This window comes from Streptomyces sp. NBC_00448 (assembly GCF_036014115.1).
Taxonomy (GTDB): domain Bacteria; phylum Actinomycetota; class Actinomycetes; order Streptomycetales; family Streptomycetaceae; genus Actinacidiphila.
In genome coordinates this window covers 1,031,238-1,088,908 of sequence record NZ_CP107913.1, presented here as the reverse complement: position 1 = coordinate 1,088,908, position 57,671 = coordinate 1,031,238, and the positions used below count along the sequence as shown (strand labels likewise).

At 73.0% G+C, this 57,671-nt stretch carries 44 protein-coding genes and 2 pseudogenes (2 of these 46 cut by a window edge); 22 read left to right on the top strand and 24 right to left on the bottom strand.

Features of this window, described 5'->3' with window-relative positions; translation table 11 throughout:
* The 5 genes from OG370_RS04635 to OG370_RS04615 form a co-directional block, all read right to left on the bottom strand.
* Positions 1–178, bottom strand: the 5' end (the start) of a protein-coding gene (locus tag OG370_RS04635) for a (Fe-S)-binding protein (protein ID WP_328460862.1). It extends 602 nt beyond the left edge of the window; the window shows 178 of its 780 coding nt (coding positions 1–178); its start codon is at positions 176–178; its stop codon lies beyond the left edge, outside the window.
* A gap of 58 nt (positions 179–236) precedes the next feature.
* A complete protein-coding gene (locus tag OG370_RS04630) occupies positions 237–1,646 on the bottom strand; it encodes a rhamnulokinase (RefSeq protein WP_328473790.1) in 1,410 nt (469 codons plus the stop codon).
* Positions 1,647–1,917: 271 nt separating this feature from the next.
* The gene (locus tag OG370_RS04625; protein WP_328460860.1) at positions 1,918–3,957 is read right to left on the bottom strand and encodes a bifunctional aldolase/short-chain dehydrogenase; all 2,040 of its coding nucleotides are present in this window, start codon (positions 3,955–3,957) and stop codon (positions 1,918–1,920) included.
* Positions 3,958–4,125: 168 nt separating this feature from the next.
* On the bottom strand, positions 4,126–5,292 hold the full coding sequence (rhaI, locus tag OG370_RS04620; protein WP_328460859.1) for an L-rhamnose isomerase: 1,167 nt from the start codon (positions 5,290–5,292) through the stop codon (positions 4,126–4,128).
* Between the two features lie 381 nt (positions 5,293–5,673).
* Positions 5,674–6,762, bottom strand: coding sequence for a LysR family transcriptional regulator (locus OG370_RS04615; protein ID WP_328460857.1), 1,089 nt, complete (start codon positions 6,760–6,762; stop codon positions 5,674–5,676).
* Positions 6,763–6,851: 89 nt separating this feature from the next.
* Here OG370_RS04615 and OG370_RS04610 point away from each other — a divergent pair, with 89 nt between their 5' ends.
* Positions 6,852–8,324 carry an MFS transporter gene (locus OG370_RS04610; protein WP_328460855.1) on the top strand — a complete coding sequence of 491 codons (1,473 nt, stop codon included), beginning with the start codon at positions 6,852–6,854 and terminating at the stop codon, positions 8,322–8,324.
* Between the two features lie 139 nt (positions 8,325–8,463).
* On the opposite strand, the gene OG370_RS04605 is transcribed toward OG370_RS04610, so the two are convergent.
* Together OG370_RS04605 and OG370_RS04600 are read right to left on the bottom strand one after the other, a co-directional pair.
* Positions 8,464–9,012: a DUF4232 domain-containing protein gene (locus OG370_RS04605; RefSeq protein ID WP_328460853.1), complete on the bottom strand. Its 549-nt coding sequence runs from the start codon at positions 9,010–9,012 to the stop codon at positions 8,464–8,466.
* A gap of 220 nt (positions 9,013–9,232) precedes the next feature.
* The gene (locus OG370_RS04600) at positions 9,233–9,706 is read right to left on the bottom strand and encodes a MarR family winged helix-turn-helix transcriptional regulator (RefSeq protein WP_328460851.1); all 474 of its coding nucleotides are present in this window, start codon (positions 9,704–9,706) and stop codon (positions 9,233–9,235) included.
* Positions 9,707–9,769: 63 nt separating this feature from the next.
* On the opposite strand from OG370_RS04600, the gene OG370_RS04595 reads away from it, so the two are divergent.
* The 4 genes and pseudogenes from OG370_RS04595 to ltrA all read left to right on the top strand — a co-directional run bounded on the left by OG370_RS04595 (position 9,770) and on the right by ltrA (position 13,746).
* Complete coding sequence (locus OG370_RS04595; RefSeq protein ID WP_328460849.1) at positions 9,770–10,138, top strand: VOC family protein; 369 nt, start codon at positions 9,770–9,772, stop codon at positions 10,136–10,138.
* A gap of 57 nt (positions 10,139–10,195) precedes the next feature.
* The gene (locus tag OG370_RS04590) at positions 10,196–10,924 is read left to right on the top strand and encodes an HAD family hydrolase (protein WP_328460847.1); all 729 of its coding nucleotides are present in this window, start codon (positions 10,196–10,198) and stop codon (positions 10,922–10,924) included.
* 417 nt (positions 10,925–11,341) lie between these two features.
* A pseudogene (locus tag OG370_RS04585) lies at positions 11,342–11,686 on the top strand (IS1380 family transposase); the annotation flags it as partial.
* Between the two features lie 587 nt (positions 11,687–12,273).
* The gene (gene ltrA, locus OG370_RS04580; RefSeq protein ID WP_328460845.1) at positions 12,274–13,746 is read left to right on the top strand and encodes a group II intron reverse transcriptase/maturase; all 1,473 of its coding nucleotides are present in this window, start codon (positions 12,274–12,276) and stop codon (positions 13,744–13,746) included.
* A gap of 108 nt (positions 13,747–13,854) precedes the next feature.
* Here the strand turns inward: ltrA and OG370_RS04575 are convergent, their stop codons facing one another.
* Positions 13,855–14,187, bottom strand: a complete 333-nt coding sequence (locus OG370_RS04575) for a hypothetical protein (RefSeq protein WP_328460840.1) — start codon at positions 14,185–14,187, stop codon at positions 13,855–13,857.
* On the bottom strand, positions 14,160–15,611 hold the full coding sequence (locus OG370_RS04570) for an amidase (protein ID WP_328460838.1): 1,452 nt from the start codon (positions 15,609–15,611) through the stop codon (positions 14,160–14,162). The genes OG370_RS04575 and OG370_RS04570 overlap by 28 nt, the downstream gene beginning before the upstream one ends.
* A 118-nt stretch (positions 15,612–15,729) precedes the next feature.
* On the opposite strand from OG370_RS04570, the gene OG370_RS04565 reads away from it, so the two are divergent.
* Positions 15,730–16,347 (top strand): TetR/AcrR family transcriptional regulator, encoded by a 618-nt coding sequence (locus OG370_RS04565; protein WP_328460836.1) that lies wholly within the window; start codon positions 15,730–15,732, stop codon positions 16,345–16,347.
* Positions 16,348–16,450: 103 nt separating this feature from the next.
* On the opposite strand, the pseudogene OG370_RS04560 reads toward OG370_RS04565, so the two are convergent.
* Positions 16,451–16,564: pseudogene (locus tag OG370_RS04560) on the bottom strand (DUF397 domain-containing protein); the annotation flags it as partial.
* Positions 16,565–16,827: 263 nt separating this feature from the next.
* On the opposite strand from OG370_RS04560, the gene OG370_RS04555 reads away from it, so the two are divergent.
* The 3 genes from OG370_RS04555 to OG370_RS04545 all read left to right on the top strand — a co-directional run bounded on the left by OG370_RS04555 (position 16,828) and on the right by OG370_RS04545 (position 21,831).
* Positions 16,828–17,955 (top strand): MerR family transcriptional regulator, encoded by a 1,128-nt coding sequence (locus OG370_RS04555; protein ID WP_328460834.1) that lies wholly within the window; start codon positions 16,828–16,830, stop codon positions 17,953–17,955.
* Between the two features lie 188 nt (positions 17,956–18,143).
* Entirely contained in the window at positions 18,144–18,458 is a 315-nt protein-coding gene (locus OG370_RS04550) for a trypco2 family protein (RefSeq protein WP_328460832.1), read from the top strand.
* 40 nt (positions 18,459–18,498) lie between these two features.
* Positions 18,499–21,831 (top strand): tetratricopeptide repeat protein, encoded by a 3,333-nt coding sequence (locus OG370_RS04545; protein WP_328460830.1) that lies wholly within the window; start codon positions 18,499–18,501, stop codon positions 21,829–21,831.
* A gap of 77 nt (positions 21,832–21,908) precedes the next feature.
* Here the strand turns inward: OG370_RS04545 and OG370_RS04540 are convergent, their stop codons facing one another.
* From OG370_RS04540 to OG370_RS04490, 11 genes are all read right to left on the bottom strand, one after another.
* Positions 21,909–22,751, bottom strand: coding sequence for an HpcH/HpaI aldolase/citrate lyase family protein (locus tag OG370_RS04540; protein WP_328473788.1), 843 nt, complete (start codon positions 22,749–22,751; stop codon positions 21,909–21,911).
* A 110-nt stretch (positions 22,752–22,861) separates the two neighbouring features.
* Positions 22,862–24,028, bottom strand: a complete 1,167-nt coding sequence (locus tag OG370_RS04535; protein ID WP_328473786.1) for a CaiB/BaiF CoA transferase family protein — start codon at positions 24,026–24,028, stop codon at positions 22,862–22,864.
* Between the two features lie 321 nt (positions 24,029–24,349).
* A complete protein-coding gene (locus OG370_RS04530) occupies positions 24,350–25,357 on the bottom strand; it encodes a ribokinase (protein ID WP_328460828.1) in 1,008 nt (335 codons plus the stop codon).
* Positions 25,354–26,916: an ADP-ribosylglycohydrolase family protein gene (locus tag OG370_RS04525; protein ID WP_328460826.1), complete on the bottom strand. Its 1,563-nt coding sequence runs from the start codon at positions 26,914–26,916 to the stop codon at positions 25,354–25,356. Before OG370_RS04525 ends, OG370_RS04530 begins: the two co-directional genes overlap by 4 nt.
* Positions 26,913–28,058 (bottom strand): ADP-ribosylglycohydrolase family protein, encoded by a 1,146-nt coding sequence (locus OG370_RS04520; RefSeq protein WP_328460824.1) that lies wholly within the window; start codon positions 28,056–28,058, stop codon positions 26,913–26,915. Before OG370_RS04520 ends, OG370_RS04525 begins: the two co-directional genes overlap by 4 nt.
* On the bottom strand, positions 28,042–29,724 hold the full coding sequence (locus tag OG370_RS04515; protein ID WP_443060613.1) for an ADP-ribosylglycohydrolase family protein: 1,683 nt from the start codon (positions 29,722–29,724) through the stop codon (positions 28,042–28,044). The genes OG370_RS04520 and OG370_RS04515 overlap by 17 nt, the downstream gene beginning before the upstream one ends.
* A complete protein-coding gene (locus OG370_RS04510) occupies positions 29,721–30,857 on the bottom strand; it encodes an ADP-ribosylglycohydrolase family protein (RefSeq protein WP_328460822.1) in 1,137 nt (378 codons plus the stop codon). The genes OG370_RS04515 and OG370_RS04510 overlap by 4 nt, the downstream gene beginning before the upstream one ends.
* Positions 30,858–31,149: 292 nt before the next feature.
* Positions 31,150–32,472 carry an ABC transporter substrate-binding protein gene (locus tag OG370_RS04505; RefSeq protein WP_328460820.1) on the bottom strand — a complete coding sequence of 441 codons (1,323 nt, stop codon included), beginning with the start codon at positions 32,470–32,472 and terminating at the stop codon, positions 31,150–31,152.
* Positions 32,472–33,290 carry a carbohydrate ABC transporter permease gene (locus OG370_RS04500; RefSeq protein ID WP_328473782.1) on the bottom strand — a complete coding sequence of 273 codons (819 nt, stop codon included), beginning with the start codon at positions 33,288–33,290 and terminating at the stop codon, positions 32,472–32,474. The genes OG370_RS04505 and OG370_RS04500 overlap by 1 nt, the downstream gene beginning before the upstream one ends.
* A gap of 101 nt (positions 33,291–33,391) precedes the next feature.
* Entirely contained in the window at positions 33,392–34,357 is a 966-nt protein-coding gene (locus OG370_RS04495) for a carbohydrate ABC transporter permease (RefSeq protein WP_328460818.1), read from the bottom strand.
* Positions 34,354–35,535 (bottom strand): LacI family DNA-binding transcriptional regulator, encoded by a 1,182-nt coding sequence (locus OG370_RS04490; RefSeq protein WP_328460816.1) that lies wholly within the window; start codon positions 35,533–35,535, stop codon positions 34,354–34,356. Before OG370_RS04490 ends, OG370_RS04495 begins: the two co-directional genes overlap by 4 nt.
* 374 nt (positions 35,536–35,909) lie before the next feature.
* On the opposite strand from OG370_RS04490, the gene OG370_RS04485 reads away from it, so the two are divergent.
* From OG370_RS04485 to OG370_RS04475, 3 genes are all read left to right on the top strand, one after another.
* The gene (locus OG370_RS04485) at positions 35,910–37,100 is read left to right on the top strand and encodes a helix-turn-helix domain-containing protein (RefSeq protein WP_328460814.1); all 1,191 of its coding nucleotides are present in this window, start codon (positions 35,910–35,912) and stop codon (positions 37,098–37,100) included.
* A 101-nt stretch (positions 37,101–37,201) separates the two neighbouring features.
* Complete coding sequence (locus OG370_RS04480; RefSeq protein WP_328460812.1) at positions 37,202–37,435, top strand: hypothetical protein; 234 nt, start codon at positions 37,202–37,204, stop codon at positions 37,433–37,435.
* A gap of 198 nt (positions 37,436–37,633) precedes the next feature.
* Complete coding sequence (locus OG370_RS04475; RefSeq protein ID WP_328460810.1) at positions 37,634–37,975, top strand: hypothetical protein; 342 nt, start codon at positions 37,634–37,636, stop codon at positions 37,973–37,975.
* Positions 37,976–38,032: 57 nt separating this feature from the next.
* Here the strand turns inward: OG370_RS04475 and OG370_RS04470 are convergent, their stop codons facing one another.
* The gene (locus OG370_RS04470) at positions 38,033–39,241 is read right to left on the bottom strand and encodes a PP2C family protein-serine/threonine phosphatase (RefSeq protein WP_328460808.1); all 1,209 of its coding nucleotides are present in this window, start codon (positions 39,239–39,241) and stop codon (positions 38,033–38,035) included.
* 105 nt (positions 39,242–39,346) lie between these two features.
* Here OG370_RS04470 and OG370_RS04465 point away from each other — a divergent pair, with 105 nt between their 5' ends.
* Positions 39,347–39,850, top strand: a complete 504-nt coding sequence (locus OG370_RS04465) for a MarR family winged helix-turn-helix transcriptional regulator (protein ID WP_328460806.1) — start codon at positions 39,347–39,349, stop codon at positions 39,848–39,850.
* Positions 39,851–40,217: 367 nt separating this feature from the next.
* Here the strand turns inward: OG370_RS04465 and OG370_RS04460 are convergent, their stop codons facing one another.
* A complete protein-coding gene (locus OG370_RS04460; protein ID WP_328460804.1) occupies positions 40,218–42,518 on the bottom strand; it encodes an NEW3 domain-containing protein in 2,301 nt (766 codons plus the stop codon).
* A 576-nt stretch (positions 42,519–43,094) separates the two neighbouring features.
* On the opposite strand from OG370_RS04460, the gene OG370_RS04455 reads away from it, so the two are divergent.
* The 6 genes from OG370_RS04455 (at position 43,095) to OG370_RS04430 (ending at position 53,487) form a co-directional block, all read left to right on the top strand.
* Entirely contained in the window at positions 43,095–44,102 is a 1,008-nt protein-coding gene (locus tag OG370_RS04455) for a LacI family DNA-binding transcriptional regulator (RefSeq protein WP_328460802.1), read from the top strand.
* Positions 44,103–44,345: 243 nt separating this feature from the next.
* Positions 44,346–45,689, top strand: a complete 1,344-nt coding sequence (locus OG370_RS04450; RefSeq protein WP_328460800.1) for an ABC transporter substrate-binding protein — start codon at positions 44,346–44,348, stop codon at positions 45,687–45,689.
* Positions 45,690–45,696: 7 nt separating this feature from the next.
* Positions 45,697–46,647, top strand: a complete 951-nt coding sequence (locus OG370_RS04445) for a carbohydrate ABC transporter permease (RefSeq protein ID WP_328460798.1) — start codon at positions 45,697–45,699, stop codon at positions 46,645–46,647.
* Between the two features lie 65 nt (positions 46,648–46,712).
* Positions 46,713–47,519: a carbohydrate ABC transporter permease gene (locus tag OG370_RS04440; protein WP_328473780.1), complete on the top strand. Its 807-nt coding sequence runs from the start codon at positions 46,713–46,715 to the stop codon at positions 47,517–47,519.
* A 192-nt stretch (positions 47,520–47,711) separates the two neighbouring features.
* Complete coding sequence (locus OG370_RS04435; protein WP_328460796.1) at positions 47,712–50,447, top strand: alpha-mannosidase; 2,736 nt, start codon at positions 47,712–47,714, stop codon at positions 50,445–50,447.
* A 91-nt stretch (positions 50,448–50,538) separates the two neighbouring features.
* On the top strand, positions 50,539–53,487 hold the full coding sequence (locus tag OG370_RS04430) for a glycoside hydrolase family 2 TIM barrel-domain containing protein (RefSeq protein WP_443060845.1): 2,949 nt from the start codon (positions 50,539–50,541) through the stop codon (positions 53,485–53,487).
* A 183-nt stretch (positions 53,488–53,670) separates the two neighbouring features.
* Here the strand turns inward: OG370_RS04430 and OG370_RS04425 are convergent, their stop codons facing one another.
* On the bottom strand, positions 53,671–54,666 hold the full coding sequence (locus tag OG370_RS04425; RefSeq protein WP_328460792.1) for a Gfo/Idh/MocA family protein: 996 nt from the start codon (positions 54,664–54,666) through the stop codon (positions 53,671–53,673).
* Between the two features lie 162 nt (positions 54,667–54,828).
* On the opposite strand from OG370_RS04425, the gene OG370_RS04420 reads away from it, so the two are divergent.
* The 3 genes from OG370_RS04420 to iolC form a co-directional block, all read left to right on the top strand.
* The gene (locus tag OG370_RS04420) at positions 54,829–55,572 is read left to right on the top strand and encodes a GntR family transcriptional regulator (RefSeq protein WP_328460790.1); all 744 of its coding nucleotides are present in this window, start codon (positions 54,829–54,831) and stop codon (positions 55,570–55,572) included.
* A gap of 264 nt (positions 55,573–55,836) precedes the next feature.
* Positions 55,837–56,757, top strand: coding sequence for a TIM barrel protein (locus tag OG370_RS04415; protein WP_328460788.1), 921 nt, complete (start codon positions 55,837–55,839; stop codon positions 56,755–56,757).
* Between the two features lie 5 nt (positions 56,758–56,762).
* Positions 56,763–57,671, top strand: the 5' portion of a protein-coding gene (gene iolC, locus OG370_RS04410) for a 5-dehydro-2-deoxygluconokinase (protein WP_328460786.1). It continues 81 nt past the right edge of the window; the window shows 909 of its 990 coding nt (coding positions 1–909); the start codon lies at positions 56,763–56,765; its stop codon lies off the right edge, out of view.

The following is a 57,671-nucleotide window of genomic DNA, read 5'->3' as shown; positions in this document are numbered from 1 at the left end:
GGACCAGGGGCTCGGTCTCGTGGCGGTAGCCGGTGTTGAACTGGGGCTGCCCGCAACAGGTCTGGGCCGCGGGGAAGTCCACCTCCACGCCCAACCGCTCCAGCAGCCTGACGGTGGCCCAACCGGTGCCCGGATACAGCGCGTCATTGACGCAGGTGAGGAAGAGTGCGACCCGCATGCGGCTCCTTAGGGGTGGGCGGTGCGGTCCGGGGGCCCGGCGCGCCCCGGCGGGAGGCTCAGCCGAGGCCGATCCGGGCGCCCGCTGCGGCCCAGACGTTCGGGTCGCCGCTGGGCCGGAACTGCCGCAGGTGCTGGGTGTCGGCCACCAGCCGGCGCATGGCGGCGTGGTCGGCGACGAGGCCGTGCGCGCGGGCCTGCACCAGGATGTTGCCGAGCGCGGTCGCCTCGGTCGGACCGGCGACGACCGGCAGCCCGGTGGCGTCCGCGGTGAGTTGGCACAGCAGGTCGTTGCGGCTGCCGCCGCCGACCAGGTGCACCACGTCGAGGTCGCGCCCGGACAGTTCGGCCGCGGTGCGCAGGGCCGCCCGGTGCGCCAGTGCCAGGCTCTCCAGGATGCAGCGCACCATGGCGGGCTGGTCGGCGGGGGCGCGCTGCCCGGTGCGTTCGCAGTACGCGGCGATCCGGGCCGGCATGTCGCCGGGCGCCAGGAACTCCGGCGCGTCCGGGTCGACCAGCGCGGCGAACGGTGGCGCGTCTGCGGCCCGGGCCAGCAGCGGTGCGAGATCGGTGGGCAGCCCCTCGGCCGCCCAGGTGCGCAGCGTCTCCGACAGCAGCCACAGCCCCATGATGTTGCGCAGGAACCGGAACGTGCCGTCGATGCCGCGCTCGTTGGTGAAGTTGGCGGCCCGGGACGCCTCTGTGATGACCGGCTGGTCCAGTTCGAGACCGGCCAGCGACCAGGTGCCGCAGGAGACGTAGCCGAAACCGGGCCGGTCGGCCGGGATCGCGGCCACCGCGGACGCGGTGTCGTGGGAGGCGACGGTCACCACCGGGGTGCCCTCGGCCAGGCCGGTCGCCCGCGTCACCTCCGGCAGCAACTCGCCCGCGACGTCGCCAGGTTGGCGAAGCGGTGGGAAGAGCTCCGGGTCGAGGCCGAGCCGCCCGAGCAGGTCGCCCGACCAGTCGCCGGTCGCCGCGTCCAGCAGGGCGGTGGTGGACGCGTTGGTCAACTCCGCGCCGACGGTGCCGGTCAGCCAGTGCACCAACAGGTCCGGGATGAGCAACAGCGTCCGGGCGGCGGCGAGTTGGGCGCTGCCGCGGGCGGCGCCGAGCTGGAAGACGGTGTTGAACGGCAGGTGCTGCAGTCCGGTCACCCGGTACAGCTCCTTCGCCGGCACCGCGTCCCACACCCGCGGCGCCGCGTCCTGCGTCCTGCTGTCGCGGTAGTGGTGGGGGTTGCCGAGCAGCCGGCCGTCGGCGTCCAGCAGCCCGTAGTCCACCGCCCACGAGTCGACCCCCACCGACGTCACGCCGCCGGACCGCGCCGCCTCCCGCAGCCCGTCCAACACCCCCTGGTACAGGCTCAGTACGTCCCAGTGCAGGCTGCCGCCGGCCAGGACCGGGCGGTTCGGGAAGCGGTGCGCCTCGCTCAGGTCGAGGTGCGCCGGGCCGACCCGGCCGACCATGACGCGGCCGCTGGTGGCGCCGAGATCGGCGGCGGCGAACGCGGACGGGGAGGTGGAGGAGGGACTGCGGGGCACGGTGGTTACCTCGGGTGCGGGGCGCGGTGCGGCTTGTCGCGCTTCGTCGGTGGGGGGCGGTGCGGGTCGGCGGGGGTCGGCTGTGGTCGGCGGGAGCCGACGGGGATCGGTGCGGCTCTCATGGAGCCAGTAGATCTCGTGGGGCTCGGTGGGGCGGGGGCGGCGCCCGCTCGGCGCAGGAACGCCGCCGCGGCGTTCAGCGCAGGAACGCCGCCGCGACGCCGGCGTCCACGGGGATGTGCAGGCCCGTGGTGTGGGTGAGGTCGCCGCCGGTCAGCGCGAACACCGCGTTCGCCACGTGCTCGGGCAGGACCTCCCGCTTGAGCAGGGTGCGTTGGGCGTAGAACTCGCCGAGCTTGGACTCCTCGACACCGTAGACCGCCGCGCGCTGGGCGCCCCAGCCGCCGGCGAAGATGCCGGAGCCGCGGACCACACCGTCGGGGTTGATGCCGTTGACACGGATGCCGTGTTCGCCCAACTCGGCGGCGAGTAGGCGTACTTGGTGGGCCTGGTCGGCCTTCGTCGCGGAGTAGGCGATGTTGTTGGGGCCGGCGAAGACCGCGTTCTTCGAGGCGATGTAGACGATGTCGCCGCCCATGCCCTGCTCGGTCATCACGCGTGCGGCCTCGCGGGAGACCAGGAACGAGCCGCGGGCCATGATGCCGTGCTGCAGGTCCCAGTCCCGGGCGGTGGTCTCCAGCAGCGGCTTGGAGATCGAGATGCCCGCGTTGTTGACCACCAGGTCCACCCCGCCGAAGGCGAGCAGTGCCTGCTCGAAGGAGGACGTGATCTGCTCCTCGGAGGTCACGTCCACGGTCACCGCGACCGCCTTGTCCGGACCGCCCAACTCCTGCGCGACGGCGGCCGCGTTGGCCGCGTCGAGATCGGCGACGACCACGCAGGCCCCTTCGGCCACCAGCCGGTGCGCGATGGCCTTGCCGATGCCGGAACCGGCCCCGGTGACCAGCGCGATCCGGGTGGCCAGCGGCTTGGGCGCCGGCATCCGCCGCAGCTTGGCCTCCTCCAACTCCCAGTACTCGATGCGGAACTTCTCCGACTCCTCGATCGGCCGGTACGTCGAGACCGCCTCGGCGCCGCGCATGACGTTGATCGCGTTGACGTAGAACTCGCCCGCCACGCGCGCGGTCTGCTTGTCCTTGCCGTAGCTGAACATGCCGACGCCCGGCACCAGCACGATCGCCGGGTCCGCGCCGCGCATCGCGGGGGAGTCGGGCGCGGCGTGCCGCTGGTAGTAGGCGGCGTACTGCGTGCGGTAGTCCGCGTGCAGCTCCCGCAACCGCGCCTTGGCCTCCTCCAGGGGCGCGGTCGGCGGCAGGTCCAGCACCAGCGGGCGGACCTTGGTGCGCAGGAAGTGGTCGGGGCAGGACGTGCCGAGCGCGGCCAGCCGGGGGTGCTCGGCGCGGGAGAGGAAGTCCAGCACTTCGGGGCTGTCGGTGAAGTGGCCGACCTGCGGGCGGTCGGCGGAGGCCAGGCCGCGCAGCAGCGGCGCCAGTTCGGCCGCCCGGGCCCGCCGCTCCTCGGCCGGCAGCGGTGCGAAGCCGTCCAGTGCCGGGCCGAACGGCTCGGCCTTGCCGCGCTGTTCGAGGAAGGTCTCGGCGGTGCGGATGATGTGCAGCGAGTTGCGCTCGCACTCCTCGCTGGTCGCGCCCCACGCGGTGATGCCGTGGCCGCCGAGCACGCAGCCGATCGCCTTGGGGTTGGCCTGCTTCACCGCGGCGATGTCCAGGCCGAGTTGGAAGCCGGGGCGGCGCCACGGCACCCACACCACGGTGTCGCCGAAGCACTCCTTGGTGAGTGTCTCGCCGTCGGCCGCGCAGGCCAGCGCGATACCGGAGTCGGGGTGCAGGTGGTCGACGTGGGCGGCGTCCACCAGGCCGTGCATCGCGGTGTCGATCGAGGGGGCCGCGCCGCCCTTGCCGTGCAGGCAGTAGTCGAACGCGGCGACCATCTCGTCCTCGCGTTCCACGCCCGGGTAGACCTCGGTGAGCGCGCGCAGCCGGTCAAGGCGCAGCACCGCCAGGCCCGGCTCGCGCAGCGTGCCGAGGTCACCGCCGGAGCCCTTGACCCACATCAGCTCGGTGTCGGCGCCGGTCACCGGGTCGGGGGCGGTGCCCTTGGCGGAGGTGTTGCCGCCCGCGTAGTTGGTGTTGCGAGGATCGGCGCCCAGCCGGTTGGAGCGGGCGAGCAGCGCCGCTGCCTCGGGGGAGAGGGTCATGACGGTCGTCTTCCTTCGGGTCCGGGTCGGGTCCGGGTCGGTTCCGGTGCTCGGGTGAGGTCGAGTGGGTCGAGTGGAGTCGATGACGGGACGGGCGGGCGTACGGTTCCGAGTCGCGCGGGCGCCACCGGCGTGCGGCGGGGCCGACATCGGTGCCCGGCGCGCGGGTTACGCGCCCCAGCCGGCCTGCGTGCCGCCGACGCGCTCGGTGACGATCCGCTCCTGGTAGCCGGAAGCACGGTAGGCCGCCAGCGGGTCGGGGTCGAGCCCCTGCTCCTGGCGCACCTCGGCGAGCAGCGGCCGTACGTCGGTGTTGTACGCGTCCATCAGCACCGCGTTGGCGCCCAGCACGTCACCGGCGGCCTGCGCGGCCCGCAGCGCGTCCAGGTCGACCAGCAGCGCCTTGGCGGTGGCCTCCTGGACGTTCATCACCGAGCGGATCACCGCGGGGATCTTGCCCTCGATGTTGTGGCACTGGTCGAGCAGGAACGCCACCCCGGTCTCCGGTGCGAAGCCGCCGTTCTTGGCGACCTCGTGCAGGATGCGGAAGAGCTGGAAGGGGTCGGCCGCGCCCGCCATCAGGTCGTCGTCCGCGTAGAAGCGGGAGTTGAAGTCGAAGCCGCCGAGCTTCCCCTGGCGCAGCAGGAACGCCACGATGAACTCGATGTTGGTGCCCGGCGCGTGGTGACCGGTGTCCACCACGACCTGCGCCCGCTCGCCCAGCGCCAGGCAGTGCGCGTACGACGTGCCCCAGTCCGGCACGTCGGTGGAGTAGAACGCCGGCTCGAACAGCTTGTACTCCAGCAGCATCCGCTGCTGCTCGCCGAGCCGCGCGTACACCTCGGCGAGGGCCTCGGCCAGCCGGTCCTGGCGGGCGGTGATGTCGTCCTGGCCGGGGTAGTTGGTGCCGTCGGCGAACCACAGCTTCAGGTCGCGCGAGCCGGTCGCGTCCATGATGTCGACGCAGTGCAGCAGGTGGTCGACGGCCTTGCGGCGCACCCGCGGGTCGGGGTTGGCCACCGAGCCGAGCCGGTACGCGTCGTCCTGGAAGACGTTCGCGTTCACCGCGCCGAGCCGCAGCCCGCGCTCCTTGGCGTGCCGGGCCAGCGCGTCGTAGTCGCCGACCGCGTCCCACGGGATGTGCAGGGAGACCACCGGGGCGGCCCCGGTCGTGGCGTGCACCTGGGCGGCGTCGTCCAGCTTCTCGAACGGGTCCCGGGGCACGCCCGGTTCGGCGAAGACCTTGAACCGGGTGCCGGAGTTGCCGTACCCCCAGGACGGGGTCTCGATCACCTGGGAGCTCAGTGCCGCCTTCACCGCCGACCGATCAGGCATGGGCGACCCTCCGCTGACCGTTTGAAATGAATCGATTCACGCCACGAAGATAGGGGCGTGCCGGAACGCTGTCAAGGTGTACGCCGACCGATCTACGGCAGGTGGAATCGCGCCTTGGAGCTGCTGTCAGGCAGGGCCGCGGGAGGCGCGCCGGGGCGCGCTGAGGGGAGCGCGATGAATCATTTCACGCCGCGAAACGCAAGCGCGGCGCGCCGGGGACCCGTGCTTGGCGACGTTGCTCCCGCACGAGGGACAGGTGGCGCTGGACGCTCCGGCCGGGCCGACGGCGAAGGAGGGCGGATCGGCAGCGGGCCGGGCGCCGTTGTCGTACCGCTGCGCGCTGAGCGGGCAGCGGGCCGGGCTCGCGGGGAGCGTGCCGGGTCAGGCGCTCGCGGCGTACAGGAGCGCGCGCGTCGGGGGGTGGGTGGTGCGGGAGGGGGGCCAGGTCAGGCGGAGGTGGAGGGTGGGGGCGGGCAGCGGGAGCGCGGTCAGGGTGCCCGCGGCCAGGTCGTCGGCGACCGCGAAGGACGGCAGCAGCGCCAGGCCGACACCGCGCCGGGCCCACGCCCGCATCACGGCGACGCTGCCCGCGTGCACCCGCTCCACGCCGGGGCCGCACAGCCGGCCGGTCGCGAGCGCGAAGGAACAGGCGGAGTGGACGTTGACCAGCAGCCGCTCGCCGCGCAGGTCCGACGGGGCGAGCCGGTCGGCGGTCGCGTACCGGTGCCCGGGCGCCGCGACCAGCACCAGTGGCACCGGCTCCAGGTCCAGGAACTCCAACTCCGCGCCGGCCGGAGGCGCGAACCCGAGGCCGCCGAGCGAGTCGCCGGCGTCCAGCACCAGGGCCGCGTCCAACTCCCCCGCGGCGACCGACGCCAGCAGCGCGGACCGGTCGGCCTGCGAGGTGACCTCCACGTCCAGGTCCGGCCTGCGCGCGCCGAGCCGCTGCAGAATCCCCGGCACGATCGCGGCGGCGATCGACTCCAGCGCGCCGAGGCGTACCGCCGTACGCTCCCGGCCCGCGTCGACCACCTCGCGGCGGGCCTGCTCGGCCTGCTCCAGCAGCCGCCGGCTCCACACCAGCAGCCGTTCACCGGCTGCCGTGACCCGCATGCCGCGCGGCCGCCGTTCGAACAACTCGACCCCGAGCGCCACTTCCAGGGTGCGCACCGCCTGCGACACCGACGACGGCGCGAGGCCGAGGCGTACGGCGGCGTCCGTCACGCTTCCGGTCCCCGCGACGGCCTCGAAGGTGCGCAACTGCCGCAGGTCCAGCGGGGGCGCGGGCTGAGCGGGAACCGGGGTGCCGCTCACGCCCGCCGGCCGGTCGGCGCCCGCCGTGCCCGCGGCCGGTCCTGTTCCTGCGGCCGGTCCTGCGCCCGTGCCCGTTCGCGCCGCGCCCACCCGTGTCCGTAGCCCCGCCGTGCCCGCCGTGCCTGCCCTGCCCGCGGCAGCGCTTCGCTTCGCCATGTGCCCCATCCTCGCATTCGGTTCCGCCGAACGGAGCGTGCGGAGCCGGCGGTGGAGCGGGAAGGGGGCGCGGCGGGAGGGTGCGGGGCATGTCGCACACACTTCCGTCGCCCGCCCCGCCACGTATGCCAACTGCCGCCCCGCGTACGGGAACCGCGCTGCTCGGTATCGCCCTCGGGTACTTCATGGTGCTGCTCGACACGACGGTGCTGTCCGTCGCCGAGCCCGACCTGGCGCGCTCGCTGGGCAGTTCGACGGCCGGGTTGCAGTGGGTGGTGACCGGCTACACCGTCGCGTTCGGCGCGCTGCTGCTGTCGGCGGGGGCGGTCGGCGACCGGTACGGGGCGCACCGGGTCTTCCGCGCGGGGATCGCGGTGTTCGGCGCGGGATCGCTGCTCAGCGCGTGCGCGCCGGGGCTGTGGACGCTGGTGGGCCTTCGGGCGGTGCTCGGGGTGGCCGCGGCGGCGTGCGTGCCCAGCTCGATGGCGATGATCAGCCGGCTCTACCCGGACCCGGCGCGGCGGGCCCGCGCGGTGGCGGTGTGGGCGGCGGTGAGCGGCGCGGCGCTGGCGGCGGGCCCGATCGCGGGCGGGCTGCTGGTCGCGCTCGCGGGCTGGCGGGCGGTGTTCCTGGTGAACGTGCCGCTGGCCGCGCTGGTGCTCGCCCTGGTCGCAGGTCCCGCGGTGCGCTGCCCTCGCGGGGAGCGCGAGGTCGACTGGGGCGGGCAGTTCGCGGTGTGCGCGGCGCTCGGGCTCCTCACGGACGCGCTGATCGCGTTCGGCGCGCACGCGGTCGGCCATGGTGCCTGCTCGGCTGCCGGGGCGGTCGTCGCGGGCGCGCTGTTCGTAGGGCGGGAACGGCGGGAGTGGCGGGGGCAGCGGGAACGGCCGGAACGGATGGACCGGCGGGAACGGCGCGGCGCGTCGCCGGTGCTGGTGCCCGCGGTGCTGCGGGCGCCCGGGATGACCGGCATGCTCGTGGCGGGCGCGGCCGTCGGGTTCGCGCTCACCGCCGTGCTGTTCGTGCTGCCGCTGTTCCTCCAGTCCACCCGGGGGTACGGCGCGGTGGCCGCGGGTGTGGCCTTCCTGCCGCTGACGCTGCCGACCGCGGTGAACCCGCTGCTGGTGACCGGGCGGCTGGTGGCCCGGTTCGGGCCGCGCGGGCCGGTGCTGGGCGGGCTGGCGCTGCTCGCGGCGGCCGGCGGCGTGATGGCGGGCGCGGCGAGCAGCGGGGCGCCGTATCCGGTGCTCGCGGTGGGGCTGTGCGCGGCCGGCTGCGGGGTGTCCCTGGCGCTGCCCGCGCTGACCACCGCGGTGATCACCCTCGCTCCGGCCGGGGCGGCGGGTGCGGCCGGCGGTCTGCTCAACGCGGTCCGGCAGCTCGGGGCGACGTTCGGGGTGGCCGTGCTGGGGTCCTTCGTCGCGGTGCACCCCTCCGCCCGCGGCGTCGGCTGGGGCCTGCTGCTGCCCGGGGTGGTCTGTGCTCTGGCGGCGGTGCTGCCCGTCGCTCTCCGGGCGGCCGGCGGGCGCCGGGCCGGGCGGGGCGGCCGCTCGGGGTCGTAGTCCGCGGCGGGTTTCCGGTCCGGGCCCGGTCGTACCCGGTCCTATCCGGGCGGGCCGGGTGCCGGACGTGGCCGCCGCACCACCCGGAGGTGTGTGCGGCGGCCACCAGCCGAAGGAACCCCGGCGGCTGCCCGGCTGGTTACCGCCCGACCGGGTTGAGGTAGGTGGCCGGGCGGGTGGCGCCGTCCTGCTTGAGGATCTGGCCGCCGAACGGCCACTTCAGGGCGAAGTGCTTCGTCTCGTTGGGCGGGGTGACCAGGAACTTCGCCGGGACGAACTTCTCCTTCTTCGGCGTGGACCTGGCGACCGGGGCCAGGGTGATGCTGAAGTCCGTGGTGTCCCCGTGCTTCAGGGTGATCTTCACGGGCTTCTGGGAGGAGCGCCGCAGCGACCAGGTGCCGTCGGTCTTCTGCGCGCCGACCATGTCGACACCGGCGAAGCCGGACACGGTGCAGGTGCGCTTGCTCGTGTTGGTGAACCAGATGTACGCCTGCGTCTGCTTCTTGGTCTGGTTCATCTCCGGCGCCGCGTCACCCCCCGTGGCGAAGCCCGCCTTCAGGTCGGCGGTGTGGCAACGGGTCGGCTTGGCCTTGGCGGTGGAGGTGGCGGCCGAGGCCGGGATGGCGGCAGCGGCGGTGCCGGCGATGACGACGGCCGCGACGGCCACGGCGGTCAGCTTGCTCTTCATGAAGTGCTGGTTTCCCCTCGATGGTGATTCGGCGCGCTGGTCAAGTGCGCGCCTACGCACCTGAAGACGGGCGAACCCGGGGGAAGGTTCGGTATACGGGCAACCTTTCTCCGACAAACAGGCGTTCCACGGTGACCACGTACGAGAACCGCCGTACGGCGGCAGGGGTGCGCTGCTCATCGGCTCGGCCGCGCCGGCCCGGAGCGCGCCGGGAAACGAACTATGCGTCGGCGTTGCCGTCGTCGCGGTCGCCGTCGCGCAGGGAACGGATCATGCCCCGCAGTATCCGGAACGCGTCCGACTGCTCGGCCTCGGACATGCCGGCCAGCATTCTGACCTCGACGGACCGCACCGCCACGGTCGCCTTCTCCAGGCTCCGCCGGCCGCGGGGCGTGAGCCGGGTGGGAAGGACCTTCCCGACGGGTGCCTGCGCGGGCCTGGTCACGTAGCCGTCTCGTTCCAGGGTCTGGAGCAGCACGTTCATCGACTGCCGTGTCACGAACGCGCCCCGCGCGAGCTCGGAGTTCGACAGGCCCGGCCGTTGGGAGAGCAGTTCGAGGCAGGAGTAGTGCGTCACGTTCATCCCGAGGGGCCGCAGCACCTCCTCCATGGCTGCGCGCAGGGCGCTCGAAGCCTCCTTCAGCAGGTAGCCCAGTGATCTGTCCAGGTCGACGCCGGCACCGTTTTGGCTCATGTCAGCATTCTGACATACAGTGGTCTGTGTCAGGATACTGACACGAAGATAAGGAGCATCACCATGCCCGCCACCGGCCCTGACTTCATCTCCCTCCAGGTGCGCGACCTCGACGCTTCACAGGCGTTCTACGAGCAGTACCTCGGCCTGGTCCGCTCCCAGGCCGGACCTCCGCACGCCGTCGTCTTCGAGACGAAGCCGATCGCGTTCGCACTCCGCGACATCGTTCCCGGCACCGACCTCGCATCCGTCGCCCGGCCCGGCATCGGTGCCGCGATCTGGCTGCACGCCACCGACGTCCAGGCCATCCACGACGCTCTCGTCGCCGACGGTCACGCCATCGTCTCCGCACCGATCGACGGCCCCTTCGGCCGGACCTTCACCTTCGCCGACCCCGACGGCTACCAGGTCACCCTCCACGACCGCGCCTGACGCGTTCGTTGATCACCTGTCCGCGTGGCCGCGAGCCGACGCCCTACGCTGTCTCGCATGGCTACGGACAGCCCTGCCGGCGAGGCCGCTTCATCCCCTCACCTCATCCTGTGGGACATCGACCGCACGCTCGTCACCATCGGCGGCGGGGTGAGCCGCGCAGCCTACGAACTCGCCTTCCGGCAGGTGACCGGAAAGCCGCTCGGTGAGCTGCCGGACATGTCCGGCCGAACCGACCGGGCGATCCTGGAGGAGACGCTTCGCCTGAACGGCGTCGAGCAGACCGAAGCCCTGTTCGGCGAGTTCTTCGCCGCCCTGGCGACGGCCACTCGACGCCTCACCGACCGCATGCGCGAAGCCGGTACGGTCCTGCCGGGGGCGCGCGAGGCCATCGCGTCGTGCGGCGCCCGGCACACCGTGCAGTCAGCCGTCACCGGCAACATACGTCCCGTCGCCATGGCCAAACTCGGCGCGCTGGGCCTCGGTGACGGCATCGACTTCGCGGTGGGCGGCTACGGCGACGACAGCAGCGACCGGGCGGACCTGGTACGCCAAGCCCGCAAGCGGGCCTCCGACAAGTACGGTCACGGCTTCGCCGGCCGGTTGACCGTGGTCATCGGTGACACGCCCCACGACGTCCGCGGCGCACTGGACGCCGGCGCGCTGGCCGTGGCGGTCGCGACCGGCAAGTACACCACCGAGGAGCTGCGCCGGGCCGGAGCCGACATCGTCCTGACCGACCTCCGTGATTTCGCGAGCCGTTGCGGCCCAGCGCTCGGCTGGTAATCGCCCGGGCGCCCCTGCGCCAGCGGTCGCTGGTACTCCAGCCGTGGCGGAGCACCTGCACGACGACCGGGCCGAGCTCGTGGTCGACGAGACCGGGGGCGTGAGGGAGGTCACCGGCACGGTCGGTGTCCAGCGCCAGTACGCCAGGCCCGATTGCCCGCCAGTCGCGAGGATTCGAGCACTTCGCAGGTGAAGCGGCCCCTGGGCAGTCACGCAGTCGCCTGCTCAGGGCGAGGTACGCTCGTGGTGATGAGGCCGCCCGCACGGTAAGGAACGGGACCCGGGGTGCGGACAGGGCCGTTTGCCTCAGCACCCTCAGGCAGATCGGGTGCGTTGGCTGGACAGCCGAGAGTCACGCAACTGAGTTGTCCAGCAGGCGATCACGGCCTTCGTCGACCACGGAAGCAGCGGAGCCGCAACACCCCCGCCGACCACATGACCACCTCCCGACTCGCTCTGGCCCAACTGCCGAAGCAGTACCGGCGCGGACGCCAGACCCTGATGCGCACCGACTGCGCAGGCGGTACCCATGAGTTCGTCGCGTGGCTCGCCCAACGGGGAAGGTGGCTGTCCTGCTCGGTCGGCATGACCATCACCGACGCCATCTACGCAGCAGTCCTCAAACGTCCGGCCGCCGCTTGGACGGTAGCCGTCGAGCCGGGCGGCGTGATTCGCGACGGCGCCTGGGTCGCCGAGTCCGCCGGTGACGTCCTCAGAGGCCGGCCGAAGGGGATACGGCTGATCGTGCGCAAGGAACGGCCGGTGCGCCGTGAGGCGCTGTTGATTCGAACGGAGGTGGGAGACCTTCGTCGCTGATCCTGTCGCAGCAGGACGGTGGAGCTGAGGGCAGTCTGATCCGGGTGGTGCCGGTGAGGGCGGGAAGCAGCCCTGACAAAGCCGGGACGTGTCAGCACTGCCAGATGGTGCGGGTCCGGCGAGCGGGACGGAAAGGAGTACGAGAGGAACCGGCGTTTACGTCCCTTCATCTTGCACCGGCTCGAATCTGGTGGATATGGGCCGGGGGCGGTGCGCAACCCGTCGGATATCGGCGGGTAACTCCTGGGCCGGATAGGACGGCTGGCCGGGAGACCACGGTGAAGTGCTGCGGGGTAGCCGTGGTGATGCCGCAGGGACAGAGTCGGGCTCCTCCTCCGTCGAGCGAATCACAGTGAACACGGGAACCATCCGGGTCCTGCCACCCGGCCGGGCCGCCAACCCGACCGGGCGGCTGAGCGCACCGACCGCAGATCGGGCCGGGATGGGGCGGAGCCGTCGTAGTACTCCGAGCCGGGGAAAGCCCGGCACATGGGGAAGGACGGCAACGGTTTCGAGAAGGGAAGGAGGCTGCAATGTCGAAAGACGCGTCGGTGAACATCGGCGCCGCGAATGCGATGGACCCGGTGGGGCCGCGCGCCCGGGTATCGAGGATGCAGGCCAAGCTTCACCGTTGGGCGGCGGCCGACTCCGGCCGCAGGTTCGACGACCTGTTCAACTTCGTGCACGACCCGGCGACGCTGCTGGCGGCGTTCGATCGGGTCGCGGGCAACACCGGCGCGAAAACTCCTGGAGTCGACGGCCTGACCGCCGCCGATATCGAGGAGGGCGTCGGTGTGTCCGGATTCCTGGACGACCTGCAAACCCAGCTGAAAGACGGATCGTTTCGTCCGCTTCCGGTGCGGGAGCGTAAGATCCCCAAGCCGGGCGGCAGCGGCAAAGTCCGGAAGCTGGGGATTCCGACCATTGCGGATCGGGTCGTTCAGGCGGCGCTGAAGCTCGTGCTGGAGCCGATCTTCGAGGCCGGCTTTCTGCCGGTCTCGTACGGATTCCGGCCGAAGCGAAGGGCACACGACGCGGTCGCGGAGATTCAGTATTTCGGCACCAAAGGCTACCGCTGGGTGCTGGATGCGGATATCGAGGCGTGCTTTGACTCGATCGACCACACGGCCCTCATGGACCGAGTGCGGACCCGGGTGAAGGACAAGCGCGTGCTGCTGCTGGTCAAGGCGTTCCTCAAGGCCGGGGTGATGACTGAAACCGGTCACTTCGAGGACAACCCGACCGGCACGCCGCAGGGAGGCATCCTGTCCCCCCTGCTAGCCAACATCGCCCTGAGCGTGCTCGATGAGCATGCCCATGGCCCATGGCGGCCGGGTGGGACGATGGCCAGCCCCGTAAGTCGCGCCCTCCGTCGCCGGAGGGGATTGCCGAACTGGCGGATCATCCGCTATGCGGATGATTTCGTCGTGCTCGTGTTCGGCAGCCGTGACGATGCGGAAGTCCTGCGCGAGGAAATTGCTGATGTGCTCGCGCCGCTGGGACTTCGTTTCTCCGAAGCCAAGACCCGCGTCGTGCACATGAGCGAAGGGTTCGACTTCCTTGGGTTCCGCCTCCAGTGGAAACGCAAGCGAGGTACGGACAAGTGGTACGTCTATACCTTCATAGCTGACCGGCCCATCCGGTCCTTGAAGGACAAGATTCGTGCCCTGACACACAGGTTGTCGCAACAGCCACCCAGGGACGTGCTGAGACGGCTCAACCGGATCATGCGCGGCTGGTCCAACTACTTCAGATATGCAGTCGCGAAGAGCACCTTGCAGACTCTCGCCATTTTCGTCTGGCGGCGGATTGCCCGGTGGTGGATGCGGCTGCACCGCTGGAGCTGGACCGACCTGCGAAGGCATCTCACCGACCACACCGGCCGGTGGCTGATGCCCTCATCGGACGGGATCGAATTGTTCAACCTCGGCCGGGTGCCAACCGAAAGGTACCGGTACCGCGGCAATAAGATCCCGAACCCCTGGATCCTGGCCAACCACGCCTGACGGCAGAGACCGTGGAGAGCCCGGTGCGTGGAAACGCGCACGCCGGGTTCGGCGAGCGGTCCGCAGAAACGGACCGGTGGCAACACCGGCACCGCGCTGCGGGCCGACTCACCCACCCTGGAGCGCAGTTGCGGTGTGGAAACGCTCTTCCAGGGTGCGTACCTCGTGGGGAGGGACGCGGCGCAGTCCGGTCTCGTAACCGCTGTCGGTGGGGGCCCGGGCGTAAACGGCTTTGATGCGGCGGTCGGTGACCCCGAGGACCAGGGCGTGACCACCGGCGTAGCTGAATCCCCGGACGCCGACGCGCTGTTCGTCGATTTCCCCGCGTGTGCCGAGGTAGGTGATCGCCCATCGCCAGTCCGCGATCTGCTGGTAGGGGTCGATGTCCCTCTGCAGTGTGCCAGGAGCGTTCTTCAGCGGCCTGGGTGGTTCCCAGCCCATACCGTGGGAGTGCGGCCTGACCACGGACTTGCCTGTTCGAGTTGGCCGGCGAGGCGGAAGAGCCGGCTTTCAAGGCCGTATCCGGCGGCGAACTGCATACCCACCGGAAGCCCCGTCCCGGCGTCGGCCGTCACAGGTACGGACATGGCGGGCGTGCCTGCCACGTTGAACGGCATGGTGAACGGCGACAGGTCGTTGATGCGCTCGATCCAGCCGAGGCCGTCCAGTGTCTCCGCACCCTCGGTATGAGTGCCCAGAGGCAAGGGGGGCTCCGGCAGGGTCGGCGTGAGGAGGATGTCGTACGCGTCGAAGTACCACGCCAGGTTTCGGGCCACCCGGTTCCGCATCGCGAGAGCGGTGAGGAATTGCGCGCCGCCGACCCGCTGCCCGTAGTGGTAGCCGGCGAGGGTCGCCGGCTCAAGGGTCGAGGAGTCGATGGGACGGCCGAAGGCGGCGGCCAACCCGTCGACCAGGGTGGTGAGGTTCACCGTCATGAGCCGGGCGTTGGCCAGGACGAATTCGTCCCAGTCGGCGCCGAGGTCGACCTCGGCCTCCTCCACCCGGTGGCCGAGGGATTCAAGCAACCGCACGGTGCGGAAGAGGGCGTCGGTCACCGGTGTGGTGGTGCGGCGTCCGCCCCACGCCTGGGCGAGGACACCGATTCGCAACGAGCCCGGATGACGGGTGACTTCCTCCGCGTACGGCCGTGACGGCTGCTGGGCGAAGTAGGGGTCGCCCGATTCCGGGCCGCGGATCTGGTCGAGCAGTACCGCACTGTCGCGTACGGTGCGGCTGACGCTGCCGTGCACGGCCAGGCCGTTGAAGACCTCGTCGACGCCGGGCCCCATGGACACCCGGCCACGGGTGGGTTTGATCCCGAAGAGGCCGTTGTAGGCGGCGGGGACACGGAGTGATCCTGCGGCGTCGGTGCCATGGGCGACCGGGACCACCCCCGCGGCGACAGCGGCGGCCGCGCCTCCACTGGACCCGCCCGCGCTCCGCTCCAGGTCCCACGGGTTGCGGGTCGCGCCGTACAACGCTGACTCCGTCGAGATGCCGTAGGCCATCTCCGGTGTCGCGGTGCGCCCGAACGTCACGAGGCCGGCGCGACGGAAGCGCAGCATCAGTGAGGAGTCGGAGCCGGCGACGTGACCGGCCGCCAGACGGCTTCCCAGCTCCATTCGCCTGCCGGCCATGGCAACCGCGATGTCTTTGATCAGAAAGGGGACGCCGGCCAGGGGTGCGCTGCCTGGGACAGGTTCGTCGTCGGACGGCCAGGTCTCCACGACGGCGTTGATCCGCGGATCGACTGCCTGCACAGCCTCGCGTGCGGCTGCCTCCAGTTCGGCGGGGAGCACCTCGCCCTTGGCCACCAGCTCCGCCAGCCCGACCGCGTCGAAGCTCACGTATTCAGAAACTTTCACTGCCACTCCCTGACAAGACCGATACCGTCGAGTGCCGAACGATACCCCACGGTATCGAAGGGGTCTGTCTGGTATCGTAGGGGGTCGCGAACCCCACGATCGGAGTGACGGAGTAGTCATGGCATCGACCCTCAGCAGGCCGAGCAGAGTGGCGAAGCTGCCGCCTCGTGAGCGCATCCTCGACGCGGCCGAAGAGCTCTTCCAGAAAGAAGGGATCCGGCAGGTGGGGGTCCAGGCGATCGCCGACAAGGCCGAGACCACCAAGATGGCGATCTACCGGCACTTCGAGACCAAGGACGCGCTGGTCGCGGAGTGGCTGCGGATCGTCGCCGCCGATTATCAGGCGGCCTTCGACCGCGTGGAAACCGAATACCCCGACCGGCCCGAGGATCAGATTCTGGGCCTGGCCCGCTTCATCGCCGAGGGACTGCCGGCGATCTCCTACCGGGGCTGCCCGTTCATCAACTCCCTCGCCGAGCTGCCCGACCGCCTTCATCCGGCACGGCAGGTGATCGAGGACCACAAGGCCCACCAGGCCCGCAGGCTGATCGGCATGTGCACCAAAGCGCAGATGCCCGACCCCGAACAGGCCGCGGCCGAGATCACCTTCGTACTCGAAGGGGCGCAGGTCAGCACGCAGAACGGAAGCATCGATCAGACGGGAGACCGTCTGATGAAGATCGTCGGGGGAATCGTGGACCGGCACCTCGGCGCATCCGGGGCGGCTGACCTCTGACGACGATGTGCGGCGACGTCTGTTGGTCGTCGTCCGGGGGTGCAAAACGAAAAGTGCCCCATCCGGATGGGTGGGGCACTCTCATGGCGCTGAACGCGTGGAACTACGCGTCGCCGAACTCTCCGGCGGCGACACCGCCTACGAACGCTGTCCATGCGTCGCCGGTGAACACGAGGGCCGGGCCGGTCGGGTTCTTGCTGTCGCGCGTCGCGACGCGGTCTTCTCTACGTCGCCGTGCGCGCCCGGCGCTTCCACCTCTCCGGTGTGCACGGGGCGCTGTACGGTCCGGGGTTCCCGGAACCCCGGGTCGTCGACGCGGAAACCCTCGCTCTCGACGACAGCCGCACCGCCTGGCTGCGGGCCGGCCAACTCGTCATGCGGCTCACGGACTACCGCGTCGCCGGCCTCCGCACGGAAGCCGTCGCACCAGCGCCCGCGACTTCGAGAAGCGCGCTTGACCCTCACGTGGCGTGATGCCGCATGGTCGAGGGTGTGGAAGAACACCTGACCGTGGGGCGCGTGGCCGAGCTGGCGGGCGTGAGCGTCCGCACGCTGCATCACTACGACGAGATCGGCCTGGTGGAGCCGTCCGCGCGGACCGGGGCCGGGTATCGGGCCTATTCGGCGGGCGACGTGGAGCGGCTGCGGGAGGTGCTCGGCTACCGGCGGCTGGGCTTCGGCCTGCGCGAGATCGCGGATCTCGTCGACGACCCGGCCACCGACGCGGTCGCGCACCTGCGCCGGCTGCGCGGTCTGCTGCTGGAGCAGCGCGACCGCGCCGCCGCGATGGTGACGGCCATCGACAAGGAACTGGAGGCACGGGCCATGGGGATCAGGACGACACCGGAGGAGCAACTGAAGGTGTTCGGGGCGCAGTTGTACGACACCATCGGGTCCGCCTACCCGGCGACGCGGTGCACCGAGCCGCGGATCGCCGCGCGGGTGTGGGAAGCGCTCGGCGACGCGCGGACGGTGCTGAACGTCGGCGCCGGCACCGGCTCCTACGAGCCGCCGGACCGTGACGTGACCGCGGTGGAACCGTCGGCGGTGATGCGGGCGCAGCGTCCCGCGGGAGCGGCGCCGTGCGTGGCCGCCGCCGCGGAGAGCCTTCCGTTCGCCGACCAGTCCTTCGACGCCGCGATGGCCTTCAGCACCGTTCACCACTGGCAGGACCCGATCGCGGGCTTGCGCGAGATGCGGCGGGTGGCCCGCCGCGTGGTGGTGTTCACCTACGACGCGAGCACGACCGGCTGGCTCCAGCGGTTCTGGCTCACCCGCGACTACCTGCCCGAGTTCGCCGACCTCCTCGTCGACTGGCCGTCGCTGGCTGATCTGACCCGGGCGATCGGGGGTCGTGCGGAGCCGGTGCTCGTCCCGTGGGACTGCGCCGACGGCTTCTTCGAGGCGTACTGGCGCCGTCCCGAGGCGTATCTGGACGAGCAGGTGCGCCGCGCGGTGTCGGTGTGGACCAGGGTCGGGCCGGAGGCGGAGCGGCGGGCGGTGGACGCATTGCGCGAGGACCTTTCCTCGGGGCGGTGGGCCGAGCGCAACCGTGACCTGGTCGCGCTGGACACGGCCGAGTTGGGCCTGCGGCTGCTCGTGGCCTGAACGGTCGTGCGGAGTGCGCTGAGCGGTCCGGGGGCGGCAGCACGCTGACGGCGAACGGTGGCGCGGCTCCACTGGATTTTCGCGCGATCACCGCCGGGTGGATTTCCCGTGAGCCGCGTCGCGACTCAGGTGGATCTATAGGATTGTCCCATCGAGCGTGCCGGTGACCGAGCGATCATGGGGGACCCGTGGGCAACAGCAGCGGGGACGACTGGCTCGACCTGGCCGACGCGATCACGCTGCTGCGCCGTCAAGTGGCCGAGGCGCAGCGGCGGGTGGCGACCGACGGGGACGACGGGGTCCACCTCTCCCTCGGGGAGATCACGCTGGAGCTCGGGATGGAGCTGACCGGCAGCCGGAAAGCGGATGCCGGACTGCGGTTCGCGGTGGTCAGCGTGGGCGGCGGCGCCGAGCGCACGCGCCAGGCCACCCACAAGGTCACGGTGCGGCTGGACGCACGTGGAGCCGATCATGCCCCGGTGAACGTCTCCGATGAGGAGTAGGGCGGCCCGGTAGCGGTCCGGGACGGCGGGAGGGGGCCGGATGGAGTTCGACCGGCGGGTGCAGATCCGGGTCCACCGGGAGACCGGCACGACGTTCGGGTCCGGCTACCTGGTCGCGCCGCGGCTGGCGCTGACGGCGGGTCATGTCGTCCAGGCGGCGATGGGGCCGGAGCCGGTCCGGGTGACCGTCTGCCGGCCGGATGCGGGAACGGAGCAGTTCCCGGCGGCGGTTCGGTGGTGGCGCGTCGACGACCGGGTCGACGCGGCGCTGGTGGAAGTCGACGGCCAGGTGGAAGTCGACGGGGCGGGCGGGGGAGATGGCCCGGCCGAAGTGACCGGGCCGGGCGGGGGAGCCGGGCCGGTCGGGGGAGCCGGCCGGCGCTGGCAGCCGCCCGACTCGCTGGCCGACATACGCACCCGGCCGCCGCAACGATGGGGCCGGATCATCGGCACCCGCCCCCACCCGGTCGCCGTCGCCGGCTTCCCCCGCATGGAGAAGGACCCCAGCAGCGGCGACCGCTTCGACGGCCGGATCAGCGGCGAGATCATGCCGGGGACCGGCTCGCTCGCCGGTCGCTACGAGGTCTTCAGCAAGGACGCGACCATCCCGGTACGGGACGGGACCGGCGCCGGCTGGTCCGGGATGTCCGGTGCCGCGCTGCTCACCGAGAGCCGCCAGAGCGGGCTGCTGTGCGGGGTGGTCCGCGCGGACCGGCAGGCCGTGGGCGGTACCCGGCTGACCGCCACCCCCGCCTCGCTGCTGCTCGCGGACAACGGCTTCACCGCGTTGCTCGCCGAACACGGCGGCTGGCAGCCGCTGTTGGAAGCCGCCGAGCCGGTGGACCTGCTCGATCCGGCCGCCCCCGAGCGGGACCTGCGCTCGCCGGCGATGCTGCTGCGCGCCGACGCCGAGGCGGTGGCCTTCCGCGGGCGGGCGGACGAGTTGCGGGCGCTGCGGGACTGGTGCCAGGTCGGTGCCGAGGGCTTCTCGGTACGGGTGGTCACCGGGCCCGGCGGGCAGGGCAAGTCCCGCCTCGCCCGCCAACTGGCCGACGACCTGCGGGCGGAGGGGTGGATCACCGGGCACCTCCGGGCGGAACTGCGGGACAGCGACCTCGCCCTGCCCGAACTCAGGTCCCTGGAGACCGCCCTCGACTTCCTGCTGGTCATCGACTACGCGGACGCCCGGCCGAGCCTGGTGCGCCGGGTCATCGACCAGCTGCGGAGCTGCCGGCACCGTACGCGGCTGCTGCTCCTCGCCCGTACCGGCGGCGCCTGGCAGAGCGACGGGCTGACCGCGTCGCACGCGGACGAGATCCTGGCCAGGGCCCCGACCATCGAACTGGCCGCACTGGTCGGTGCGGGCGGCCCGCCCGACGCCATGACCGCGCTGTTCCGCGGCGCGCTCGGCGACCTCGCCGATCTGCTGGAGGCGTTACCGGGCCTGCCCGGCCGCCCGTCCGCCGGATGGCCGGCCCTGGCGCCGGCCCTGGGCGTGCCGAGACAACTGGGCGTGGACGGCGACGAGTCGGTGCTGACCGTACAGATGGCCGCGCTCACCGCCCTGTTGCAGCACGGCTCGGCGCCGGTCCCGGCCGCGCCCGAGGAGCCCGCCGAGGCGACCTTGCTGCGGCACGAGCAGCGGTACTGGGTGCGGGCCGCCGAACGGCTCGGGCCGCTCGATCCGACCGTCCTCCAGCAGGCCGTGGCCGTCGCCGCGCTGTGCGGGGCGAGAGACGAGACCGAGGCGGTCGCCGCCGTCGGGGCGCTCCCCGGCATCCCGCCCGCGCGGGCACCGGTCGTGGCGGCCTGGCTGCGTACCCTCTACCCGGCGGGACCGGACCGGTTCTGGGGCCCGCTGCAACCCGACCGGGTCGGCGAGTACCACGCCTCCCGCGCCCTGCTCGACCTCGATCCGCCGCTCCCGCTGGCCGACCTGCTGGCGCGCTCCTCCGCCGACCAGCAGGTGCAGCTGGTGACCGTGCTGGCGCGGGCCGCCGCCGCGCACCACGGGGCGGGCCGCACCGCCAGGACCGCCGGCGTGCAACAGGCGCTGCTGGACGCGATGCCGGCCGGCGGCCTCAGCGTCGAGGTGCTGAACCGGCTCCGGATCGTCCTGATCCACGCCCACGACGGTCTGGACCGGCTGGCCCTGAAGCTCGCCGAGGACTCCGTGACCGCCGCCCGGCGGCAGGCGGCGGACGGTTCGGCGACCGCACTGAACGACCTCGGCATCGCCCTGGACCTTCTCAGCAGCACGTTCAGCGGCGCGGGCCGCGCGGAGGAGGCGCTGGCCGCGGCTCAGGAGCAGCTGCGGGTCATCGAACGCCTGGACCGGAACCACCCCGGCCGCGACCGCGCCCACGCCCTCGCGGTGAGCACGCTGAGTTCCTGCCTGTCCGCCGTCGGGCGCGACGAGGAGGCGCTGCTCGCCCTCGGAGAGTCGGTGGAGCTGCTGGAGCGGCTGGGCGAGACCGACCGGCACACCAGGACGAGACTCGCCTGGAACCTGAACAACCTGTCCGACCGGCTCTGGGACCTGGGCCGCCTCGACGAGGCCCGGCGCGCGCTGCGCCGGGCGGTGGAACTCTCCGAGCAGCTCGCCGTCACCGACTTCTCCCACGAGATCCTGCTCCCCGTCTGGCGTTCCAACCTCGCGGCGCTGCTCGTCGGCATGCGGCGGCACCAGGAGGGCCTCCGGTACGCCGAGGACTCGGTGCAGGGGCTTCGGCTACTGGCCCGCCGCGACCCGCGCAACTTCGAGGGCCGCCTCATCTCCTCGCTGGTGAACCTCGGCAACATCCTCCACCAGCTGGGACGTTCCGCCGAGGCGTGCGCCGCCCTGCAGCAGGCGGTCGGCATCGGGGAGCACCGGCGGCGGATCGGGCTCGCCGGCGCCGAGGCGGAGCTCAGCCTGGTCAAGCACACCCTCCAACTCGGCCTCTGGCAGGCCCTGTCCGACTCCCTGGAGACGCTCCCGGACGCGCTCTGCCGCGCGTTGGACCTCTGGTACGGGCTCGACCGGGAACTGCCGAAGTACCAGCCGCTCATCGCCTCGCTCCTGACCGACTCGGTGGCCCTGCTGAGCGAGGACGGCCGCTGGCAGGAGGCCCTGGAACCGTCGATGGCGGCGGTGGAGATCTGGGGCGGGCTGGTCCGCGCGTACCCCGCTGATCACCTCCGCGACTTCGTCGAGGCGTACACCGCGATGCAGGAGGTGACGCGCCGGGTCGGATCGCAGCCGATTCCCCGGAACGCTGCCGTGGCGATGCTCAGCCGACATCTGCAGGAGCAACTTCCTTACGTCTTCGAGGTGTTGGACGAAGCCGAGGCAGCCGCCAAGGCCGCCGAAGCCGCGGCTCACCGCGAGTAGCGGCGAGCACGACGCCGGCGCCCCCGCCCGTGGTGGGTCTCGACGCGACCCCGGCACCCCTTCTTCGCCAGCGGAACCTACAGGTACGCCTCCGCGCGGGCGGCAAGCGTCAGGACGCGTCGGGCGCCGGCCACCACCGCGGGGTCCACGAAGCGGCCGTCGGGCAGGGCCAGGGCACCGGGCGAGGCGGCGGCCGCGGCCACGGTCTCGCGGGCGGCGTCCAGTTCGCCCGCGGTGGGGAGATAGGCGCGCGCGATGACGGGGAGCTGGCGGGGATGGATGGCGGCGCGGCCGAGGAACCCGAGGGCGCGGCCGCGACGGCAGGAGGCGTCGAGGCCGTCGAGGTCGCGCACGTCGGGGTAGACGGACTGCGCGGGCGGGGCGAGTCCGGCCGCGCGGGCCGCCACGACGGTCCGCACCCGGGGCCAGGTGAGCGCGTCCTCCTCGGTCACGCCGAGGTCGGCGCGCAGGTCCGCCTCGCCGAGCGCGAGTCCGCGCACCGCGGGATCGGCGGTGGCGATGGCGAAGGCGTTCTCCAGGCCGAGCGCCGATTCGAGCAGCGGGTAGAGCCCGGGCACGGCCGCGCCGGGCCCGGCCAGCTCGCGGTGGAGCCGCAGCACGGACGCGATGTCGCCCGGCCCGGCGACCTTCGGCAGCCGCAGCCCGCCCAGGCCCGGCAGCCCGGCCAGCGCCGCGAGGTCCGCCGCGAACAGCGGGCCGTCGAGGGCGTTGAGCCGTACGTGCACCCGGGCGGGCCCCGGCACCGGCTCGGCGAGCAACTCGGCGGTGGCGGCCCGCGCGTACTCCTTGCGGGCGGGGGCGACCGCGTCCTCCAGGTCGACCAGGACGACGTCCGCGCCGGAACGCAGCGCCTTCGCGACCACGTCCGGACGGTCGCCCGGGGCGTAGAGCCAGGTCAGGACGGCGTCGTCCGCACCGGCGCGGTCGGTGGCGGCGGGCCCGGTGGGGGTACCGGGTCCGGTGCTGGCGGGCCCGGTGGGGGTGCCCGTCGTGTCGTGGGTTCCGGCGCTCACAGCGCGCCCTCCGCCCTCAGCGCGGCGATCTCCGGTCCGTCCAGGCCGAGTTCGGTGAGGACGGCATCGGTGTCCGCGCCGTGCGGGCGGCCGGTCCAGCGGATCGCGCCGGGCGTGCCCGACAGCCGGAACAGGACGTTCTGCATCCGCATCGGCCCCAACTCCGCGTCGTCCACGGACGCCACGGTGCCCAGCGCGCCGTACTGCGGATCGGTCATCACGTCCCGCACGTCGTAGATCGGCGCGACCGCGGCCTGCGCCTCCTCGAAGGCCGCGACCACCTCGTCCCGGTCGTGCCCGGCTATCCAGCTGCCGACCGCGGTGTCGATCTCGTCGGCGTGCGCGGCCCGCCCGGTGCCGGTGGCGAACCACGGCTCCTCGACCAGTTCCGGCCGCCCGACCAGCCGCATCACCCGCTCGGCGATCGACTGCGCGGAGGAGGACACCGCCAGCCACGCCCCGTCAGCGGTCCGATAGGTGTTGCGCGGCGCGTTGTTGGTGGAGCGGTTGCCCATCCGGGGCTGCACGTAGCCGAGTTGGTCGTACCAGATGAGCTGCGGGCCCAGCACCGCGAGCATCGGCTCGATGATGGCCATGTCGACCACCTGCCCCGCGCCCGTACGGTCCCGGCCGGCCAGCGCGGCCATCACCGCGAAGGAGGTGGCGAGTGCGGCCACGGAGTCGGCGAGGCCGAACGGCGGGAGCGTGGGCGGGCCGTCGGGCTCTCCGGTCGCCGACGCGAACCCGCTCATCGCCTCGGCGAGCGTGCCGAAGCCGGGCCGCGCGGAGTACGGGCCGAACTGCCCGAACGCCGTCACCCGCGCCAGCACCAGCCGCGGGTTCGCCGCCGACAGCTCCTCCCAGCCCAGGCCCCAGCGCTCCAGCGTGCCCGGCCGGAAGTTCTCGATGATGACGTCGGTGGACGCGGCGAGCTTGAGCAGCACGTCCCGGCCGCCGGGCGTCGACAGGTCGAGGGTGATGTTGCGCTTGTTGCGGCCGAGGTGCTTCCACCACAGGCCCACGCCGTCCTTGCTCGGGCCGTGGCCGCGGGAGGGGTCCGGCTTGCGCGGGTGTTCGACCTTGACGACGTCGGCGCCGAAGTCGCCGAGGAGGGTCGCGGCGCTCGGCCCGGCGAAGAGCGTGGCCAGGTCCAGCACCCGCATGCCCTCCAACGGGCCGCCGGCGGGCGGCGTGTGGGGAGCCTCGGGCGACGGCTCGGTGCGCGGCGGCGGTACGGCGGTGCCGTCGCCCGAGCCCGCGGCCGTCACCGCGTCGGCGGAAGCGGGGAGTCGGTCGTCGGGGCGGGTACTGCGGGTACTGGGGTGGTGCATGGGAGCTACCTCGGCTTCTTCCACGTGCTTCGGCGTCCGGCGGATTCGCCGGGGTGCCGGTCCTCGCTCGTCCGGTCGTCGTCGGTCGTCGTGTCGTCCCGATCAGCGGGGGTGTTCGTCGGCAGTCGTCGTCGGTCGGTCATCTGCGGCCGCTCATCCGTGACTTGGGCGGTCGGCCCGGCGCGATACGGGCGTACCGCCGGCGGCCCGCGCGTCGATCTCCGCGCGCTCCGGCATCGAGGACGACGCGCCCTCGCATTCCACCGACAGCGCGGAGGCGGCCGTCGCCCACTCCAGCGCCGCCGGCATCGGCCGGCCCTCGCCGAGCGCGACCGCGAGGGCGCCCACGAAGGTGTCGCCGGCCGCGGTGGTGTCCACCGCCTTCGCGGGCAGGGCCGGTACGACCAGCGGCTCGTGGCCGTGGGCGGCGTACAGGCAGCCCGCCGCGCCGAGCGTCACCACCACCTCGGGCACCGCGTCGAGCAGCGCGCGGGCGGCGGCGCGCGGGTCGGAGTGGCCGCTGAGCGCGGCGGCCTCGTGCTCGTTGGGCACCAACAGGTCGGTCACCGCGAGGAGTTCCCCGGGCAGCGGCTGGGCCGGCGCCGGCGTGAGGACGGTTCGGACGCCGTGCCGGTGCGCGGCCCGCGCACCCGCCAGCACGCCGTCCAGCGGCAGTTCGAGCTGGAGCAGCAGCGCGCCGGCCGCCGCGATGACGTCCTCGTCGCCGTCGGCGAGGGAGGTCACCGTGCCGTTCGCACCCGGCACCACCACGATCGCGTTGTGGCCCTCGCCGTCGACCACGATGTGCGCGATGCCGCTCGGGCCCGGCACCGTCCGCAGCGGGCCGGTGCCGACCCCCGCGCCGTCGAGGGCGGCGCGCAGCCGCGGTCCGAATTCGTCGTCGCCGACCGCGCCGACGAACGTCACCTCGCCACCGGCCCGCGCGGCCGCGATCGCCTGGTTGGCGCCCTTGCCCCCGGCCACGGTGCGGAACGCCTCGCCGGTGACGGTCTCGCCGCGCGCCGGCGCCACCCGGGTGTACGCCGCCAGATCCATGTTGGCGCTGCCCAGCACCACGATGCGGGCCCGCCCGGACGGCGGGGCGCCGCGGCGCCCCGGGGGAGCGGAGGGTGCCGGGGGAACGGTCGGATCGGTGCTCATCGGGTGCCTTCCTCGGGGGTGCCCTGTGCGGGGGCGCGGCGCGCGGGCGCTTCGTGCTCCCGCGGGTTCGGGCCGGACGGCAGCACGGCCAGCGCGGCGGTACGACGGGCGAGGGCGTCGAAGCCGATGCCGTCGAACCCGCCGACCGTGCTGGCCAGCCGGTTCTTCAGCGGGCCGGTCCACTCGCCGGGCAGCGCGGCCGCCGAACCGGCCAGCAGCCCGGTGACGGACCCGGCCGTCGCACCGTTCGAGTCGGTGTCCCAACCGCCCGACACCACACGGCAGATGGACCCGGCGAAGTCCCCGTCGGCGTGGGTGAGGGCCGCCGCGAGCAGCGCCGCGTTGGGCAGGACATGCACCCAGTGGTGGTCGTGGAACCGCCGGTGCAGCTCGTCCACGACGACGGCGAAGCCGTCCGCGCTGCCCGACGGTTCGGCGCCGGCGAGGTCGATGCCGAGCCGGACCGCGCCGGCCAGCCGCGACCCGCGCGGCACCACCTGGAGCCCGGCCGCCAGGCACGCGTGCACGTCGGCGCCGCCACCGGCCGCCCGCGCCACCACCGCGGCGGCGAACATCGCCCCGTACACGCCGTTCGCGGTGTGGCTGAGCACGGCGTCGCGCCACGCCTCGTCCGCCGCCGCGGCCGGGTCGCCCGGGCGGGTCCAGCCGAAGACGTCCGCGCGGATCAGGGCGCCGATCCACTCCCGGAACGGATTGCGCCAGGTGGCGGTCTCCGGCGGCTCCAGCCCGGCCAGCAGGTTCCGGTACGCGACCCGCTCGGCGGTGAAGGTACGGCCCGCGGGCAGCTCGTCCAGCCACAGCTGCGCCACGTCCCGGGTGCGGAAGCCGTGACCGCGGGCCTCCAGCAACATCAGTGCCAGCAGCGGGTAGTTGAGGTCGTCGTCCTCGGGCATCCCGTCGATGTTCTCGGCCAGCGAGGTGGGGCGGCTGCGGCGGTTCCACGGGAAGCGGGCGGCGACCTGCGGGTCCAGGCCCACCTCGGTGAAGTAGCCGCGCACCGGCCAGTTGCCGGTCGAGCGGGCGATCGCCCGGATGCCGTCGAGCGGCAGCTTCTCCACGGGCTTGCCGAGCACGCACCCCGCGGCCCGGCCCAGCCAGCCCGCCTCCAGCCGCTCGGCCAGCTCCTGCGGCCGCTCGACCCGCGCCACGGCGGGCGGCGCGCCCGCGGCCGCGTGAATCCCGGCCAGATCCGTCGGCTCCTGCTCGGCCAACGGCGAGCGCTGCCCGGCCAGTTCGTCCAGCAGCTCGTGCGCGAGCGCCCGCACCTCCGGGCGCACGGGACCGGGGGAAGCCCCGGCCCGCTCCGGCGCCAGGTGACCGCCGGCGGCCAGCCAGCGCCCGCGCACCGCGGCCGTGTCGCGCCCGTCCTGCTCGGCCTGCCGCAGTTCGTGCCCCACCAGGTCCTCCGGCTGCACCCAGGTCAGCCGCAACGGCTCCCCGAGCGCCGGATCGGACCCGGCCCCGCGCCCGCCGTCACCGTCGGCCGTGCCCGGCCCGGTCGGCGACGGGGGCGGGTACTCCGCGGGGTGCGGGCTCATCGGACCTCCGCCAGCGCCGTGAACGCGGCTTCGTGGGCGCGGCGGCGGTCGGTGTCGCGGGCGAAGACCTCGCGGGCGACGGCGGACAGGTCGGCCGCGGGGGTGTGCAGGTCGAGCCGGCTGGCGCGGGCCACCTCGTCGCTCCACCCGGCGGGCACCGCACCGGTGCCGCCGAGCGCCCCGGCGATCGCGCCGCTCATCGTCGCGATGGAGTCGCAGTCGCGGCCGTAGTTGACCGAGCCGAGCACGGCCGGTTCGTACGCCCCGCCCGCGATCAGCAACATGCCGAGCGCGACCGGCAGTTCCTCGATCGCGTGCAGCCGGGAGGGTCGGCGGGCGCCGAGCGAGGGCTCGCGGTAGCGCGGGCCGACCGTGTCGAACGGCGCGACCGCCTCGCGCAGCGGCGCCAGCGCCTCCTCCCAGTCGTCGAAGCCGGTGGCGCGCTCGCACACCGCCTCTATCGCGGCGCGGGTGCCGTCCTTGGCGAGGGCGAGCGCCGCCTCGACCACGGAGGCGGCGGTGGCGTCCGGCGCGAACGCCGCGGCGACCGCGGCGGCGAACACCCCGGCGGCCTCCCGCCCGTACGACGACTGGTGCGGCGCGGCCACCTCCAGCGCCTCGGCGTACGCGGCCGCGGGGTTGCCGGCGTTGACCGCGCCGACCGGCGCCATGTACATCGCGGCACCGCAGTTGACGATGTTGCCGACGCCCGCCTCGCGCGGGTCGACGTGGCCGTAGTGCAGCCGCGCCACGATCCACTTCTCGGCGAGGAAGATCCGCTGGAGCGGCAGCGCCTCCGCCTCCAGCTCGGGAATCCACCGGGGCGTGCCGATCAGGTCGGGCACGAGGTGGTCGGCCACGCTGTACGCGTCGAGGTGGTCGCGGACCTTGGCGTAGACCCGCACCAGGGCGTGCGTCATGAGGGTGTCGTCCGTGACGTGCCCGTCGCCCTTGTGGTACGGCGCGATCGGGCGCGCGGTGCGCCACTCCTCGTAGAACGGGCCGACGATGCCCCGTACCCGGCCGCCGTGTCGCTCCGTGATCTGCTCGGGCGTCCAGCCCTCGACCGGGCCGCCGAGGGCGTCGCCGACAGCGGCGCCGACGAGGCAGCCGGTGATGCGGTCCTCAAGCGTGAGTTTCATTGCTTCCGGGTCCTTCCGTGACAGGGGCATGGGGGTCGGTGGCGAGCGGTTGTGCGGGGTGTGCGGGAGCGCCGGGCGAGGCGAACGGCTCGGCGGGCGGTGGCGAGGTGTCCGGTACGGCGTACGGGTCGGCCTCGGGCTCGACGCCGGCCAGCCGCCCGGCCAGGTCCACCAGGTCGGTGCCCACCAGCCGGGGCAGCGCGCAGCCGGGCAGCGTCCGGCACGCCTCCCGCCAGGAGACCGGCAGCGCGGCGGCGCCGCCGAGCGCACCGGCCAGGGCGCCGGCCAGCGCGGGCGCGGAGTCCGCCACCCGCGACAGGCAGGCCGCGGCCGGCACCGCCTGGTCCACCGCGCCGTCGGCGGCCAGCACCAGGGCGAGCGCCACCGGCACGGTCTCCGCGGCGGCGATGCCGTAGCTGTAGACGTGGTCCACGATCTGGTGTTCCAGCAGCGGGACCAGGCCGAACGCCTGGCCGTGGCCGTCGGGTTCGGCGGCGCGCGCGGCCCGGGCGAGGGCGACCGCGTGCTCGGCGTTGCGGGAGATCTCCGAGCCGGCCGGCAGTTCGCGCAGCGCGGCCCGTACGCAGTCGTCGGCGGACGCGCCGGCCAGCGCCAGCGAGACCGCCGCGGCCATCGCCCGGGCGCCGTGCACCCCGTCGCCGTCCTGCGTGTAGTGGGCGTCGTACTCCGCCAGGTCGGCGGCGGCGGCCGGGTCGCCCGGGTGCACCACGGCCAGCACGCACGCGCGCCCGCAGGCCGCGTCGTCGAAGAAGTGCGGGTTGTCGTGGCCGGTGGCGGGCGGCCGCAGCCCCGTGGCGAGGTTGCCGAGCCCGGCCCGTACCGAGATACGGGCGCGCAGCGGGATCACCGCGGACTCCACCTCCGAGGCGCGGGCCGCGGCCGAGGAGATCTCGGCGGCGAGCGACATCCAGGCGAGGTCCACCGCGGCCCGCACCCGGCGGTCGCGGCTGAGGTCGCTCAGCAGCGCGCCGCGCGCCGACAGCACCGACTCGGCGGTGAAGGCCGCCCACTCCGCGTCGTCCGACGGCCCCAGCCGCAGCGGCTCGGGCGGCTGGTTGAGCGCGATCGGCACCGGCAGGGTCGTGGTCGCGTTCTGCTCGGCGAACGTGTCCAGCTCGCGGGTCAGCCGCCGTGTCCACTCCGGCATCCGCGCGGCCCGATGGCGTGCGGCCGGCCATCCCGCGGCGTCGCCCGCGGCGAGCCCGAGCAGCAGCCCCTCCACCCGGTCCCGGGTCACCCGGTCACCCGGCGCCGCCGCACTCTGGGCGGTGTCCGAAGCGGGCGCGGGGATGCCGGGCGTGCCGGTGCGGTTCACGGGGATGTGCTCCGGGTGTGGGGAGTCGCCGCGTCCGGTGGCCGGACGGGGCGTCGTGGTGGCGGCACCGCCGGAGGTCCGGTGTGCCGTGGCAGCCGGAAGTGCCGAGGTGCCCGAACCGGTCCTGAGCGGCCGGGAGTTGCCGGTGCCGGTGGCGGCATCGGCCGCCGTGCGCGGGCGTGGTGCGGTTTCGCGGGGCGCGCCGGCCTCCGGGGCCGAGTGGCCGTCGGGGCGGCCGGGCTCGCTGTCGGGGCGGCCGGGCCCGCCGTCGGCCGTCGCCCTCGCTGCGGAAGCGGGCCCGCGCGAGAAGCCGTGTGCGGTGGTGCTCATGACGCCACCCGTTCCGCCGGACCGGGCAGGGGTTCCCCGGGGGCGAGCAGGTCGGCGATGTCGCGGACGTGGTAGCCCGCCATGGCCGGCAGGCAACTGCCGGTGACCGGCTTGATCGCTTCCGACCAGTGCTCGGGAATCGCGCCGAACCCGCCGAGGGTGCCGGCGAGCGCGCCGGCGACCGCCGCGGTGGTGTCGGCGTCGCGGCCCATGTTGACCGCGGTGAGCACCGAGCGGCTGAAGTCGCCCCCGGCCAGCGCGAACGCGCCGAACGCGAGGCCGACCGCCTCGGGTGCGAGGTCGGTCCAGGGGTACCCGCCGATGACGACGGCCGAGCGCAGCGCGCGCTCGCGGTCGAGCACGGTGAGCGTCGGGTCGAGCCGGACCCGGCGCGCCACGGTCACCGCGCGCCGCAGCGACCGCGCGGTCCAGGAGTCCTCGGGCACCACCGACAGGGCGGCGGTGATCACCGCGGAGCAGTCCCCGCCGGTCATGGCCGCGGCCACCCCGGCGGCGACCGCCTGGCCGCCGTAGATCCCCTCGCCCTCGTGGCTGACGGTCCCGTCGATCGCCACCAGCCGCGCGGCCTCGGCGGGCCGCCCCGCCGCGTAGACGCCGAACGGTGCCGCGCGCATCGCCAGGCCGTCGCTCCAGGCGTGCCGGTGCTGCGCGGTGATCGGCGAGGCCAGCCCCCGGCGCAGGTTCTCCAGGGTGCCGCGCTCGCTGAACCCGGCGCCGCGGAAGGCCCCTTCGTCGCGGTCGGCGATCCACACGTGCCAGGCCGCCTCCACGTCGCCGGTGGTGAGCGCGGCGCCGTACCGGGCCAGCAGCAGGCCGGACAGGATGGCGTACTCCGTGTCGTCGGTGCCCGCCGGGTCCTCGGTGACGAAGTCCTCGATACGGCCCCAGCGCTGGCGGATCTGCGACGGCTTCATGTTCTCGGCCGGCGCCCCGAGGGCGTCACCGACGGCCAGCCCGGTGAGCGCGCCGCGCGCGTGGTCACGGGGGCTGCCGGGTACGGGGCGGGGGCGGCGGATGCCACCCGGCGGCGGGGCCAGTGCCGTGCCGGACGTGCTGAGGGGTGGGGGACCTGATGCGTCAGAGGCGCTGGGTGAGGCGGGAGTTGTGCTCATGCCGTGCCGTTTCCTGGTGAGTACTGCTGTGTGGTGCGTGGCTGTGCCCTGCGGGTGCCCGGCGGCGGTGGCGGGCGGGCCGGACCCGCCGGCGGTCGGTGGCCGTGCGACCGGGGACGGCGGTGGTGCTCGGTGCGGGACACGGTGCGGGCTCCTTCCGGTGCGGGTGTCGGGGACGGGGACGGGGACGGATACGGATACGGGCGACGGTCGAGGTCAGGGGATCGGGTGGCCGATCGCTCGGTCCGCTCGGCAGTGCGGCGCGCCCTGGGGAGGGGCGCGCCGCACTCCCTCAGTCCCGGTACCGCTCGAAGACGCGGTTGCCGTCGCGGACGAGTTTTCCGCGCAGCGAGTCCAGGCTGATCGCGCCGCTGTAGTACTGCTGGAGTGCCGGCGTGGCGATCTTGTCGGACCACTCGGGGTAGCCGCGCATGCCCAGCGCGGGGGACGCGCTCAGGTACTTCGCCATCGCCATCCCGGTGCTCCACCCGAGCTTCGTGGTGGTCAGCGACGGGTCGCGCAGCGCCGCGGTGCCGGTCGGCGGCATCCAGTCGCCCTGTGCGAGCTGCACCAGGTGCGGGGTCTGCGTCATGAAGTCGATGAACTCCACGGCCGCCTGCTGGTGCTTGCAGGACTTCGCCACCGACAGGGTCTGCGGGCTGACCCCCTGGGAGCGCCCGCCGTCGGGCGCCTTGCTGCCGACCGGCAGCGGCAGGACGACCCAGTCGAAGTGCTTGGGCGCCTGCTGCTCGATCTGCTGCCGGTAGGAGAAGTCCAGCGGCAGCATGGCGTATCGCCCGGCGAAGAACCCGGGCAGCACGTCGCCGCCGCCGAGCGCCAGCCCGCTGGAGGGCGCGGACCTGTCGGTCTTCACCTGCCGCCGGACCAGCTCGGCGAAGGCCGAGTCGGCGCTGCCGAACCGCACCTCGGTACGGCCGCTGCCCTCGTCCTTGTACAGGACCCGGCCGCCGTTGGTCAGCGCCAGGTTCAGCGTCACGCTCACCGGCGAACTCATCGGCCAGGCCGTGCCGTACCGCTCGGCGCCGCTGCCGTGGTGGGACAGCTCCCGGCAGATGTCCTCGAACTCCTGCCAGGTCCACGGGTGCGCGACGTCCGGCAGCCGGACGCCCGCCTTCACCAGCAGGGTGCGGTTGGCGATGAGCACCCGCGGTTCCTGCAGGAACGGCACCCCGTACACCGCGCCGTCGAACCGCGCGGTGTCCCAGGTGCTCTGCGGGATACGGCTCTTCAGGCCCGAGGACAGCAGGCCGGTCAGGTCCGCGAGGTAGCCGCCGGAGCCGAAGTCGGTCAGGTCGATGCCCTCGTCATGGATGATGTCCGGCGCGGCGCCGCCCTCGAAGGAGGTCAGCAACTGGTCGTGGACGTCGTCCCAACTGCCCTGCACATAGCGGACCTGCACCTCGGGGTGCTGCTTGTTCCACTGCGCGACCAGCGCCTTGTTCGCCTTGACCGACTCCGTCTGCCAGGCGAGCGACAGGAAGTCCAGCCGCGGTACGCCCGAGCCGCTGGAGGAGCCGCAGGCCGACAGCAGCGACCCGGAGCCGGCCACCGCGGCGGTAGCGGCGGTGCCGGTCAGGAAGGTACGGCGGCGCATCAGCCCTTCACCGCCCCGGTCATCATGCCGCCGACCAGCCGCTTCTGCAGCAGCGCGAAGAACAGCAGGCTGGGCAGGGTGGCGAGCACCGACGCGGCGGCGAGCGGGCCGAGGTCCGCGGCGCCCTCGGCGCCCAGGAAGTGGGTCAGGATCACGGACATCGTCTGCTTCTCCGGGGACTTGAGCAGGACCAGGCCAAAGAAGAACTCGTTCCACGCGGTGACGAAGGAGAACATCAGCGTGGCCACCAGGCCCGGCATCAGCAGCGGCAGCACCACGCTGCGCAGCGCGCGGGCCCGGCTGCACCCGTCGATCGCGGCGGCCTCCTCCAGCGAGACCGGCACCGCCTTGACGTAGCCCTGGAGCATCCACAGCGCGAACGGCAGCGTCCACACCACGTAGACCAGGCCCAGGCCGAGCCGGGAGTCGACCAGGTGCATGTTCTTCAGCACCATGAACAGCGGGATGATGATCAGCACCAGCGGGAACATCTGGCTGACCAGAATCCAGGCGGTGCCGGCCCGGCTGACCATCGAGCGGAACCGCACCATCACGTAGGCCGCGGGCACCGCGATGGCCACCGAGACGACCGCGGAGATCCCGGCCACCATCAGGCTGTTCAGCGCGGAGTGCAGCAGCGGCTGCTCGTCGAAGGCGGACCGGAAGTTGTCCAGCGTGGGGTGCTTCGGCAGCCACGTCGGGTGGATCGAGCCCAGTTCCTGCGGCGACTTGAAGGCGGTCGAGACCAGCCACAGCAGCGGGAAGGCGAGGAACACCACGTAGCAGAGCAGCGCGACGTACTGCCCGGCGCGGCCCATCCGGCGGCGGGCCTTGCGCCGCCCGGCGCCCGTGGAGGCGCTGGGCGCGGGGGTGGCGGGGGGAGCGGGTACGGCGGCCGCGCCGGCCGCGTCGGTCGCGCTCATGACTCGTCCTCCTTCAGGCGGTTGCGCAGGAACACGGCCAGCAGCACGGCGATCACCGCGACCATCACCAGGCCCATGGCGGCCGCGTAGCCGAACTGGCCGTAGCGGAACGCCTCGTCGTAGGCGAAGAGCATCGGCAGCTCGGTCTTGCCGCCGGGTCCGCCGCTGGTCAGCACGTAGACCAGGCCGAAGGAGTTGAAGTTCCAGATGAAGTTCAGCGCGGTGATGGAGAGCACCACCGGCTTGAGGGTGGGCCAGGTCACCGTGGTGAACCGGCGCCACATCCCGGCGCCGTCCAGGCTCGCGGCCTCGTGCAGTTCCAGCGGGACGTTCTGCAGGCCGGCCAGCAGCACCACGGTGGTCTGCGGCATGCCCGCCCACACGCCCACCACGATCACCGCGGGCAGCGCCAGCGACAGGCTGGACAGCCAGTCCGTGGTGCCGTCGGTCAGATGCAGGTGGTGCAGGGTGTTGTTGAGGATGCCCGCGTCCGGGTTGTAGACCAGCCGCCACATGATGCCGACGACGACCTCGGGCATCGCCCACGGCACCAGCGCGAGGGTGCGGGCCAGCCAGCGCAGCCGCAGGTTCTGGTTGAGCAGCAGCGCCAGGCCCAGCGACATCAGGAACTGCAGCACGGTGACGCACACCGCCCACAGCAGGCCGATCCGGAACGACTGCCAGAAGAGCGAGTCGAGCCGCAGGTCCTTGAAGTTGGCGATGCCGGTGAAGGAGGTGGAGTTGGTGACGCCGGACTGGGCGTCGGTGAAGGCGAGCGAGATCCCGTAGAGCAGCGGGCCCACGCTCAGCACCAGCACCGGGATCAGCGCCGGCAGCAGCAGGAACCAGGCGTCCTTGTCCAGGCCGAGCACCCGGCGGCGCGCGGCGGTGGAGCGCGGCGGGGGAGTGCCGGCCCCCTGTCCGGTACGGCGCCGCGGCCGCAGGACCGCTCCGGCGCTCATGACGCGCTCACCGGGGTGTTGCCGGATGCGATGCCCGTGCCCGGGATCTGGTTCGTGGCCGTGGCCGTGCCCGGGTTCGCGGCCGGGCTCGTGCCCGGGTCCCGGTCCTGGTCTCGGTCCACGCCGACGTCGGCATCGGGGCCGGAACCGTCGTCGCGCCCGGGCCGGACGTGCGCGGTGGAGCCGCGTACGACCAGCCGGGGCGCGACGGTCTCGCACCGCACCTCGTGACCCTCGCCGTCCAGCCGGGCCAGCAGCATCTCGGCGGCTATTCGGCCACGTTCGGCCGAGCCGAGGTCCACGCTGGTCAGCGCGGGGTGGCCGGCGCGGGCCAGTTCGCTGTTGTCCATGCCGGCCACGGCCAGCTGCTCGGGTATCCGCAGGCCCCGGTCGTGGGCGGCGTGCACCGCGCCCAGCGCGAGCTGGTCGTTGGCGCAGAAGACGCTGTCGATACCGGGGTCGGCGTCCAGCAGCCGGTGCATCGCCGCCGCGCCGGCCGCGATGCCGAACTCGGTGGTGACGGTGAGCTCCGGGTCGTGGTCCAGCCCGGCCTCCTCCAGCGCGGTGCGGTAGCCGAGGCTGCGGTTACGACCCGGGACGGTGTCCGCGGGGCCGTTGATGAACGCGATCCGCCGCCGCCCGCTCGCCAGCAGGTGGCGCATCGCGAGCACGGCCCCGGAGACCGAGTCGGCCCGCACGCTGTCCACCGGCGCGTGGTCGGGCAGCGACCCGATCACGACCACCGGCCGCGCCGCCCCGGACAGCACCTTCAGATGCTCGTCGGTGACCCGGATCGGGACCAGGATCAGGCCGTCGCTGGTCCGGTCGGCCAGGCTGCGCACCACGTCCAGCTCGTCCTCGGCCACGGCGTCGGTGGAGTGCAGCAGCAGCCGGTAGCCCAGCGGCTTCGCGGTCGCCTGTATCTGGCGGACCATCGAGACGTAGACCGGGTTGCCGACGTCGGGCATCGCGAAGGTGAGCTGCTGGGTGCGGCCGCCCTTCAGCGACCTGGCCACGCCGTTGGGCACGTAGCCCAGTTCCGCGGCGGCCTGTTCGACCCGCCGGACCGTGTTGGGGCGGGCGCCGTGCCCGTTCAGCACCCTCGACACCGACGCGATCGAGACACCCGCCTTCGCGGCGATGGTCTCGACGGTCGGCGGTCCGGCCGAAGTCGTCATGATCGTCCTTTCGCTGAAGCTGAAGCTCTGAGGCTGGGTCCGGAGCCGGGTCCGGCCGAGTCCGGAGATGCATCCGAAGCTGAACCGCAACCGAACTGTAAACGTTTACAGTTCGCACCTGGCAGGCTGCTTCCGAGGAAGTGGTTTCCGCTATGTTGCGCGGGTGTTTCGCTGATCGTCAATGAGCTGTGGCCTGAATCACACGCATGAGGGAGGCGCCGTCACACACCCGACTGACCGTCACCTACGTCCGTACCCGCGCCCGCGCCCGCGCCCGCATCCGCTGCCGGCCGGAGAAAGGCGTCCCCGCGCGAGGCGGGACCCGCTGTACCGTTTCGGGTGTCGAGGTCGAAACGAGTAGGTCCGGGGTCGGAATGCCTCAACCCATCGGCAGCAGCGGCCCCATCGGCGAGCGGCTGCGCGAGATCCGCAAGCGGCGAGGGCTGACCCAGCACCAGCTAGCGTCCGCATCCGGCGTGTCCCTGTCGCTGGTCAGGAAGCTGGAGCAGGGCGAGCGGGACGATACGCGGGTGGAGACGGCCCTCGCGCTCGCCGTGGCCCTGCGGGTGCCCACCAGCCGGTTGCTGGGAGGCGTGCACGAGACGCAGGGCGCCTCTCCGAGCGTTGTGGACCTGTGGACGCCTGTCCGCGCCGCGCTGGCCGCTCCACCGCCCGGGCCCGCCGACGACGCCCCGACGGTCGCCGGAGTCCGCGCGGCCGTCGCCGCCGCCATGCCCCTTGCGGCCGGTGACCGTCTTGACGAGTTGGCCGAGGTGCTGCCCGTGCTGCTGCGCGACTCCGCGGCCGTGGCCGACGCCCCGGCGGGGCGCGCGGTGAACGCCGGGCTGATGCGGCTGGTCGGCTGGATGCTCACCCAGACAAGGCAGTTCGATGCCGCCGAGGACGCACTCGGCCGTGCCCTGGACGGTGCTCCCGACGATCTCGACGCGGCGGCCGCGATCAGCACGCGGTGTTGGCTGCTGCTGCGTCGCGGCCGGATCGCCGAGGCCGGGCGGCTCGCCGAGGAGTGGGCCGAGCGGATCGAGCCCCGTATGTCCCGTGCCACGCCCGCGGAGCTGGGCGCGTGGGGATGGCTGCTGCTGCGCGCCGCCGCGGCGGCGGACCGGGATGCCCGGCCGGACGACGCCGAGCGGCTGCTGCTCCTTGCCGGTTCGGCCGCCGCGGCGCTGGGCCCGCGGCAGGTGCCGGGGGGCTTCCTGCGGGCGTTCGACGCGCGGACGGTCCAGCTCAAGGACGCCGAGCACGCCATGGTCTCGGATCGACCCGACCGGGTGCTGCGACTTTCCGCCGAGATCTCCTGGGAGGGTATGCGCCCGACCTCGAACAACCTCAACCGGAACCGGCTGGACCAGGCGTCCGCGCGGGTGCGGCTGCGGCAGTACGCAGAGGCGGTGGACACCCTGGAGACCATCTGGCAGGCCGCACCGCAGTGGCTCCCGCACCAGCGGTATGCCCGCGACATCCTCGGTCAGGTCATCGCCCGGCGGCGGACCCTGACACCACGCATGCGTGTCCTCGCGGACGCGGTCGGTGTGCCGCTGTAGAGGTGGCACTTCGAGCTGACGGACCGTCAAAGTGCCATGGCCGCAGCACGCCCGCGCTTCCTACGGTCAGTGAGTATCCGATCGCCGAACGGGGAACCGCCATGCCGATGCCCGACGCGCTGAGGAACAACCTCAGCGAGACCCAACACGCATCCCTCGCCCTGCGCCGGCTGCTACGGGAACTGGGCGCAGACGAAGCTCTGCTCCGACGGGTCGTCCCCCGCAGCGATGAACGGGGCGCCGATTACGTCCACATTCCACCGCTGCCGCTGGACGTGGCACAGCACCTCGTTCGCCTGCTGCCGACACCGCCCGCGCCGATGCCGCACCCGTGAGGACCCGGAGAACGCGGAACCTCCGCGCCTGGCCCCCGCACTCCGTGCTGGACGACGACCACCCGGCGCGCCCCGCGCGCCTCCCGACGACTCAGCCCGGCGCGCCCGTCCCCGTATCGGGTTGAGCACGCGTACTCAGGTCCGCGCCCGGCCGGCGGCGGACGATGGGCTTCAGCCAGGCGAGGGTTGGGGGATCACATGCAGCTCTTCTGTTGGCTCCTCGGGTCGGCCGCACTGCTCACCGATGCCGCGAGCCGGAGCCTCTTCCTGTACCTCGGCCGGCTGGCCCGGCGCGGGGTGTCGGGCACCGAGTTCGTCGTGATGTCGCTGGCATGGGTCTTCCGCGTGGTGCTGGCGCTGCGGTTCGCGGGGATCGCCGGTGCCTTCGTGCTGGCGGCGGACCGCGCCGGGACCGCCTCGGCGGTGCTGTACGGGCTCGGTGCGCTGGGGTGCGCCGTCACCGTCGTCGAGGTCGCGCAGACGCTGTACGCGAGCCTGCGGATACGGCATCCGCGCACGAAGCGGGGGCCGGGCGGATAGCCGGCGCGGGCCGGCCGTCGTACGGTCCCGGGCCGTACGACGCCCGGCCGGGCACCGTCAGAGCTGGTCGGGGTCCGGGGCCGGGTCCGGACCCGGGGAGGTGGCGCGGCCGTGCCAGTCGAGGCAGACGACCATCGCGTCGTCGTCGGGCTCGGGGGAGCCGCGGTGGGTGGTGAGTTCGCGCAGCACCGCGCGGGGCACCTGGGCCGGGGGGAGGAGACGGGTGCTGGTGATCGCCCGGGCCAGCGCGCGCTCGCTGTAGCGCTCGCCGCCGGGGGACACCGCGTCGTACACGCCGTCGCTGACGAACAGCAGCCGGTCCCCGCTCTCCAGGTGGAGGTGCTGGGTGGTGTAGAGGGTGTCCTCGAACATGCCCAGCGGCAGCTGCGGTTCGAGTTCGACCGGCTCGACCTTGCCGCCGCGCAGCCGCCACACCTTGGGCGAGCCGGCGTCGATGACCTCGACGTCGCCGGTGGCCAGTTCGAACCGCATCAGGAGCGCCGCGAGGTGCACCCGGCCGCGGTAGTGCCCGTAGACCGCCTGGTCCCCGAGGAACGCCTGGTCGGCCAGTGACAGGTCGGCGCGCCGGCCGTTGCGCAGCGCGTGCACCGCGAGGCTGGTGAGCAGCGCCGCCTCCACACCCTCGCCCATGCCGTTGGTGACCGTGAGGGTCAGGTGCCCGGCGGACGCGGACCAGTCGAAGTTGTCGCCGTGGATGGCGTACGCGGGCTCCAGGCCGCCGCCGATGTCGTACTCCGGGCGGGAGCAGGAGCGGGCCGGCAGCAGTTCCCACTGCATCTCGGCGGCGAGGGTGAGGCGGTCGGCGCGGCGGGCTTGCAGGTAGAGGTCGGTGTCCCGCTCGGCGACCACGATCTCGTGCCCCAACACCTCGGCCAGCTCGGCGAGTTCCGGTTCGGCGGCCGGGTCGTACCCGCCCTCGGCGAACCGTACCGACAGCACCCCGATCCGGTCGCCGCGCACGCTGATCGGCAGGTGGGCGGTGAATTCGCCGGTGCGCGGATCGGTCTGGGTGTGCACGCGCTGGGCGCCGAAGGCCCGTCCGGCGGCGCTGGAGTGGATCGGCGCGGGCTCCGCCGTATCAGGGGTCCCGCCCACGGGTTGCAGTATGGTCAGAGCGTAGTCGGCCATGAGCAGGTCGACGTCGACGGCCGCGTAGTGCGTGATGAGCGCGCCCCTGGCCGCCGCGAGGAGAGCGTGGGGTGCGGCGCCGCGCAGCTCGCGTTCCGCAGCCGTGAATCTGTCCACCGGTCGGTTACCGCCTGTTCGAGAGTATGGAAGTCAAAAGGAGGGGAAAGACGCTTTATGCCTCGGCGACTGACAAGGCAGTTGGGAAGTGCCACAGTTGAGGGCATGCGCTCCGGGATCTCCTCCAGTCGGGACCGGGACGCCGCCGCTCAAGCCGCCCGCGAGGTGATCGAGCTACTCGAGGTGCTCTGGACCCAGGACCGGGACATGACCTCGACCGCACCGGTCTCCTGGTCGCAGCTCAAGGTGCTCTATGTGCTGGACCGCGACCGGGGGATCAATCTGCGCACCCTCGGCGAGCTGCTGGGCTCCGCGCCGTCGTCGGTCAGCCGGATGTGCGACCGGCTGCACGCGCTGGGCTTCATCGAGCGCTCGCTCAGCTCCGCCAGCCGCCGCGAGCTCGAACTGCGCCTGTCGGTGCGCGGGGAGAGCTACCTCGCCGAGCTCAGGGCCCGCCGCGAGACGTCCTTGCTGCACATCATCTCCGCCATGCCGCCGGCCGAACGGGTCGCGCTGGTGGAGGGCCTGAGCGGATTCCGTTCCGCGATGGCCGACCTCGCCCCGCGCGAGGACACCCCTCCGGAGACCGGGTCCGTCGAGTCCGCGTAGGCCGAGTCGCAGGCGGCGGCGAGCGCGCTCCGCCCGCGTCGGGGCGGCCGGTCGGGCCGCGGGTCGAAGTGCCACTTGTCACCTGCCTTCCGTGCTGCATAGCGTCGTCTACCCGGATACCGAAAGATGCCACGCCTGTACGAGCGCGCGCCGAGCCGAACGGCGGTGCGCGCCGCACCACGCCAGGGTGTTCTCGCAAGACATGGTTGTCAAATAGCAAATGTTGTCCGCGCGCAAAGATCGACAGCGGTGATCGTCGAGGGTGGCGGGGCGGGGGTCGCAGACGGCCGGCGGCCGGCAGCCTGGGCGGAGGCTGCCGGCCGCCGGATGGAGACCTGGAGAGGGGACCCGGAGGGTCAGGGGCGGGTCAGGGCGTGGTGGTGAAGTCGTCGAAGTCGACCTCGCCCGTCGTGCCCGCGGCGTGCGAGGTCGCGGTCAGGCCGACGTCCTGGGTCGCGGCGGCGGTCGGCACGCCGATGGTGCCGACCAGGTGCCAGGTGATGCCGTCGGTGGAGTAGTAGCCGCTGTAGGTGGTGCCGTCGCGGACGAGCTTCAGCCACGAGGGGTGGACCGCGGTGCCCACCGAATCCTGGGAGTCGAGCTTGCCGTCGCCGTCGGAGTCCCAGTCGAGCAGGTAGCCGTTGCCCGGGGTGGCGACCAGCGCCACGTAGCCCGGTGAGGTGTCGGACCGCGTGATGTCGTTGCGCACCATGATCCCGGCCTTGGCCCACACGTCGGTGTCCGCCTGGGCGTCGATCTTCACCGTGGTCGTGGAGCCGTCGTGCTCGGCGCCCGGCAGGTAGATCGTGCCGTACTCGTTGGTGCCGTTGTACAGGTCGGCGCCCTGCGCGCTGATGCCGAGCCGGCTGCCGGACTGGCTGAAGGACGCCGTGGTGGAGGCGAAGGTCCGGTAGGGCGCGGCCACCGGGTGGTTGACGGTCACGGTGTCCCCGACCGCCGGGTGCGCGGTGCCGGAACGGTCGCGGTAGGAGGCCGTCGCCTGGAACGCGCTCGCCGCGAACAACTCGTCCGACGGCTTGAGCGTGACGGTGTACGTGGCCCGCAGCGCGTGCCCGGCGTCGAGGACCCGGGCCTTGGTGGGCGAGTGCGTGGTGATCGTCGCGCCGTCCGGCCCGGTCAGCTCGAGCGCGGCGTCCGTGACGGGGTGCGAGCCGTTGTCGGACAGGGCCGCGGTGACCGTACGGGTGGTGCTGTCGCTCGCGGCCGGCGCCCAGTCCAGCGCCAGCGTCACCGACGGGGCGGCGGTCCCCAGGACGTGCCGGGTCGGGTGGACCCGGAACAGTTGCACGCCGTGCGGCGGCACGTCCGCCGCGATCCGGCCGGCCGACTCGGTGGTGCGGTGGCCCCACAGGTCGGTGAGGGCGTAGTCGCGGGCGCCGGGCAGCCCGAGCGCCTTCGCGGTGGTCGCGACCTCGCGCGGTGTGGAGCCGGTGTTGAACAGGCCGACGATCGCGTCGCCGTTCGGCTCGTTCTTGGCGAACACCTGGCTGTCGGCGCCGTCCGAGATCCGCCGCGCGTCGATGCCGTCCTGGTCGACCGCGAGGACGTCGGTGTTCTTCAGCATGGCCAGGTCGGTCGGGTCGAGGTGGGTCAGGTCGCTGCCGAGCATCAGCGGTGAGGCGGCCAGCGACCACAGGCTCATCTGGGTGCGCCGCTCGTCCGGGGTCAGCCCGTCGTTCGCGCCGTTGCCGATCTCCAGCGAGTCGTAGTCGTTGTAGCCGCCCGGGCCGCCGTACGGTGCCCAGTCCGCGACCTGGTCGAAGCGGGAGGCGAGCGAGGGCCAGGTGGTCAGCGGATAGCTGCTGCCGTTGGGGCCGCAGTAGCACTCGATGTCGCCGCCGGTCCGCCAGCCGTCCGACAACTGCTGCCAGGCGGCCGTGTTGGTGATGTCCAGGCTGTTGGACAGCTCCAGGTGGATGGGCCGCCCGGTCTGCTTCAGCGCCTGCGACCAGGCGCGGACGTCCGCGATGTCGGGGGTGCCGACCCCGTCGATCTTCAGGTAGTCGATGCCCCACCCGGCGAACTGGTCGGCCCAGGAGTCGGTGAACGCCTGCGCGCCCGGCTTGGTGTAGTCGATGCCGACCATGCCGCCGCAGTTGTAGTTGTTCTCGGCGGCGGTGGTGGCGATGTCGTCCGCGTGGTAGCCGGTGCCCTCGATCGCGGTGTTCCGCGCGACGGCCTGCTTCGAGATGCCCGGGGTGACGTAGAGCCCGAACTTCAGGCCGAGCGAGTGGACGTAGTCGGCGACGACCTGGATGCCGTTCTCGCCGCCGCGCGGCGGGAACTTCGCCGGGTCGGTGACCCATCGGCCGTACCCGTCGACGTCGGGGCCCTGGCTGCCCGGGCACTGCTGCCAGAAGTCGTCCACGTTGACGTAGACGTAGCCGTCCTTCGCCAGGCCGGTGTCCTTGAGCGCCCTGGCCTGTGCCTCGATGGTGCTCGCGGTCGGGTTCTTCCGTACGAAGCTCCAACTGCTCCAGCCGAGTACGGGTTTCGCCGCCGCGGTGCCGCCCGCGGCGGGAGCCGTGGCCGGGGCCGAGCCCGGGCTCGCGGCCTGCGCGGCCGGTCCGCCGGCCGCGGTGGTGCCGGCGGCGAGCAGCAGCGCTCCGGCGAACGCGGCCAGCGCGCCTCTGATCGGTTTCCTCATGGGGGACTTCCTCCGTCGCAGCGCCCTGACAGCGCGAGAGGGGTGGGTGATGGCCCGGGGCCCTGTCCACGCGACCTCGGGCCGTCGGCCTGGGAGCGGCCGGCGCCATGGGTCGGGCAGGGTCCGGGTACGGAGAAGGCTGCGGGGGCGTGTGACACGGCGCACCGCGCTCTTCTCCCCGTCCCGGAGAAGGGCCGGCGGACCAGCCCGAGCACACTCGGCCACCCGTCGCCGTACGACGCCCGATCGCACCACAAACGCTCAACGATCCCCGTACTGGCCGGGTTTGAGCGCACACGATCAAACGTTCAGCAACAGATAGCACCATGGGCGCCCACTGTGTCAAGGCTCACGTCGCACCCCGTGAGACGGCACCCTGCCCGCCCGCCCCGGCCCCCGGAGCCGGCAGGAGGGCGCCCTTTGGGGGTGCGGGGAACCGCGCGGCCGGCCGAGGACGGGGCGCGCTGGGCCCGTGAGCCCAGGCCCCGCGGGGCACCTGCTCGGCCTCCGGTGGGAACGCGGCAAGGCATACTCGGTGTGCGGGCCCGTCGGGCCCGTGAGCAGCGGAGGTGCGCGATGGTGTCGTCGTCGGGGCAGGAGCCGGCGCGGAGGGTCACGATCCATGACGTGGCCCGATCAGCAGGGGTTTCCCGGCAGACGGTGTCACGCGCACTGAACGGCAAGGACGAGATCGACCGCTCCACCAAGCAGCGGGTGCTCGACGCCGCCCGCGAGCTCGGCTACCGGCCGAGCCGGTTCGCCCGGGGCCTGGTGCGGCAGGACACCACCACGATCGGGCTGGTCATCCCGGACCTGCGCAACCCGTTCTTCACCGAGGTCGCCGCCTCCGCGCTGGAGGCCGCCCGCGCCTGCGGCTGGCACGTGGTCGTATACGACACCGCCGACCGCCGCGAGGAGGAGATCGGCACCCTCCAGGTGATCGGCTCGCAGGTGGACGGGGTGGTCGGCTACTTCAGCTGCACCGAGGACGAGCTCGACCGGTACACCCGCGGCATGCCCATGGTGCTGATCGACCGCGACCGCCCGACCGAGCGGTTCAGCTGCATCCGGATCGACGGCGAGCAGGGCGTGCACGCCGCGATCGCGCACCTGGTCGCCCAGGGCCACACCCGGATCGGCATGCTCGACCACATCGGCCGCGCCGAACCGAGCCTGCGCCGTGCCTGGTTCACCGCCGCCGCGCTGGCGCACGGCGTCGACCCGGGCCGGGTGGCCGGCGCCGCCCAGTCGGCCGACGGCGGCGGGGCGGGCCTGCGGGACCTGCTCGCCACCCATCCGGAGATCACCGCGGTCTTCACGTTCAACGACATCGTCGCCGTCGGGGCGCTGCGCGAGGCGCGCCGGCTCGGCCTCGACGTGCCGGGTGAACTGGCCGTGATCGGCTTCGACGGGCTGCAGTTCGGCGCGCTGATGGAGCCCCCGCTGTCCAGCGTGGCGCTCGACACGCGCCGGCTGGGAGCACTCGCCGTCGAGCAGGTCAGAAGGCGTCTGACCGGCGCAGATCCACTGCCGCCCGAGGACCTGGTGGTCCGGGCCGAGCTGCGGCTGAGTGGCTCCGCGTAACCTGAGCGACTTGGGATTGACCCGTATGTCTTGACATTCGACATGAACGAAGCGCAGACTTCCGGCAATTCACCAGTCCCGTGAACGCTCCCGGGAACGTTCACGGAACAGCCCGTCCGATCGCTCGGCGAAGCCGCCGCCCCGGCCCCGCCGACCTGAGCATTCCAACCAGAAGGCAAGCCTGCCTTGAGGTGTCAACGTCGACCTGTCCAGCACTGGAGCTGGACACCCTGGAAGGAAACCATGAGAAACACCGCCTCGCGCGTCCGCCTTGCCGCCGCCGCCGTCACCGCGGTGGCAAGCATCGCCGCGCTCGCCGGCTGCTCGTCGTCCAGCCACTCGGGCGGCTCGTCGGCCGCCTCCGCCTGCGCGCCCGCGAAGGGCAAGGTCACCCTCCAGTACTGGAACACCGTTCCGGGCATGGACAAGGTCGTCGCTCTGTGGAACAAGCAGAACCCGGACATCCAGGTCCAGACGAAGGACATCTCGAACGACCAGTACGGCACGATCAGCAACTCCCTGAAGGCGGGCAACGCCCCCGACCTCGCCCAGGTCGGCTATGACGAGCTGCCGAACCTGCGCACCCAGAACGCCTTCGTCGACGCCTCCAAGTGCGGCACCGCCACCGCCGACAAGTCGAAGTTCGTGCCGTGGACCTGGTCGCAGACCAGCTTCGGGGGCACCGGCGTCTTCGCCCTCCCGCAGGACACCGGCCCGATGGCGCTGTACGTGCGCACCGACCTCTTCACCAAGTACCACCTGCCGGTCCCCACCACCTGGGACGAGTACGCGGCCGACGCGCAGAAGCTGCACGCCGCCGACAAGAACATCAGCATGACGTTCTTCGACCCCAACAACGCCGAGTGGTTCAACGGCCTGCTGTGGCAGAACAGCGCCAAGATGTACTCCTACAGCGACAACAAGTGGCAGGTCAGCGTCGACTCGGCGAAGAGCAAGCAGGTCGCCGACTACTGGCAGAAGCTGATCGACGCCAAGGAGGTCCGCACCGACCTCGCCAACGGCTCGACCCAGATGTACGCGGCCTACCAGAAGGACCAGATCGCCAGCTACGTCGGCGCGGCCTGGGGCTACAGCATGTTCCGCGACAACCTGCCCAAGCAGGCCGGCAAGTGGTCGATCGTCCCGATGCCGACGTGGAGCACCAACGCCTCGTCCGGCGACTGGGGCGGCTCCACCGTCGCGTTCATGAAGGGCAGCACGCACCTGTACGAGTCGGTGAAGTTCAACACCTGGCTCAACACCGACCCGCAGGCGCTGGCGCTGGAGAACAAGCTCGGCGGCCTCTACCCGGCGGCCACCGCCGGCCTGAAGATGCCGTCGCTGTCCCAGGGCGTGCCCTACTACAACAACGAGAAGATCTTCGACGTCTTCGCCGAGTCGTCCAAGAACATCGACACCGACTTCTCGTGGGGCCCGACGCAGAAGACCGTGAACCTGAGCCTGCAGGACGCGATGGCCAAGGCCGCCGCCGGCAAGGGCACCCTCAGCGGCGCGCTGTCCACCGCCCAGGCCAAGGCGCTCAGCTCGATGAAGGACCTGGCCATCCCGGCCGAGTCCGGCAAGTGACCCCAGCATGACTGACACCGAAACCCGCGCACGGCGCGTGGTAGCGGCGCCCGATGCCCCCCGCCGCCGCCGCTCCGGCGGCGGCCCGCGGGCGGGCACCATCGCCGCCTTCCTGACGCCGTTCTTCCTCCCGTTCGTGCTCTTCTACCTGGTGCCGGTGGGCTACGCCCTCTGGCAGAGCTTCCGGGTGGTGCGCCGGACCGGCGGCCAGTACGGCACGTCGTACACCACCTTCGGCGGCTTCCACCAGTACGCGCAGGTGCTGCACAACACCGAGTTCTGGTCCAGCATCGGGCGCATAGGGCTCTTCGGCATCGTGCAGGTGCCGGTCATGCTGTTCGTCGCGCTGATCATGGCGCTGCTGCTGGACACCCCGCTGCTGAAGGTCAAGGCGTTCTTCCGGATCTCGGCGTTCATGCCCTACGCCGTGCCCGGCGTGATCGCCGCGATCATGTGGTCGTACCTGTACTCGCCGCAGCTCAGCCCGGTGGTCGACCTGCTCGGCCACCTCGGGCTGCACCCGGACTTCCTCGGGCCGGGCGCGGTGCTGTGGTCCACGGCGAACGTCTCCACCTGGCTGTGGACCGGCTACAACATGCTGATCATGTTCTCCGCGCTCCAGGCCATCCCGCAGGAGACCTACGAGGCCGCGAAGCTCGACGGCGCGAACAACTGGACCATCGCCTGGCGGATCAAGGTCCCGATCATCGCGCCCTCGATCGTGCTGACCACGGTGTTCTCGATCATCGGCACGCTCCAGCTCTACGCGGAGCCGGCCGTGCTGCGGCAGATCTCCTCGAACATCTCCAGCACGTTCACCCCGAACATGCTCGCCTACGCGGTGGCCTCCGGGAACAACTACCAGCAGGCAGCGGCGATCTCCGTGGTCATCGCCGTCATCACCTTCGTGTTGAGCTTCGGGTTCATGCGACTGACCTCGAAGAAGGCCGGACTGTGAGCAATCTTCACCAGGGCCGCCGGTCCGCCGCCTCCCGAGAGAGCCTCGCCAGCCGCACGGCGGTCATGGCGCTGATGCTCCTGCTGACGATCTACTTCCTGCTGCCGGTCTACTTCCTGATCGTCGCGGCCACCAAGCCCCAGGGCGACCTCGCCTCCACCAACGGCCTGGCGTTCTCGCACTTCAACCTCTTCAGCAACCTGCACACGCTGTTCAGTCGCAGCGACGGCATCTTCCTGAAGTGGGCGCTCAACAGCGTGATCTACGCGGTGGTCGGCGCGGGCGTCGGCACCCTGATCTCCGCGCTGTGCGGCTACGCGCTCGCGAAGTTCCAGTTCCGCGGCAAGGAGTTCCTCTTCTCCGTCGTGCTCGGCGGGGTCCTGGTGCCCACCACCGCGCTCGCCCTGCCGCTGTTCCTGCTCTTCTCCTCGACGGGGATGGTCAACACCTACTGGGCGGTGTTCCTGCCGAGCATCGTCAGCCCCTTCGGTGTCTACCTGGCCCGGATCTTCGCCTCCGCGGCGGTGCCGGAGGAACTGCTGGAGTCGGCCCGGCTGGACGGCGCGGGCGAGTTCCGCACCTTCTTCTCGGTGGCCTCCCGGCTGATGGCGCCCTCGCTGGTGACGATCTTCCTCTTCCAGTTCGTCGCCATCTGGAACAACTTCTTCCTGCCGATGGTGATGCTCCAGAAGGAGTCGCTCTTCCCGGTCACGCTCGGCCTGTTCGAGTGGAACGGGCAGACCGCCCGGGCGCCCCTGCTCCAGGAGTCGGTGATCACCGGCTCGCTGGTGTCGATCGTGCCCGTGATCATCGTCTTCATCCTGCTCCAGCGGTTCTGGCGCACCGGGCTCGCCGCCGGATCGCTGAAATGACCTGCGGGCGGGCCGGTTCACCGATCCCGACCGGTCCGCCCGCAGCACCACCTCACGCAGCACCGCGGTAGCACCACCACTGCCGCGGCACCGCAGCACCATCGTTCGCCCACCGCGCCCGCCCGCGGGCACCACCACCCCTCCCGTGTCCGCCCGCCTCGCCCGGGCCCGCCCCCAGAAGGTCGCCGACCCATGCCCCAATCCGCCGTCTTCGTCCCGCACTTCCACTGGGACCGGGAGTGGTACGAGCCGTTCCAGGTCTTCCGGCACCGCCTGGTGACCGCACTCGACACCGTGCTGGACACCGCCGACGCGCACCCGGAGTTCCGGTTCACCGTCGACGGGCAGATGGCCGCGGTCGAGGACTACCTGGAGATGCGGCCGGAGAACCGCGACCGCCTCGCCGCCCTCGTCGCCGAGGGCCGGCTCGCCGTCGGCCCGTGGCTGATCCTGCTCGACGAATTCCTGTGCTCGGGCGAGACCATCGTGCGCAACCTGCGGATGGGCTGGGCCGCGGCGGAGCGGCTCGGCGGCGCCATGCCGATCGGGTACCTGCCGGACATGTTCGGCCACGTGGCGCAGATGCCGCAGATCCTGGCCCGCGCCGGGTTCGCGCACGCCGCGCTGTGGCGGGGCGTGCCCGGGACCGTCGACGGCCACGCCTTCCGCTGGCAGGCCCCCGACGGCTCCGAGGTCAGGACCGAGTTCCTCTTCGACGGCTACGACAACGGCCTCGACGTGCTGCTGGTGCCCGAGGACATCCGCCGCGCGCTCGCCGACTACGCCGAGATGACCGCCGGCCGCTGGGGCGGCGACCCGCTGCTCGCCATGGCCGGCACCGACCACAGCGCGCCCGACCCGCGGCTCACCGAGTGGCTGCGGCGCGCCTCCAGCGACGAGCGCCCGATCACCCTGGCCACGCTCGACGAGTACCTGCGCGGCCATGTCCGCGACGAGCCGACCGCCGTCGTCACCGGCGAGCTGCGCAGCCATGTGCGCGGCAACATCCTGCCGGGCGTGCTCTCGGTCCGGCTCGGTCTCAAGCAGCGGATGGCCGCCGCCGAGCGCACCGTCGACCACGCCGAACGGGCCGGCGCGCTGTGGTCCGGGCGTGACGACGCGCCGTTCCTGGAGCTGGCCTGGCACAAGATCATCGAGTCCACCGCGCACGACTCGGTCGTCGGCTCCGGCACCGACGAGACCTGCGACCAGGTCGACGCCCGGCTCGCCGAGGCGGCGCAGGCCGCCCGCGCGGTACGGGACGCGGCCCTGGCCGAGCCCGCCGCCGCGGTGCCCAGCGACGCCCACCTGGTCGGCAACACGCTGCCGTTCGCGCGTACCGCCCACATCGAGGTGGACGTGGCGGCGCCCGCCGAGGGCGGCGCACTGGCCGCGACCGCCGCCGACGGCTCGCTGCACCCCGTGCAACTGATCTCCCAGGCGCCGACCGTGCTCAGCGACGAGGTGATGGACGCCTCCCAGGTCGAGCGGGTGCTGCGCCGTATCCACCGCCGCGAGCTGTTCGGCCGGCAGATCGACGCTTACGAACTCACCCCCGGCAGGCTCGTCTTCCACCTCGCCGAGGTGCCGACGTCCGGCCCGTTCGACCTGCTGATCCTGCGCCGCCAGGTCGCCGAGGCCGCGGCCGCGCACCCGGGGGAGTGGCAGGTGCTGACCCTGGAGGAGGCCCGCGCCACCGCCCTGGTGCCGGTGCACGTGCCCGCCTCGGGCCTCGCGAGCGTGCGCGTCACCCCCGCCGAGCACGCCCCCGAGTACGCCCCCGGCGCCGGCTTCACCCCGGCCACCGCCGCCGGCCGCGCCCTGGCGAACGGCCTGGTCGACGTCGAGGTCCGCGCCGACGGCACGGTGGACGTCACCGGCGCCGACGGCACCGTGCTGCGCGGCCTGGGCCGGCTGGTCGACGGCGGTGACCGCGGCGACAGCTACAACTACGGGCCCCCGGCCGGCGACGTGCTGGTCGAGGAGCCCGCCGAGGTCGCCGTGGAGGTCCTGGAGGACGGCCCGCTGCGGGCGCGCACCAGGATCACCCGGGTCTACCACTGGCCCGCCGCCCTCACCGAGGACCGCGACGTGCGCAGCGCGCAGACCGTGGCGACCCCGGTCGAGACCGTGGTGGAGCTGCGGGCCGGGGAGCCGTTCGTACGGATCTCGCTGTCCTTCCTCAACCGCTCCGCCGACCACCGGCTGCGCTTCCACGCACCCCTGCCCGAGCCCGTCACCGGCTCCGCGTCCGCCGGGCAGTTCGCCGTCACCCCGCGCGGGCTCACCGCCGAGGGCGGCTGGGGCGAGCACCCGCTGCCGACCTACCCGGCCGGCCAGTTCGTCACCGCCGGCCCGGTCACCGTGCTGGTCGACCACTCCGCGGAGTACGAGGTCGTCGGCGACGGCACGGAACTCGCCGTCACCCTGCTGCGGGCGGTCGGCTCGATCAGCGTCAACATCCACCCCTACCGCGACGAGCCCGCGGCGAGCGAGATCCCCGCGCCGGGCGCGCAGGACCTCGGGCTGCGGATCGCGCACCGGCTCGCGGTGCTGCCCTCGGCCGGCGGGTGGCAGGCGGCCGGCGCGGTCGGCGCGGCCGAACTCTTCCGCAACGACGTGCTGGTGGCCCGCGGCACCGCGCCCGCGGGCGGCGCCCTGCCCCCGGACACCGAGGGCATCCGGGTCGACGGCCCCGACGTGCTCGTCTCGGCGGTCCGCCGGGTCGGCACCGCGGACGGCGGGACCGGCACCGAGGTCCGGCTGACCGCCATGAGCGACACCGGGGCCCGGGCCCGCGTGACGGGCGCGTTCACCGAGGCGGTCACCGTCGACCTGCTCGGCCGGCCGCTGTCCGCCCAGCCGGCCGACGGCGCCCTCGACCTGACCCTGGGCGGCTGGGAGATCCGCACGGTCGTCCTGCGATAAGCAGCGGCAAGGAGCCCCCCGCACAGCCCTTTACGAGAAAGAGTCGTGACCCGTGTCCTCCTCTCGCACCGCCCCCGAAGACACCGCGTACGTGGCCGACCCCGCGCCGGGGCACGGTGCCCTGCGCCCCGCGCGCTCCTGGCTGCACTCCGACGCCCCGGCCCTGAGCCTGAACGGGCCGTGGCGGTTCCGGCTGTCGCCGACCGCGCGGGTCGCGGCGGACTTCGCGGCCGGCGCCTTCGACGACGGCGGCTGGGACACCATCCCGGTGCCCTCCCACTGGGTGCTCCAGGGCGACGGGGCCTACGGGCGGCCGCACTACACCAACGTGCAGTTCCCGTTCCCGATCGACCCGCCCCACGTGCCGGACGAGAACCCGACCGGCGACTACCGCCGCCGCTTCACGGTGCCGGCCGAGTGGGCCGGCGCCGAGCGGGTGGTGCTGCGGTTCGACGGGGTCGAGTCGCTGTTCCGGGTCTGGGTGAACGGCGAGGAGATCGGCGCCGCGAGCGGCAGCCGGCTGGCCCACGAGTTCGACGTGACCGCGGCCGTGCGGCCGGGCGACAACGTCGTGGCGGTGCGGGTGCACCAGTGGTCGGCGGCCAGCTACGTCGAGGACCAGGACCAGTGGTGGCTGCCGGGCATCTTCCGCGACGTCACCCTGCACGCCCGCCCGGCCGGCGGCATCGAGGACGTCTGGCTGCGGACCGGCTTCGCGGCCGGCCGGGGCGCCATCGACCCCGAGATCACCGCGGACCCGGCAGCCTTCCCGATCACCCTGCGGGTGCCCGAAATCGGCATCGAGGAGGTCTGGGCCACCCCGGCCGACGTCGCGCCGCTGGACGCGGGTGCGGTGCAGCCCTGGACGGCCGAGCAACCGCGGCTGTACGAGGCGACGGTGACCAGCGCCGCCGAGACGGTCACCGTGCGGCTGGGCTTCCGCACGGTCGAGATCCGCGGCGACCGCTTCCTCGTCAACGGCCGCCGGGTGGTCTTCCACGGCATGAACCGCCACGAGGCCCACCCCGAGCGCGGCCGGGTCTTCGACGAGGAGCACGCCCGTGCCGACCTGGCCCGGATGAAGCGGTTCAACGTGAACGCGATCCGCACCAGCCACTACCCGCCGCACCCCCGGCTGCTCGACCTCGCCGACGAACTCGGCTTCTGGGTCGTGCTCGAATGCGACCTGGAGACCCACGGCTTCGACGCGGTGGGCTGGACCGGAAACCCCAGTGATGACCCGGCCTGGCGCGAGGCGTACCTCGACCGCGTCGAGCGCACCGTCGAGCGCGACAAGAACCACCCCAGCATCGTCATGTGGTCCCTCGGCAACGAGGCGGGCACCGGCGACAACCTCGCCGCCATGTCCGCGTGGGTGCACGCCCGCGACAGCGGCCGGCCGGTGCACTACGAGGGCGACTACACCGGCGCCTACACCGACGTCTACTCGCGGATGTACGCCTCGGTGCGCGAGAGCGAGCAGATCGGTACCGACGGCTCGCGCGCGCCCCTGCTCGGCTGCACCCCCGCGCAGGGCGCCCGGCAGCGCACCAAGCCGTTCGTGCTGTGCGAGTACGCCCACGCGATGGGCAACGGACCCGGCGGGCTCGACGCGTACGAGGAGCTGACGCGCACCCACCCGCGGCTGCACGGCGGCTTCGTGTGGGAGTGGCGCGACCACGGCATCGCCGCCACCGCCCCCGACGGCACGCCCTTCTTCGCCTACGGCGGCGACTTCGGCGAGGTCGTGCACGACGGCAACTTCGTGATGGACGGCATGCTGCTCAGCGACGACGTGCCGACGCCTAGCCTGCACGAGTTCAAGGCCGTCGTGCAGCCGGTGCGGTTCACCTTCGCCGACGGCGTGGTGGAGATCGCCAACCAGCGCCACTCGGCCGACACTTCCGACCTGCGCCTTTGCTGGCGGGTCGAGCACGACGGGGCGGTGGCGGCCGAAGGCGTGCTGGAGGCGCCGGTGGTGGCGGCGGGCGGCACGGCCGTGGTGCCGCTGCCGCCGATACCCGTCGCGGCGGACGCCGAGACCTGGTTCACCGTCGACGCGGTGCTTGCGTCCGCGACCGCCTGGGCCGATGCGGGCCATGTGGTCGCGAGCGCCCAACTGGACCGCTCCGCACCCCGACCCGTGCCCGCCGCGCGGGCCCGCGGCGACTGGCGGCCCGCCGAAGGCACCCTGGCGCTCGGCGTCGCCGAGTTCGCCGGCGGCTCCCTGGTGCGCCTGGCCGGCCGGCCCGTCACGGGCCCGCGGCTGGAGCTGTTCCGGGCGCCCACCGACAACGACGAGGGCGCCGAGGTCGACCCGGACGCCGACGCGAACGTCGCCGGGGCCTCCCACGCCGCGCTGTGGCGCCGCGACGGCCTCGACCGGCTGACCACGCGGCGGATGTCCGTGGAGTGCGCCGACGGCGCGCTGCGCACGGTCGACCGGGTCTCGGCGGCGAACTCGGGGCGGTGGGTGACGGTCGAGTCCGTCTGGTCGCTGGACGGCGACGCGCTCGAACTGCGGGTGGAGGCGACACCGTCGCGCGGCTGGTCCACGGTCTGGCCGCGGATCGGCATCCACCTCGAACTGCCCGACGGGGAGCACCCGGTGGACGGCGCCGAGTGGTTCGGCACCGGCCCGCTGGAGTCCTACCCGGACAGCATGCGTGCCGCCCGCACCGGCCGGTTCGCCGCGGGTGTCGCGGAGTGGGGGGTGCCGTACGCGCGTCCCCAGGAGAGCGGACACCGCTCGGCCCTGCGGGAGTTGACGCTGACCAGCGGCGGCACCGGCGTGCTGGTCGTCACGGCGCTGCCCGACACGCGCGGACGCCGTCCCGGCTTCAGCCTGAGCCGGCACACCCCGCAGCAGATCGCCCGCGCCGGGCACCCCTTCGAGCTGCCCGCCGGCACGGCGAGCCACCTGATCGTGGACGCCGCCCAGCACGGTCTCGGCTCGCGGGCCTGCGGTCCCGACGTGGCGCCGGAGTTCGCGCTGCGCCCGGAGGCCCGCACCCTCAGGCTGCGGCTGCGGGCGGTCTGACGGGTGGTCGGCACCCGCCGCCGCCCGGTCCGCCCCCGCGCACGGCACGGCGTCGCCTCCCGTGCCGTGCGCGGCCGGCCGGTGATCGCGCACGGCACGGGAGGCGGGCCCGAACACCGGACGGCGGCCGGGCCCCTGATCGGGCCCGGCCGCCGTCCGGTCGCGGTGCGTGCGGTCAGCCGCTCAGCCGGCCGCGCCCATCAGGACCGGGCGGCCCAGCTCGCGCGAGCGGGTGGCGGCCTCGGCGACGGCGAGCGCCGCGCGCGCGTCGTCCCCGGTGCACGGGCTCGGCCGGGTGCCGGCCACGACCTCGGTGAACGCGGCGAGTTCGTCCCGGTAGGCGTCCTGGAAGCGTTCCATGAAGCCGCCGTAGGGCGTGCCCGCGGGCCAGTCGGCGCCCTCGGCCGAGACCACCGGCGTCCGGTCGGTCAGGCCCGCGGCCAGCGTGCCCTTGGAGCCGCAGACTTCCAGCCGGACGTCGTATCCGGCGCCGTTGTAGCGGGTGGCGGTGCAGGTGGCGAGGGTGCCGTCGTCCAGGGTGAGCAGGGTGACGGCGGTGTCGACGTCGCCGGCCGCGGCGAAGAAGTCCTCGCCGCGGTTGGCGCCGGTGGCGTAGACCTCGGTGACCTCGCGGCCGGTGACCCAGCGGACGATGTCGTAGTCGTGCACGGAGCAGTCGCGGAAGATGCCGCCGGAGCCGGGGATGTAGCCGGCGTGCGGGGGCGTCGGGTCGGAGGTGCAGGCGCGCAGGGTGTGGGTCCAGCCGAGCCGGCCGGCGGTGATCGCCTCGCGCAGGGCCAGATAACCGGCGTCGAAGCGGCGTTGGAAGCCGATCTGGAGCGGGACGGGGGCGTCGGCGGCCGCGGCGAGCACCGCGTCGGTCTCCTCCAGGGTGCCCGCCACCGGCTTCTCGCAGAAGGTGGGCAGCCCCGCCCGCTGGGCGGCGAGGATGAGGTCGGCGTGGAAGGCCGTCGGGGCGGCGATGACCACGCCGTCGAGGCCGGCGCCGAGCAGACCGTCGATGTCGCCCGCGAACCGCGCGCCGACGGTTTCGGCCACGGCGCGGGCGGAGTGTTCGTCGGCGTCGTGCAGCACGATGCCACTCACGGCGGGCAGGCCGGCGAGGGTGGCGGCGTGGAACGCGCCGATACGGCCCGTGCCTATGAGTCCGATGCGCATGTGCGGGTGCCTTTCGTGCGGGATGCCGGGAGCGGCATTCAGCTTTCTACTCTGTGGCGAATGACAAGGCAAGAGTTTGTTATGACATATGGACGTACAGAGCTTACACTGCATCATGCGTCATACTGGCCTGCGTCGGCAGAAGTTTCTGGAGGGGTGGAAGTGGATTCGCTCGCACAGCAGATCACCATCGACCGGGGCAGCCCGGTCCCGCTGTACTTCCAGTTCGCCCAGCAGCTGCAGGAACTCATCGAGTCCGGGGTGCTGCCGCCCGGCACCCGGCTGAGCAACGAGGTCGCGATGGCCGACCAGTTCGGGCTGTCCCGCCCGACGATGCGTCAGGCCATGCAGCACCTGGTGGACAAGGGCCTGCTCGCCCGCAAGCGCGGCGTCGGCACCCAGGTGGTGGCCAACCGGATACGTCGCCAGCTGCAGTTCACCAGCCTCTACGAGGACCTGGAGCGCGAGCGGCGGCGCCCGGCCACCGAGGTGCTCTCGGTGGGAACCGTCCCCGCCGACCCCGCGGTCGCCGCCGCGCTCCATCTGGACGAGGGCGCCGAGGTGGTGGCGGTGCAGCGGCTGCGGCTCGCCGACGGGGAGCCGATCGCCCTGATGCACAACCACCTGCCGGCCGGCCTGGTCGAGCTCACCGCCGAGGCGCTGGCCGGAGCCGGCCTGTACCAGGTGCTGCGCCGCGCGGGCGTGGTCCTCGGCGTGGCCGAGCAGTCCATCGGCGCCCGCCGGGCCACCGCGGCCGAGGCCAGGCTGCTCGACGAGACCCGCGGCGCCACCCTGCTCACGATGGTCCGCACCGCGCAGGACGCGTCGGGACGGCCGGTCGAGTACGGCTCGCACGTCTACCGGGCCTCGCGGTACGCCTTCGAGATGACGGTCGCCGCGCACTGACCCGCGGGCGGCACGGCGACTCCTCTCACATCAGTCATAATGTCAGGACAAACTATTGACATGATGTCGAGCGGGAAGGCAGGCTCAGGGCAGACGCCCGGGCCCCGCGCCGCCGTTGGCCGCGGACCCGCGTCACACGGCACCGACCAGCAGCAGTCACACGAACACCGACCGGGAAGAAGGGCACGCCATGCGGAGCACCAGGGCCGCCAGCGACAGCGCCACCGACGGGCTGAAGACCCGCCGGGCGAAGGGAGTCCGCCGGTGACCGCCCCGCTCGCCGCGCGTATCGCCGGCGCACCGATCTCCTGGGGCGTGTGCGAGGTCCCCGGCTGGGGCCACCAGCTCCCCCCGCAGGCGGTCCTGCCGCAGATGCGGGAACTGGGTCTGAGCGCCACCGAGTTCGGCCCCGACGGCTTCCTGCCCGCGGCCCCCGCGGAGAAGGCCGCCGTGCTCGCCTCCTACGGCCTGCGCGCCGTCGGCCAGTTCGTGCCCGTCGTCCTGCACGACCCCGGCCACGACCCGCTGCCCGAGGTCGAGACCGCGATCGCCGGCCTCGTGGCCGCCGACGCCGGCACCGTCGTCATCGCCGCCGCGACCGGGACCGACGGGTACGACGCCCGCCCGGTGCTCGACGACGCCGGCTGGGCGCTGCTGCTCGCCAACCTCGACCGGATCTCGCGGGCCGCCGCCCGCGCCGGCCTCACCGCGACCCTCCACCCGCACGTCGGCACGATGGTCGAGAGCGGCGAGGAGACCGAACGCGTCCTGCGCGGCAGCGGCATCGGGCTGTGCCTCGACACCGGCCACCTGCTCATCGGCGGCGGCGACCCCGTCGCCGTCGCGTCGCGCTGGCCCGGCCGTATCGCCCACGTCCACCTCAAGGACGTCCGGCTGGCGCTGGCCCGGCAGGTCCAGGCCGGCGCCGCCACCTACACCGCGGCCGTCGCCGACGGCATGTACGTCCCCCTCGGCACCGGTGACGTGGACATCGCGGCCATCGTCCGCATCCTGGAGGGCGCCGGCTACAGCGGCTGGTACGTACTGGAGCAGGACACCGTGCTGCGGGCGGCCCCCGGCGAGAGCGGCGGCGCCGACCCCGCCGACGACGTCCGCGCCTGCGTCGCCTACCTGCTGTCGCTCGCCGGGGCCACGGCGGACCCGACCGGACCGGCGGGGGAGTGACCGCGGTGGCAGCGACGAGGGCAGCGGCCCACGACCTCATCACCATCGGCCGGACCGGCGTCGACATCTACCCGCTCGACCACGGCGTCGGGCTGGAAGAGGTGGACACCTTCCGGAAGTTCCTGGGCGGCAGTGCCACCAACGTCGCCGTCGCCGCGGCCCGGCACGGCCGCGACGCCGCCCTGATCACCCGCGTGGGCGACGACCCGTTCGGCCGCTACGTGCGCGCCGAGGCCGCCCGGCTCGGCGTCGACCCCTCCTACATCACCGCGATCACCGACCCGGACGGACCGCCCACCCCCGTCACGTTCTGCGAGGTCTTCCCCCCGGACGACTTCCCGCTGTACTTCTACCGGTACGGCACCGCGCCCGACCTGATGATCGAGCCCGGTGAACTGCCGCTGGACGCCGTCCGCGACACCGCTGTGCTGTGGGCGACCGTCACCGGCCTGTCCGCCGAGCCCAGCCGCGCCGCCCACTTCGCCGCCTGGCAGGCGCGCGGCCGGCGCGCCGGCACCGTCCTCGACCTCGACTACCGCCCGATGTTCTGGGCGAGCGCCGAACAGGCCCGCGCCCAGGTGAGCCGGGCCCTGGAACACGTCACCGTCGCCGTCGGCAACCGCGAGGAGTGCGAGGTCGCCGTCGGTGAGACCGACCCCGGTCGCGCCGCCGACGCGCTGCTCGACCGCGGCCTGGAACTGGCCATCGTCAAGCAGGGCCCCAAGGGCGTGCTCGCCGCGACCCGGGACGAGCGCGTCGAGGTGGCGCCCTTCCCCGTGCAGGTCGTCAACGGCCTCGGCGCCGGCGACGCCTTCGGCGGCGCCCTCGTGCACGGCCTGCTCAGCGGCTGGGAACTGCGCCGCACCATCGAGTTCGCGAACGTGGCCGGCGCACTGGTCGCCGCCCGCCTCGAA

Excerpts from the sequence above, each read along its gene's own strand:
- OG370_RS04440 (WP_328473780.1), top strand. The coding sequence starts at position 46,713 with ATGGCGCTGATGCTCCTGCTGACGATCTACTTCCTGCTGCCGGTCTAC.
- OG370_RS04625 (WP_328460860.1), bottom strand. The coding sequence starts at position 3,957 with ATGACCCTCTCCCCCGAGGCAGCGGCGCTGCTCGCCCGCTCCAACCGG.
- OG370_RS04500 (WP_328473782.1), bottom strand. The coding sequence starts at position 33,290 with ATGGGCCGCGCCGGGCAGTACGTCGCGCTGCTCTGCTACGTGGTGTTC.
- OG370_RS04450 (WP_328460800.1), top strand. The coding sequence starts at position 44,346 with ATGAGAAACACCGCCTCGCGCGTCCGCCTTGCCGCCGCCGCCGTCACC.
- OG370_RS04445 (WP_328460798.1), top strand. The coding sequence starts at position 45,697 with ATGACTGACACCGAAACCCGCGCACGGCGCGTGGTAGCGGCGCCCGAT.
- OG370_RS04590 (WP_328460847.1), top strand. The coding sequence starts at position 10,196 with ATGGCTACGGACAGCCCTGCCGGCGAGGCCGCTTCATCCCCTCACCTC.
- OG370_RS04505 (WP_328460820.1), bottom strand. The coding sequence starts at position 32,472 with ATGCGCCGCCGTACCTTCCTGACCGGCACCGCCGCTACCGCCGCGGTG.
- OG370_RS04490 (WP_328460816.1), bottom strand. The coding sequence starts at position 35,535 with ATGACGACTTCGGCCGGACCGCCGACCGTCGAGACCATCGCCGCGAAG.
- OG370_RS04565 (WP_328460836.1), top strand. The coding sequence starts at position 15,730 with ATGGCATCGACCCTCAGCAGGCCGAGCAGAGTGGCGAAGCTGCCGCCT.
- OG370_RS04545 (WP_328460830.1), top strand. The coding sequence starts at position 18,499 with ATGGAGTTCGACCGGCGGGTGCAGATCCGGGTCCACCGGGAGACCGGC.
- OG370_RS04425 (WP_328460792.1), bottom strand. The coding sequence starts at position 54,666 with ATGCGCATCGGACTCATAGGCACGGGCCGTATCGGCGCGTTCCACGCC.
- OG370_RS04510 (WP_328460822.1), bottom strand. The coding sequence starts at position 30,857 with ATGAGCACAACTCCCGCCTCACCCAGCGCCTCTGACGCATCAGGTCCC.
- OG370_RS04610 (WP_328460855.1), top strand. The coding sequence starts at position 6,852 with ATGTCGCACACACTTCCGTCGCCCGCCCCGCCACGTATGCCAACTGCC.
- OG370_RS04600 (WP_328460851.1), bottom strand. The coding sequence starts at position 9,706 with ATGAGCCAAAACGGTGCCGGCGTCGACCTGGACAGATCACTGGGCTAC.
- OG370_RS04525 (WP_328460826.1), bottom strand. The coding sequence starts at position 26,916 with ATGAGCCCGCACCCCGCGGAGTACCCGCCCCCGTCGCCGACCGGGCCG.
- OG370_RS04535 (WP_328473786.1), bottom strand. The coding sequence starts at position 24,028 with ATGCGGGTGCTGGACCTGGCCACGCTCTTCGCCGGGCCGAGCGCCGCG.
- OG370_RS04515 (WP_443060613.1), bottom strand. The coding sequence starts at position 29,724 with ATGAGCACCACCGCACACGGCTTCTCGCGCGGGCCCGCTTCCGCAGCG.
- OG370_RS04630 (WP_328473790.1), bottom strand. The coding sequence starts at position 1,646 with ATGGTCGGCCGGGTCGGCCCGGCGCACCTCGACCTGAGCGAGGCGCAC.
- OG370_RS04530 (WP_328460828.1), bottom strand. The coding sequence starts at position 25,357 with ATGAGCACCGATCCGACCGTTCCCCCGGCACCCTCCGCTCCCCCGGGG.
- rhaI (WP_328460859.1), bottom strand. The coding sequence starts at position 5,292 with ATGCCTGATCGGTCGGCGGTGAAGGCGGCACTGAGCTCCCAGGTGATC.
- OG370_RS04495 (WP_328460818.1), bottom strand. The coding sequence starts at position 34,357 with ATGAGCGCCGGAGCGGTCCTGCGGCCGCGGCGCCGTACCGGACAGGGG.
- OG370_RS04555 (WP_328460834.1), top strand. The coding sequence starts at position 16,828 with ATGGTCGAGGGTGTGGAAGAACACCTGACCGTGGGGCGCGTGGCCGAG.
- OG370_RS04465 (WP_328460806.1), top strand. The coding sequence starts at position 39,347 with ATGCGCTCCGGGATCTCCTCCAGTCGGGACCGGGACGCCGCCGCTCAA.
- OG370_RS04520 (WP_328460824.1), bottom strand. The coding sequence starts at position 28,058 with ATGAAACTCACGCTTGAGGACCGCATCACCGGCTGCCTCGTCGGCGCC.
- OG370_RS04460 (WP_328460804.1), bottom strand. The coding sequence starts at position 42,518 with ATGAGGAAACCGATCAGAGGCGCGCTGGCCGCGTTCGCCGGAGCGCTG.
- OG370_RS04615 (WP_328460857.1), bottom strand. The coding sequence starts at position 6,762 with ATGGCGAAGCGAAGCGCTGCCGCGGGCAGGGCAGGCACGGCGGGCACG.
- ltrA (WP_328460845.1), top strand. The coding sequence starts at position 12,274 with ATGTCGAAAGACGCGTCGGTGAACATCGGCGCCGCGAATGCGATGGAC.
- OG370_RS04435 (WP_328460796.1), top strand. The coding sequence starts at position 47,712 with ATGCCCCAATCCGCCGTCTTCGTCCCGCACTTCCACTGGGACCGGGAG.
- OG370_RS04605 (WP_328460853.1), bottom strand. The coding sequence starts at position 9,012 with ATGAAGAGCAAGCTGACCGCCGTGGCCGTCGCGGCCGTCGTCATCGCC.
- OG370_RS04475 (WP_328460810.1), top strand. The coding sequence starts at position 37,634 with ATGCAGCTCTTCTGTTGGCTCCTCGGGTCGGCCGCACTGCTCACCGAT.
- OG370_RS04575 (WP_328460840.1), bottom strand. The coding sequence starts at position 14,187 with ATGGGCTGGGAACCACCCAGGCCGCTGAAGAACGCTCCTGGCACACTG.
- OG370_RS04485 (WP_328460814.1), top strand. The coding sequence starts at position 35,910 with ATGCCTCAACCCATCGGCAGCAGCGGCCCCATCGGCGAGCGGCTGCGC.
- OG370_RS04595 (WP_328460849.1), top strand. The coding sequence starts at position 9,770 with ATGCCCGCCACCGGCCCTGACTTCATCTCCCTCCAGGTGCGCGACCTC.
- OG370_RS04455 (WP_328460802.1), top strand. The coding sequence starts at position 43,095 with ATGGTGTCGTCGTCGGGGCAGGAGCCGGCGCGGAGGGTCACGATCCAT.
- OG370_RS04480 (WP_328460812.1), top strand. The coding sequence starts at position 37,202 with ATGCCGATGCCCGACGCGCTGAGGAACAACCTCAGCGAGACCCAACAC.